The following is a 57,671-nucleotide window of genomic DNA, read 5'->3' on the forward strand; positions in this document are numbered from 1 at the left end:
CGCGTACCGACCGCCCAACAGCTGGGTGAACGCATGGAAATGCGTGAGGACATGATGCGCATGGTAATGAAGATCGCTAAAGAGCCGATTTCCATGGAAACCCCGATCGGTGATGACGAAGACTCCCATCTGGGTGACTTCATCGAAGACTCGACCATGCAGTCGCCAATCGATGTCGCCACTGTTGAGAGCCTTAAAGAAGCGACCCGTGACGTACTGTCCGGCCTCACTGCTCGTGAAGCCAAGGTACTGCGCATGCGTTTCGGTATCGACATGAACACCGACCATACGCTTGAAGAAGTCGGCAAACAGTTTGACGTGACCCGTGAGCGGATCCGTCAGATCGAAGCCAAGGCGCTACGCAAGTTGCGCCACCCGACGCGAAGCGAGCATCTGCGCTCCTTCCTCGACGAGTGATACCAGAACCCCCGGCCCAGGCCGGGGGTTTTGTTTATGTGGAAGATTAAAGTCTTCGCCCTCCCTCCCCTGCATACCCCGTCTACACTCGAAACAATCCCCCTTGTGCCATAACGAGAGCGTTATGCCCAGACTGGCGTCCGTGCTTTTTTTGCTGTCACTGATGATCTGGACCGCAACGGCTGCCGCGCTGACTCTGACCGATGAAGAACGTAGCTGGCTGGCGGCTCACCCCGACTTGCACCTGGGTGTGGATGCATCGTGGCCGCCCTTTGAGTTTCGCGATGACCAAGCACGCTATCAGGGCTTGGCGGCTGACTACATCGACGTCATACGCCAGCGTCTGGCGATCAAGCTCACACCTATCGAGCCTTCGAGCTGGACGCAAGTCCTGGAACAGGTCAAAAGCGGCAAGATCGACCTGCTGCCGGGGATCATGTCCACCCCGGAGCGCCAGAACTACCTGTCGTTCACCCGCCCTTACCTCGACTTCCCGATTGTCATCCTGTCCCATGTCGGCGGCGCGCAACCGCGCAAGATAGAAGATCTCTACGGCCTGAAAATCGCCGTAGTGAAAAACTATGCGCCCCACGAATTGCTTCGTATCAACCACCCAGACCTGAATCTTGTCGCCATGCCCAATGTCAGCTCGGCCTTACAGGCACTGGCGACCGATGAGGTCGACGCGGTGGTCGGCGACCTCGCTTCAAGCGTCTGGAGCCTGCGCCAACTCAAGCTCGACGGCTTGTATGTCAGCGGCGAAACCCCGTATCGCTATCAACTGGCGATGGCTGTGCCGCGCGAGAACAAGATGCTGGTAGGGATTCTGGACAAAGTCCTGGCGGACATGACCCCAGCTGAAATCAGCAGCATTCAAGAGCACTGGGTCGGTAACGTCCTCGATCACCGAACGTTCTGGTCCGATTTACTGGTTTACGGCCTTCCCGGTCTGTTATTGCTGGTCATCATTCTGGTCACCGTCATCCGCATCAATCGGCGCCTGAGCTCGGAAATTGCCCGACGCATCAACCTCGAACAGGAACTGCGCAGCAGCGAGTATCACTATCGCGGCCTGGTGGAGAGCCTTTCGGCCATTGCGTGGGAGGCGCGCATAAGCGACTTCACTTACAGCTATGTGTCGCCCCACGCTGAAGATCTGCTCGGTTATCCGCTGGCGCATTGGCTGGTCCCCGGCTTCTGGCGCAACATCATCCATCCGGCGGATCTGACTCGCGCCCAGAGTTTCTGCGATCACGAAGTGCTGGCTGGACGCGATCACAGCCTCGATTACCGGGTGATCACCGCCGACGGTCGCTGCCTGTGGGTGCGCGACATCGTCAGCCTGATCGAACACGGTCACGAACCGGTAATGCGTGGACTGATGATCGACATCAGCGAGACCAAGCGCACCGAAGAAGCCTTGCGGCTCTCGGAGCAGAAATTCGCCTCGGTCTTCCAGCAATGTCCGGACATTCTGGTGATTGCGCGACTATCCGACGGCTGCCTGCTGGAGGTCAACGAAGCCTTCGAGGAGCAGATAGGCCTGAAAGCCGAAGAGGTCATCGGCCAGACAGCCACCAACCTGAACATCTGGGGCATTCCCGGCGTGGGTCCGGGGCTGTTGCAGCGCTTACAGGCCGGCAGCATCCGCAACCTGGAGATGCCCTTCCGGCGCAACAATGGCCAAGTGTTCACCGGCCTGATCTCCGCCGAGCCGTTCGACCTCGACACGACGCCTGCACTGGTGGTGGTGGTGCGCGACATCACTCAGCTCAAGGAAACCCAACAGCAACTGCAAACCTCGGAGGAGAAATTCGCCAAGGCCTTTCACGCCTCACCGGACGGTTTGCTGCTGTCACGCCAGAGCGACGGTTTGCTGCTGGAAGTCAACGAAGGTTTCAGCCGCATCACCGGCTTCAACAGCGCGATGTCGGTGGACCGCTCAGCGCTGGACCTGGGGATCTGGGTCAACCTCAACGAACGCAAGCAGATGCTCGACCTGCTGCATCGCGACGGCTTCGTCCGCGACTTCACCTGCCATATCCGCCGCAGCGACGGACAGATTCGTCTCTGCGAAGTGTCCAGCCGTCCGCTGCCGATCGGCGAAGAAGACTGCATGTTGACCATCGCCCGCGACATCACTGAACGCCACCTGATGCAGGAAAAACTGCAACAGGCTGCGACCGTGTTCGAGAGCACCGCCGAAGGCGTATTGATCACCGACACCCAGCAACACATCAGTGCGGTCAACCGAGCCTTCACCGAGATCACCGGCTATAGCGAAAGCGAAGCACTCGGCCACACCCCTCGCCTGCTCGCCTCGGGCCTGCACGACAGCGCATTTTATGCCGCCATGTGGCATCAATTGACCCACGAAGGTCACTGGCAGGGCGAGATTTCCAACCGGCGCAAGAACGGCGAACTGTATCCGAGCTGGCTGACCATCAGCGCCGTGCGTAACCGCGACAAATTCATCACTCACTTCGTTGCGGTGTTTGCTGACATCTCCAGCCTCAAGCATGCCCAGGCCAAACTCGACTACCAAGCCCACCACGACCCGCTCACCGGCCTACCGAACCGTACGCTGTTCGAAAGCCGCTTGCTGATGGCGCTGAACAACCAGCAGGAAAACGGCAGCCAAGGTGCGGTGCTGTTCCTGGACCTCGACCGCTTCAAACACATCAACGACAGCCTCGGCCACCCCGTCGGTGACCTGCTGCTCAGGGGTATCGCGGTGCGCTTGAAAGAACAAGTGCGCGACATCGACACCGTCGCGCGGCTAGGCGGCGACGAATTCATCATCCTGCTCCCGGGCCTGCAACAGGCTAGCGACGCCGACAATATCGCGACCAAACTGCTCAATTGCTTCGGTGCACCCTTCCAGGCCGGCGAACACGAGTTCTTCATCAGCGCCAGCATCGGCACCAGCCTGTACCCGCGCGACGGTTGCGACGTCGCCACGCTAGTGAAAAACGCCGACGCCGCGATGTATCGCTCCAAAGCCAAAGGCCGCAACCGCGTGGAAAGCTACACCCGCGACCTCACCGCCCAGGCTAGCGAACGCGTGGCGCTGGAACACGAACTGCGCCGGGCCATCGAGCGCGATGAGCTGCATCTGTATTACCAACCCAAAATCAGTCTCGACGACCACAGCCTGGTGGGCGCCGAAGCACTGATCCGCTGGCGTCATCCGACCTTCGGCGACGTGCCGCCCGAGCACTTCATCCCGCTGGCCGAAGAGAACGGCATGATTCTGCAGATCGGCGACTGGGTGCTGGAAACCGCCTGCCGGCAAATGTTTGAGTGGAATCAGCTCTACGAAAGCCTCGGGCCGCTGTCGGTCAACCTCGCCGGCGCGCAATTGCGCCAGCCAAACCTGCTCGGACGCATCGAACAACTGCTCAAGGACAACCGCCTGCAGCCAGGCTTACTGCAACTGGAAATTACCGAAAATTTCATCATGAGTCAGGCCGAAGAGGCGCTGGCCGTCTTGCACCAGCTCAAACACCTCGGTGTACAACTGGCGATCGACGACTTCGGCACCGGCTACTCCTCACTCAGTTACCTCAAACGCCTGCCGCTGGACATCCTCAAAATCGACCAGTCTTTCGTTCGCGGACTGCCCGACGACCCCCACGACGCGGCGATTGTGCGCGCCATCATCGCGCTGGGACGGAGCATGCAATTCACCGTAATCGCCGAAGGTGTGGAAACCCAGGCCCAACAGAAATTCCTCGCCGCCGAAGGGTGCGAACAGATCCAGGGCTACATCGTCAGCCTTCCCCTGCCGCCCGAAGAATTCGCCGCAACGTTTCTGCGTATTGCCGTATCGGATTTTTCGGATAGCACAGCCGAGAAACCATCGCTATAATCCGCGGCCTACTGAGGGCCTATAGCTCAGTTGGTTAGAGCAGAGGACTCATAATCCTTTGGTCCACGGTTCAAGTCCGTGTGGGCCCACCATACTCAAAGCCGCGCATTGCGCGGCTTTCGTGTTTCTGGATGGACCACCGCAGATACAGTCCTATGGTCCAAGGGTACAAATTAGGTACAGTGCTGGTTCGCCAGCCGCCTAGGAGCCCCTTCTCATGGCTACTCTCGTTAAGACACCTTCCGGCACCTGGAAGGCGCTAATTCGCAAATCCGGCTGGCCTACCGTCGCCAAAACCTTCCGTACAAAGCGTGATGCGGAGGATTGGTCTCGACGTACCGAAGACGAAATGGTCCGAGGTGTGTACATCCAGCGCAGCGGCTCCGAACGCATGACGCTAGAAGCAGCCCTTAAGCGATACCTGAGCGACATAACCCCCACCAAAAAGCCCACGACCCAACGCGGCGAGATCAACAAAGCCAAGAAGCTCATCGAGCACCTAGGCAAATATTCCCTCGCCGCCCTCTCCGCCGAAATCATCGCTGGCTACCGCGACAAGCGCCTGAGCGAGCCGGGCCGTGATGGAAATATCAGCAACAATACCGTTCGCCTCGAACTGGCCCTATTGAGTCACCTGTACACCGTGGCCATTCAGGAATGGGGTTTAGGGCTGACGTTCAACCCTGTGTTGAATATTCGCAAACCAAGTCCCGGTGAAGGTAGAGACCGCCGCCTTTCACCAGACGAAGAACGGCGCTTGCTCACGGCCGTAAATGCGCATAGCAATCCGATGCTAGGGTGGATTGTTCGCATTGCACTAGAGACAGGCATGCGCTCGTCTGAGATCTCATCCCTACGTCGCCCCCAAGTCGATCTGGCAAAGCGTGTCATACGCCTCTCAGACACGAAGAACGATGCCTCGCGCACCGTACCTCTAAGCAAACGCGCAACAGAAGCGTTCCAAGCCGCAATGAACAATCCGGTGCGCCCAATCGATTGCAATTTGGTGTTCTTTGGCGAACCAGGAAAGGACGGGAAACGCCGACCGTATGCTTTCACCAAAATTTGGGGTCAGCTGAAGAACAAGCTCGCCCTACCTGACTTTAGATTTCATGACCTACGCCATGAGGCGGTGAGCCGACTCGTAGAGGGTGGCCTCAGCGATCAGCAGGTGGCGGCCATCAGCGGACACAAATCGATGCAGATGCTCCGCCGCTACACTCATTTACGTGCCGAAGACTTGGTCAATGAGCTGGATATTCTGGCGCGAAATCGAGACGAAAAACAGAAGGTATCGAAGCCAGAGCCTTCGATACAGCCTGACGGCTAATCCCCATAGCTTGGGCGATTTCGCTTTGGTTGTAGCCAGAGGCTCGCAGCATGAGCATTTGCTTTTTGCTGTCCGTCAAACGAGTGTCCGCTATTAGTCGCGCCTGGTCTCGCAACTCCGCCTCATCTGCCGGCTGCAAAGCCTGACGAGCAACATGCGTATGGATGAATAGGTCAGCCATGGCATTGCCCGATTCAGCGGAAACATTACTCAATCTAGCGCTCTGCCGAGTCAAGCGCGACAGCTCGATCTCAAACTGTTCTTGAGACCGCTTCGCGCGACGATATGAGGAGTTCCAAGCTCCACCGGGATGACGGGGCCGATGCTCGGCACAAAAGCGGCTGCTTAGACGCAGGGCCAAGCTAAAGTCCGGATCATCTTCGGATGGCCATATGTTTGCACTAATGAAATTTGAGAACTCTGTGGGCTGACCGCAGAACTTGCAGCACCCCTGCTCGCGCTGTGCATTGAGAGTCGCTCCACCTTCCAAACACGCCGAACGTACCGGACGCTTATTTCCACAGGCCCAAACCACTTCAATCAGCGTTTCTAACGTAGCAATTATGCCGTCAATACCGCTGAAATTTTGACCCTCCGTAGCTACAAGTTGTCGGAGCAGCAATCGCTGCGATTTGACCACGATACTGAACCCATGGCGCCGCACTAATTGGCTGATACCTATTGAGTTCGCTGCTCCAGGAATAAATTTCGAGAAGACACAGCTTTGCTGGCATAGCTGCGCGATTGCAGGATCAATCATCTGCGACATCAACTTGAGGATCGGGTAACGCCGAGAAGAACTGGAATAAGGCTTCCAGCGTTCCTCAAGATCCCGAATTGAGGTCACAAGAGTGTCTGAGCAATCCGGCCATATCGCAATTTTTGGTGTGCTTTTCATGTCAACCATATTGGCCAATTATTAGAATGTACACAAGGCTGTCTCTCCATAAGATCCGCTTAAATCCGATCCGCAACGGAGTTAAACGAATGACTATCGAAGACAACCTGCTACAACGCTTTGGCCCACTGTTAAGCCTCGTCCAACTGGCTACGATTCTTGATCGTTCGCCTGATGGGCTCCGAATCAGTTTGCGCAGTCGCACACCCTGGACCACTCATATCAATCGCGCACGCTTGAAAATTGGCAGACGCGTGTACTTCCGAACTTCACAGATCGCAGAAGCGCTTAGCGCTGACTCCCTTGATTGCCTGGAGGGCTGAGGGGTGAACATCGATCTCTTGGCCGCATTCGAAACACCTCCGCCCATGCTGGACTTTATCTGGCCAGGATTTCTCGCAGGAACAGTAGGTGCCCTGATTGCACCTGGTGCCACTGGCAAAAGCTACTGGGCACTTGAGGCTGCAATGGGCGTTGCGTGCAGTGTGGCAGGAGGGGATATCCTAGATTTATGTCCGTCAAAGGCAGGCAAAGTCCTCTACATCGCTGGTGAAGATCCGGCTCCCGCCCTGATTCGTCGGGTTCATGCCATTGGCCAGCATCTAGACCAACCGGCTCGCAAATCGATTGCTGACGAACTTACCCTTAGCACTGTCATGGGCGAGCCGTTCAATGTGATGGAGACATCCCACTATCGAGCGCTTATAGAACAAGCACTGGGCTATCGTCTTATAGTTTTGGATACTTTGAGCCGTATCCACCAGCTCGATGAGAACAGCAACAGCGATATGTCGCAGTTGATCTCACGTCTAGAGCAGGTGGCTGCTACCACAGGGGCATCAGTCTTATTCCTTCATCATGTAAGCAAGGGTAGCGCTCGCGAGGGCCTCGCAGATCAACAACAGGCGGCTCGTGGCGCCTCATCACTGATCGATAATGCGCGATGGTGTGGCTACGTGGCCGGCATGACAGAAGAAGAATCTAAGCGGCTGACGGAACGCCCCTACGATAGAGTCCCCATTGGCACAAAGCGTCGTTTCACCTTTGTCCGCTTTGGCGTGAGCAAGCAAAACTATGATCCTACTGATTTGGAGCGGTGGTACTGCCGTCAGAGCGGCGGCGTTCTGATGCCGGTGTCACTAATTGACGCTGATACCTCCAAGAACGGGAGACGACTTCGTGATGAAGCCTGAAATCAAGTTTGCCCTCCACGATCCTGCCCACTGCTTAGCTCCAGGTTTGTTCCGAAGCCTTCAGAGAGGTGAGCGACGAGCTCGAAAGCTAGATCTGCGATATCAGCACGGTGACAGGCTCTTTCACTTCAGAGGGCCAGAACCTCTAGGAGCAGATGACCTTCGAGTTCTCCAAGGACTGGTCGCGATGGCGGGGCCAAGAGGCAAAACCATAGGGGCGGCTCCTAAAACAGAATATGGCCAGCAATTGCGTACCTTATTAGCGCTCCGACACGATGCCGAGGATGAAGAGGCGCTGTTAGTCAAAACTAGCTATGGCGCTTTGGCCCGAGTTATAGGGTATTTGGACGACGATGGCCGAGGAATTCGGAAATGTGTGCAACGGCTTTGGACGGTTACTATCTGGGTGGAATTAAATGGGAAAGGAAGGGGGTTCCAACTGCTTTCAAGCCTTGCCAGTGATGATGTCGGTGAAAAGCTTCAGGTTGCTCTGAACCCACACATTACTAAGGCAATACTCGGCCATTCACAGCATGTGCGAATCTGCATGGAGGAAGTGAGGTTACTGAAGGGCGACATTGCCAGACTCCTTCACCAACGGCTTTGTGGTTGGATCAATCCAGGCCCATCTAGAAAGGTTGGTTTGCACACGCTGTGTGAATACGCATGGCCAGAACCTGCGACACCAAGCACTTTGAAAAAGCGCCGATATAGAGCCCGTGGCGCAGTTGCTGAGCTCCGACTGATAGGCTGGACGGTAGAGGAATGTGGTCGAGAGTACTTCAACATCAAAAGACCAAATATCCCCGCGTAACTGTCCACCTACCCCCGCTTAACGGTCTACCTTCTCCCGTTTAACGGTCCACCTCTGGGATGCTAGAGGCTCCGTCTTACGGGGGTTCCAGCATGATTCAAGAAAACGACCCAGAATTATCCAAAAGATAATCCACCGTGCGGTAGTCATTAAGCTGACAACCGTCTGCTGTCAACGAGCGCGGCCGCGCAACTGGACACCAAAAAATGCGACAAAGAAACAGACTGCGAACATGATCCCCGCAATGACTCCAACGCCCTTCTTTTTTGGTGTCCAACCAACCTAGCATGGTGCGACCCGATATTGAGATGTGTCATCGGTGGACAGCACTCACCATCCACCAGATAAATCTTGGAAACCAACGTGTGATTTACCAGTAGAGCATCGCTGCAAACACAACCGATGAGATCAAAACGCCATTAAATAGTATAACCTGAACGCCGAGGGTTCCCGACGACCCCTCGTCCAACACTTTGCCTTTAACATGGACGGCTTCCCCAAATTAAAACCTTGGAAACGCCCAATCACTGACCAAAATCAGATAAAGAAAATGAAATTTATAATAATACTAATAATAGTTGTGTCGACACTTTGGCAGCTCAGCTTCAGTAGCGAATCCTGGTGGGAATTTATAATTCTAGGAGGCTTATCATGCTCTTGGCCTGTAGCAACTATTTACTGCTACGATTTCATAATGACCATAAGCGGCAAAAACTCAAAATACATGCAAGAATTTTACAACGAACTCAAACGAGACTTACTTTTTAGCTTCATAGGTGCCATTGTTTTTTTTGGCATCGCATTTACTGCGCCGATCAAATACAGCCTTTCCAACATAGACATTGCGTTTGCAGGCTTTCCCTTTCTTCTCTACAGCCTGGCTGACATTATGCAGTTGAGAAAACTAAAAATAGTAGGGGTGAAATTCTCGAAAAAACTTGTCTGGGCTTTATCGACAATTCTCACAATAGTGGGAGTTATATACATACACTTCGCATTTGAAATATATTCAGGAAAATTTTCTGACTCTAAGTCTCTATGGGTTCAACTAACTTTACTTCTTACTGCATTTTGTTCGCTAATCGGTGCACACCAAATGGTCTTCATCATCAAAAAACAAAGGATGGAGATCTCACCGGTGCTTATGAATTTATTTTCCGGCATGCGAGCGAGTCCTGGAATTTACAAAGAATCAGAAAAAGCCGCTAAGACTTGGAACGAAACAGTCACGCAAAAAAGGGTAGAGCTTCGTCAAAGCCAACAGCGTAAAAAAAAGAAAAAACGCTGATCCATAGTTTCCTCGAATGACGTTGTCGTCTACAAAATTTGGCAAATCACGACTAGCACTCTATTCCTGCCTCGCTTGACACCGTGTATGCAAATGGTCTGTCCATCACCGCATCAGGTGTCGAGCCATATCCCGTTTGCTCACAGTCGCTCTCATTGATGTCGCTTCCTGTTTGGCTCAAATACTGGTCTGCCCTCCTTGATGTATCGGGTCACGTATTTAGTGAATTGAGTATAACCAAGATCTAGGCGCTCCTCGAAATGCTCATATATCTGTACCAAAGGGCGACCACTATCCACTTGGTGTTTGATCTCTTCCATGATAGCTACGAACGATACCCGGCCGTCCCCCCGCATGACAGATTTTTTCGCTTCAACAAAAATACCCTGATCTTTCATCATTGACCTTCGGCTTTCTGGATAATGGTAATCAGTATAGCGAGCAAAAGAAAAATAGCGCAATTATGTGCGACAGGCATTCCAGACAAATACCGTCAACGCGACTCAAGTTATATTTGTGCAATTCAACGAAAATTAGTGCGATCAATAACATCTGATTAACTGTTTTTTCAAACTCGCATAGAATTGCACTTATAGTGACGGCAAGATGTGTGTTGTACGGGTACGGGCTTCGCCCTCCCCCTCCCAACACCTTGCCTTACTCGCCTTCGGCTCGACGGAATCTTGCTCTGCGAGGCTGACCGCCGCTACCGTGTTTGTAAAAGCATGAGAGGAAACGCATGGAGACGGAGCACAAACATACACCACGCCGAAATCTGCCCCCCATCAAGGTCTGTCTGTCCGCCGAGGAAAGGGTGGCGATCGAAAATGGCGCCCAGCAGGCGAATATGTCGTTGTCTGCATACCTTATGGAGCTGGAATGAACAAACCAATTCGGTCGGTGGTTGACCTGGTCGCCGTCGCCGATTTAGCTAAAGTTAAAGGCGACCTCGGACGGGTTGCTGGGCTGTTGAAACTTTGGCTAGCAGAGAAACGTGGCATCGGAGCGCCGTCAGTCGACATTGAAATTATGATGATCGATTTTAAAAAACTACAGGTAGAGATACTCTCGATTATGTCGCGGATATTACACAACAGAAAGATTAAAATTAACGGAATAAAAAATGAAAGATATTAACCATGACACATACCTCGTCCATTCTTTCATAGCAGACCCAGACTACCTGCTGTCTTTATACGCGCAACTTCTACAGGATGGAGAAGCGGCCGAAATAAATCTTTTAGACGAAAAACTTGATGTCTTTCTTACATCCTACCCAGCGCTACGAAAAAAACTGAAAGAAACAAAACCAGACAGGAGCTCGCCCAATGGATTAGCAAAACTCAGAATACTTCAAATTAAAGCAAAAGAGCATTGAATCAATAAGGCCGACGCAAATTGCATCGGCTATTAACTTATAAAAATCTTGATCGCCCTACTGCCCCATAATTCGACATCTGGTGCGTGGATCTAAGATATCAAGAAGATGATCATGCCCTATCTTACCCGAAAGTCCGACTTTGAAGGTACAGGAAGGCGAGTAAAATATATCTAGATGATCAAGTGGATGGGTTACCGCATCATAATTATCTGGGTCATTATCATAACGCAAATAACCCTCTTCGAGCATCATGAGCCGCTTGACAACCTTCCAGACATCATCAGAGACGACTTGCACGCCCTCAACGTCTGATACTGTGAAACATGAAATAACGCTATCCGCAAATGAATAAATATCTTTATCTTCATCTCCCAATCCGTCAACGACCGCAGTACATGCTCTAGACAGCATATAACTATCTATTGGAATACCACTCATCTCGAATGAGTGAGGCAACGTCGCATCTGCGCTGCGACGTATTGAAAAAGGAAAAAACACAGAGAACATTTTTTGTTCGGAAACAAAGAAGATCCTCTGAAATTTCCCAATAGCAATCACTACATCGAAATCGTCTGGGTTTTCTACAGAGAACGTAAGCTCTGCAATTGCATCGGCAATTCGAACTATTAACTCACTTTTGGTGCGACAAGGGACAAATATTCTATCTCGAAGAAATTTAGACATTTTATAGCGGTATAAATCCATTATCCCCGCTCCACAAACTGCCGATTAGTTAGTAGAAAATTACGCAAGCCAGCGCGAAACTCTTCAATATCTTGAACTGTGTAGAGTTCTTCGTACTGAAGGCTACTCGCCATTGAGATTAGCTTACTCCTAGCACCTTCACTTACAACACCCAACTCCTCGAGCACCTCAATAAAAGTATCCATGTAAGAGAGCTTCCGCGCATTTCGCATGATCCGCGTTCGAATACGCTCTTTTTCTTCGGCAGTTGGCTCTTGAGCTACGATGATATCGTGCTGCCGAATGGTTTCTATACCTGGACAAATTTGATTCAGAACGGCCCTGTTTCTTGCTTCATTAACGACCAAATAGCTTTTCAGGAACGATCTTGTCAAAACCATATAAAGAGAATTACGCAAATTCAAACTAGTGGTGTTTATATCCGAAACACATATAACAAATGGAAACTCTAAACCTTTCACGTGATTCTTGTTACTTATAAATAGAGATCCCGCTACTGGGGTTTTAGTCTCATATGCCTTATTAAGCTGCCAATTCCAACGCTCATATATTTCTCGTTGAAGTCTATCCGCCAAGAGAGCAACGGCTTTCCCATTATTAAGAACGACAACTCCAATATCATCAGGGCGCACGCTAGGATTTTGCTCGACAATTTCGCCAAGAATTTCCATGATATTTTTCAAGGCGCCCTGCGGTGACTCCATAACTATCTGAAGACTATCACTATTTTCTACATCTTCGAATCGGCGAAGTGGCTTTCTGCTGAAACTATAAGAATGGATCCCTGGCGTCTGCGTTTTTTGCTTATGATAAATATATCCGCAATGAGTCCACTCTTCATCATCAAGCCACTGGAGCTTATTCTGCTCGAACAGCCCCATCCCGATAGCATGCGCAGCCATTAAAGTTCTAGGATCAGTACGATAACATTTACTAAGCAGGTAGTCGCTGCCAACGGCCTGCCCGATAGCAGTATCAAAAATACTCTGAAATATATCTCCTGCAATATAAAGATGCTTTGCTGCCGCCAACTCACACAACTTGAAAAAATTCTCTCCAAAGTCTTGACTTTCATCAATCAAAATATAGCTAAGCAAAGGGGGGACGCGGCCCTCATCTCCATATTTTTTTAGTATGTAAGGCAAGGTCCTACGAGCCGCCTCCTCTAAACTAGTCACCTGCTGAAAGTTGTAAAACGGAACGTCATACTTCGAACAAATGTAGGCATACATCCCTGAGCTAGCGGCGCCTTCCGAGCCCCAAGCATGCGTGCACCACAGTCTTTTTTGCCACTCAATTTGCTCATCCACTTTCATAAAATTAAAGAAGGCTGGAATTCTTGAGCGCAAACTACTTGCTAAAATCTTACTATTACACGTAAAGAAAATAGTCTCGCCCGGGTCCTTCACATAAATCTCTTTCAACTTATGAAGAAGAAGCTCCGTTTTGCCAGTACCAGAAAGCCCTTGAATTCTGATGATTTTCTTATCTGGCTTGCTATAAATAAATCTGGTCTGATCCCGGTCAAACAACATTATTTTTTGCTTGACCTTTTCCAGATTGCTTACAGGTATATCTGCCTTGACCTTTTCAATATCGTTAATGCTGCCTGTCAGCAAAGAAATCAGAAGATCGGATTTCTTGATATCTTGTGGATCGGTTAAAACGTATTGATCTACTATGTCCATCAGCAGCGCTTCAGTTAGATCAGAGGCATCAACCTGTACGACCTCCACTAAGTCGCGCCACGCTGAGCTCCTACCCATAATTTTGTTATATTTAAATTTTTTCGTGAAAGCTATCAAATCCTCCACAAACTCCTGTTGAAGTTCTCCTGCAAGTGCGGAGTCTCCGGAGAAATCAAATATCAAAATTTTCTTTTTTGGGGACAAATACACCAAATAATTGTCATGGGCGTATTCCTCACCGTCTTCTGAAAGCGGCTTTTGTATAATGTATGTTTGCTGCTCTCTAGCCTCAGCCATACTGCAAAATACGTCTAGAACTTGGGTGTCTATTCCATCATTCTCAATTTTGCAAAAAAAATAGGGTGATTCCATGGCTCGTAAGCTCCTACCGGTTCCGTTAGCAGAATGATGCCCCAGCCGAGGCCGAACCGCTATTCCCCTCCGTGCTAACGCCGCACCGTTGCTGAGAACCAGCCTTTGGCAACCTGCCTATGAGTAGGAGAATGCTCGGCATCGAGGAATAGGGGCGGTATTAGGAACAAACCGGGGCATGATCAAATGAGCGGATCTCGCCTGCTAGGGGCTTGAGTGTTTTGTGGATCAAAACCCCTTGCATAAGAACGCCGGAGAGTCAGCGATTCGTGATGGAAGACATCATTCATCCCAACAGCGAAACCGTCTAGATTAGGTAGATCCTGATGAAAGGCCTCTATCTGAGGCCTACTGCGACGAACGCAACGTGGGAAAAGCCCAAGGCTACACGGTGAAGCCGAAGCCTCCACTGGTCTGACAAAGGAGAGAATTTGTTAACATAATCGCTCTAGAGATTGACATGCCATGCGATAAATTAGACATTTCACAAAATTATTCAACGGCAAGGCCATGTCCACCACGATATCCATCCCATCACAAGAAGTCCTTGACCTGATAGAGGCGTCTCTAAACGCTGACTATACAGAGGTCAGGCAAATCTCAAGCAGAATTGCTGCAAGCTCTACGTCCGCTCACCCCGAAATCAGTAAAAAAATTAAGTTGGCAATAAGACGAAAGGGCGTCCCACTTCGCGCTTCGGGTTATTCTGAAAGCCTACCCACAGATCCTAAGTCTCGAAGCGCTTTGGTGGAGGAGCAGCCATGCCCTATATCACCAGTCTTTTTGAATGAATCGCTAAAGAAAACCTTTGATACATTTGTTGCGAGCGTAAAGAATTACGAGCTCTTACAAAAGAACGGGCTCTCAGGAAAAATGAACCTCCTAATGTCCGGACCACCAGGAACAGGCAAGACATTAGTTGCAGGCCATATCGCATCTACGCTTGGTATGCCGCTTTACGTGGTAAGACTTGATTCCTTAATATCTTCTTTATTAGGAGACACAGCGAAAAATATTAGGAGCGTATTTGATTTCGTACCAACGCGTAACGGAATTATATTCCTTGATGAGTTTGATGCAATTGGCAAATTGAGGAATGACACTCATGAGCTCGGCGAGCTTAAAAGGGTAGTCAACACTCTAATTCAAGCGATAGATTCGCTAGACGACAAAGCAATTGTGATCGCAGCGACTAACCATTCAGAGCTATTAGATCGAGCAATATGGAGAAGATTTCCTTATAGGATGCATTTTGAAATCCCAGACTTTGATCTTCGGACGCATCTCTGGAATCACTTCTTATTTCAAGACAAAGGAGAAAGCACGACTGTATCAGCATTAGCAAAAATTTCCTCAAACATGAGCGGTGCTGATATTGAATCACTAGCGCTGTCTGCGAGACGCGCTGCAATTATCGAACATAAAGAAGTCGACGTACCCGAAATTGCATCTGAAATTTTGCTCGTGGAAAACAGCGAGTGTCGTAACGACAAAAAAAGTTTTTGCCGTTTATTATCCAAAAACTTGAAGTTAACGCAGATCGAAATACTCTCAATCGTAAAAATTAGTCGCCAGACTCTTTCAACTTATCTAAAGGATTAGCCATGGCCCCTCGCCCGGTAAAGAACCCCGTATTGCGGCTACTTAAAAGCCCTACACCGAAAACAGTCTCGGGCGGAGGTAAAAATCAAAAAGGAATAAAATTAAATTCGCTGGAAAATAAGCGCAGGGCGCTATCTGCCAAGGTAGCCAAGATTGATAAGTCTGACTTATCTCGAATAACTTTTTCGGGCATGACACATATCATCGCGAAAATGGATGATGACTCGTTGTCTCCAAGCTGGACTCCTACAGATGTATTTGACTCTCGGGCAGGTTGCCGCATCGTTGCGCCTGCTTATAAAGGATTTCTGATTGAGGTAAATAGAGAAAGCTTATCTGAGCTGTCTCGCCACTTAAAGAGCTCCAAGAAAACCAATGACATGGTTGATATATCGCGCATATCGAGCATTGATCCTTTTGACGAGAGTGAAACCCTTCGCGGCCTAAACATTCAAAATCAGTGGGATGAACTACCCGAAGATGGAAACTCAAAGGTAATCAACGTTTGGCTCAAGCCTTTCAAAAACCTCAACGCACGTAAAGAGCTCGCAGCAAAGCTCGAAGAAGTATTATCTGATATAGATTGCAACCTAGGCCATCCGGAATTCGATTTTAGTTCTGACAATTCAAATCGAGATAAGCTCCCAGATGCCGCAAAAGAAGCATTGGATATTTATCTTGAGGCGGGCAACTCCGTGCTCTCTTTAAATATTTTTACAAAACATGACCTTGAAAGATTAGTGGCCTCCGGCACGGTCTACCGTATCGATCCCGCTCCCACCTTAAGATCCGCAGATAAGCCCGGAACAGGAAGGGAGCCATCCCCATCAGTGATCTCAACGACATCGCCAACCGTTGTGATTGTCGATGGCGGTATCAACGCAAGAAGTTATTTGCCTCTCCAAAAGCACTCTTTAGCCCCGCTTGTGGGGGATCTTGATGCAAACCTTAGTCACGGAAACAAAGTTGTCTCGCTAGTCTGTCACGCACACGCATGGAATGCTGACAGACCGCTACCAGCACTTGACTGTACCTTTATTTCAGCACAAGCAATTTGCAAAGATAGCGCACTTAAAACTCCGAATCACCGACAACTTCTTGCATACCTAGACCATGTCGCACAGGAAACCGCCCCTTACTCTAAAGTCTGGAACCTGTCTTTCAATCTCATGGCTTCTGCAGCAAAAAAAGAAGAGGTAAGTTATTTAGGGCACGAACTAAGCAAAATTGCTAGAAAATATAATATTTTACCAGTGATTTCTGCTGGCAACATTGGTCACAACCCTAAGCACGGTCTGATATGTGCACCGGCCGATTGTGAGGCCGCTCTTACCATAAGCGGAAGAAGTTACGATTTCATAAAAATGGCCCCTGGCGATGCGTGCAGTATAAGCTTAAAAGGCCCTGCCCCAGCAGGAATGAAAAAACCAGACCTATCTTGGTTTTCCGAACTGCGCATGATCGGTGGAGGAGTAGATATTGGAACAAGCTTCAGCACTCCTTTGGTGTCTTCTCTTGCAGCACATACATTCGCCAACATAAAAGAGGCTTCTCCTGATTTAGTCAAGGCGTTACTAATCAACAAAAGTGAACTCGACGCCCATAGCGACTCTATTGGCTGGGGCACTCCTTGGGAGGAAGACAATCTACCATGGTTTTGCAAATCTGGTGATGTAACCATGGCCTGGACAGCTACATTGCAACCCGGCTATAACTATTACTGGAATAACATACCCATCCCTCCAGAGTTGATTAAAGATGGGAAATTTGTAGGATCGGTTGCACTGACCGCTGTTTTGAAACCTTTAGTTTCTGAGTCGGTAGGGGAAAATTATTTTTCTTCGCGATTACAGACTTCGCTACAAGCCACCTCCGCGTCAGGCAACACTATAAGTCTTGCTGGGAGTATGAGGGAGGATAAAGAAAAAGAAGTTTTTGCACGATCTGATTTAGCTAAATGGAGCCCAGTACGCAATCACTATAAAGAGCACCGAGGAACTGGGATTTCCGGAGGAAATATGCGCCTTAATGCACGGATATTCACACGCGATCTTTACCAATTTGATATACAACACCACTCTGAGCTTCCACCGCAAGAAGTTGCCTTCGTCCTAACTTTACGCGCGTCCGATGCGGCTGACACTCTTTACGACTCTACTGTTCAAAGCATGCGAACCGAGTTAGAAAGCGCAGTCCTAAATCAGGACATCGTCGTCAGCTGAATTTATATTAATAGCTCGGTTTTACCGAGCTATTTTTAGCGCGCAAAAATCCGTTTACCCAGTTATTTACACTTCGATTAAATACACAGCCGTAAATATTTTCACCAAGCTTCAATATTCATGGCACTCAATTCGAGTTTACGAAAGACCTAGATTTGAGAAATGATTGCTCCATTCTCAACAAACGATGCCAGCTCAGCGTACAGCCCAGACACGCTACAAAAACAGTACAATCACGGTACACTCACCAGCTTGAGCAACCTTCTGATAACTACGCTCAACTCCACATAGCACGGGGCCTCCAGTTATGCCAACCTACGTTCACCTACGAACGATTTCTCTAGGCATATCAGATCGCCCAGCAACTCATAATCCTTTGGTCCACGGTTCAAGTCCGTGTGGGCCCACCACTTTGAAAGCCGCGCTAAATGCGCGGCTTTTTCTTGGGCGATGGTTTGGTCTTTACGAGTGCAATGTTCGGAAGACTTCACCGAGGGCTGTAGGCAAGTTCCGAAGCTGTGGTTTGAGGCGGTTTGGCGTCTGTTGGGCTTTTCTTTGACGGGATACTCTCAAGGCGTCGCTGCTCATCAGCGGCCGGGCTTGGAAACCCGGTTAAATTAATGACAACAACGCTCTGCCTTCGTGATCGCAAAGATTTTTAGTCTGCGATCCAGATTTATGACGGCTGCGCGCGGGACGTCTTCGGACGTGCCGGTTTCCTAATTTTCCGGTTTCCAACCTGCGCGCAGCTGTCACCCATTCGCATGGAAACGAATGTGGTGCCTCTTCAAATTAGGAGTATCACCATGACTGAAAAAGACTCGTCCACGCCTTCAGACCTGAAAACCATCGGCCTTACCCCCTTCACCTACTGCTCCAATCAACCTCTTTTCCACGTCAGCGCCGGCGTCCCGATCGGCGTTGCTCTGTCTCAAGCTTCCGACCTGCTGTTTCTCGTCAAAGCCTTCGCTGAAGACGCCGCTTACGACAAAAAAACCGACCGCTATGCCTGGGGCGCTCATTTTCTGGCGGCGATGAGCAAAGCGGTGATTGATGATGTGGTGAAGGTCATCAACCATCAACGCTTCGCGACACGCAACCAAACGCAGGTTTAGCACGACCTTCCTCGATTCGCGCCCCGGTGAATCGAGGCGTTGATGCTAAACACGCTGATATCCATATCCAACCCGCGGAGCCTGTAACATGCGCAGGCCAACCAACCAGCGCCCCATGGAGCCCCCCTTGCCCGACACCCGCCCACCCGCGCTTGATGAAATCGACCGCCAGTTGATCGCCGCTCTGCAAATCAACGCCCGCGAAAGCGTCGCCATGCTCGCCCGGCAGTTGGGCATTGCGCGCACCACCGTGACTTCAAGGCTGGCACGCCTGGAAAAGGCCAAAGTGATCACCGGTTATGGTGTGCGTTTGGGGCAACGCGTAGTCGATGGCGGGTTGCAGGCGTATGTCGGGATCAAGGTGCAGCCGCGCTCCGGCAAAGAGGTGTTGCGCCGGTTGAGTGCGATGGCGCAGGTGCAGCAGTTGTGTGCGGTGAGCGGCGAATTTGATTATGTGGCGTGGTTGCGCACGGATTCGCCGGAGCAACTGGATCAACTGCTGGATCAGATTGGCAGTGTGGATGGGGTTGAGAAGACCACCACGTCGATCATCTTGAGTAGCAAGATTGATCGGGGACAGCCGGTTTAATCGCGGGTGGCTGAGAGAGCCTCATCGCCAGCAGGCTGGCTCCCACAGTGCGGTGTGTAGCACTGGCTCGTCACTTTGATCGATAAACTGGCAAAACGACGACACTTTGCGTCTTATTAACGTGTTCCACGCTCCCTAGAATGGCTGGCATCTTTTCCTATACTCAGACGCGCACCCCGCGTCCGGTCGCCAGCAAGGTCAGCCATGAACAAGAACAATCGCCATCCTGCAGACGGTAAAAAGCCAATCACCATTTTCGGTCCGGACTTTCCGTTCGCCTTCGACGACTGGATCGAACACCCGGCCGGCTTGGGCAGCATTCCCGAGCATCACCACGGTGCTGAAGTGGCGATCGTCGGCGCCGGCATCGCAGGTCTGGTGGCGGCCTATGAGCTGATGAAGCTCGGCCTCAAACCGGTGGTTTACGAGGCCTCCAAACTCGGCGGCCGCCTGCGCTCGCAGGCGTTCAACGGCACTGACGGTATCGTCGCCGAACTCGGTGGCATGCGTTTCCCGGTGTCCTCCACTGCGTTCTATCACTACGTCGACAAACTCGGCCTCGAAACCAAGCCCTTCCCCAACCCGCTGACGCCCGCCTCCGGCAGCACCGTGATCGATCTGGAAGGCAAAACCCATTACGCACAGAAACTGGCGGATCTTCCTGCCTTGTTTCAGGAAGTGGCTGACGCCTGGGCGGATGCGTTAGAGGCGGGTTCACAGTTCGCCGATATCCAGCAAGCCATTCGCGACCGTGATGTGCCGCGCCTCAAAGAGCTGTGGAACACCCTGGTGCCGCTGTGGGATGACCGCACCTTCTACGATTTCGTCGCCACGTCCGAAGCGTTCGCCAAGTTATCGTTCCATCACCGAGAAGTGTTCGGTCAGGTCGGTTTCGGCACCGGCGGCTGGGATTCGGACTTTCCCAATTCGATGCTGGAAATCTTCCGGGTGGTGATGACCAACTGCGACGATCACCAACATTTGGTGGTCGGCGGCGTTGAACAAGTGCCGCAGGGTATCTGGCGCCATGTGCCACAGCGCTGCGTGCACTGGCCTGAAGGCACCAGCCTGAAGTCCCTGCACCGTGGCGCGCCGCGTTCAGGCGTGAAGAAAATTGCCCATGCGCCCGATGGCCGTTTCGCCGTCACCGACAACAACGGCGACACCCGCGAATACGCCGCCGTACTGACCACTTGCCAGAGCTGGCTGCTGACCACGCAGATCGAATGCGACGAAACCCTGTTCTCGCAAAAGATGTGGATGGCGCTCGACCGCACCCGCTACATGCAATCGTCGAAGACGTTTGTGATGGTCGATCGGCCGTTCTGGAAGGACAAGGACCCGCAAACCGGGCGCGACCTGATGAGCATGACCCTCACCGATCGCCTGACCCGTGGCACCTATCTGTTCGACAACGGCGACGACAAACCGGGCGTGATCTGCCTGTCGTACTCGTGGATGAGCGACGCCCTGAAGATGCTGCCGCACCCTGTGGAAAAACGCGTGGAACTGGCGTTGAACGCGTTGAAAAAGATCTACCCGAAAGTCGACATTGCCGCGCGAATCATCGGCGATCCGATCACAGTGTCGTGGGAAGCCGATCCGCATTTCCTCGGTGCATTCAAAGGCGCCCTGCCCGGCCACTATCGCTACAACCAGCGCATGTACTCGCACTTCATGCAGGACGACATGCCCGCCGAGCAGCGTGGGATTTTCATCGCCGGTGACGACGTGTCGTGGACGCCGGCCTGGGTCGAAGGCGCGGTGCAGACCTCGCTCAACGCGGTGTGGGGGATCATGAACCATTTCGGCGGTTCTACACATAAAGAGAACCCGGGCCCGGGTGATGTGTTCAAAGACATCGGCCCTATCGCCCTGCCCGAGTAAGAGGAATCCCTGATGCGTGTAGCCCTTTACCAATGTCCACCGCTGCCACTGGACCCCGCCGCCAACCTGCAACGCCTGTATCAATTGGCGATGGAGGCCAAAGGCGCCGATCTGTTGGTGCTGCCGGAGATGTTCATGACCGGCTACAACATCGGCGCCGAGGCGGTCAGTACATTGGCCGAGGTCTACAACGGTGAATGGGCGCAGCAGATCGGCCGGATCGCCAAGGCTGCCGGCCTGGCGATTGTTTATGGTTATCCCGAGCGCACCGCTGATGGGCAGATCTACAACGCTGTGCAGTTGATCGACGCCCAAGGCGAACGCCTGTGCAATTACCGCAAGACGCACCTGTTCGGTGATCTCGATCGCTCGATGTTCAGTCCTGGCGAAGACGCGTTTCCCGTGGTTGAACTCAATGGCTGGAAGCTCGGTTTCCTGATCTGTTACGACCTGGAATTCCCGGAAAACGCCCGGCGCCTGGCCCTGGCAGGCGCCGAACTGATTCTGGTGCCGACGGCAAACATGATTCCGTTCGATTTCGTCGCTGACGTCACTGTCCGCTCGCGTGCCTTCGAGAACCAGTGCTACGTGGCTTACGCCAACTACTGCGGCCATGAAGGTGACATTCACTATTGCGGGCAAAGCAGCATCGCCGCACCGGACGGCAGCCGCATGGCTCAGGCCGGTCTGGATGAAGCCTTGATCGTCGGCGAACTGGATCGGCAGTTGATGATCGACTCCCGCGCCGCCAATCACTACCTCAGCGATCGCCGCCCCGAGCTTTACGGCGCGCTGAACAAGCGCTAATCCGCTAGCATTGGCACTTCACTGTTCTGGAAGTGCCCATGCCTGCGCCGACTCACCCCCGCCCCCACACCGAAACCCTGGCCAACGGCTTGCGCGTAACCCTGCGTCATGCGCCCGGTTTGAAGCGCAGTGCCGCCGCGTTACGGGTGGCTGCCGGCAGCCATGACGTGCCCTTGGCGTGGCCGGGGCTGGCACATTTTCTTGAGCATTTGCTGTTTCTCGGCACTGAGCGTTTTCCTGCGAGCGAAGGGTTGATGGCCTACGTGCAAGGTCACGGCGGGCAGGTGAATGCCAGCACTGACGAGCGTACGACTGACTTTTTCTTTGAGTTGCCAACGCAATCGTTCAGCGGCGGGCTTGAGCGTCTGTCAGACATGCTCGCCCATCCGCGTATGAATCTGGACGATCAGTTGCGGGAACGGGAAGTGCTGCAGGCGGAATTTATCGCTTGGTCGCAAGATCCTGCGGCGCAGCAGGATCTTGCGTTGTACCAAGGTTTGCCAGCCGAGCATCCATTGCGCGGGTTTCATGCGGGGAATCGAGACAGCCTGCAAGTGGAGCAGCCGCTGTTTCAACAGGCGTTGAAGGGTTTCCACCAGCAGTTTTATCGCACCGGGCAAATGACATTGAGCCTGGTGGGGCCGCAGAGCCTTGAACAATTGCGCGCACTGGCCGTGCAGTTTGCGGCGACGTTGCCGACCGGGGATCACGTTGCGCAAGCCGTGAGCCTGCCGCTGGCGGTGAGCAGTTATCAACAGGTCGGTGAACAGCGCTGCAATCTGCTGTTTGCGTTCGACACTTTGCCCGAGTCGTCGGCTGAGGCGATGGCGTTTCTCTGCCATTGGCTCAACAGCGCCAAACCAGGTGGATTGCTGGCGTACTTGCAGGCACAGGGTCTGGCTGACGGCCTGCACGCAGCGCCGCTGTATCACTTTGCCGAGCAGGCCTTGCTGCATCTGGCGTTCAACGCACCCGCCGAGTCGCTGGGTGCCATTGGCGAACACGCGCGCGACTGGCTGAGTTTCTTTGCGCAACAGGATTGGGCGCCGCTGCGCAAGGAATACGCCGCCGTGCTTGCGCGTCACCACCAAGTCAGCGGTGCGTTGCCACTGGCGCGGCTCGACAGCGAGCAACTCGAAAGCGGTTTGTCGGAATCGGGGGCGAGCGCGCTGAAACGAATGCTGCGCGAAATGGGCACTGTGGATAACTTCAGTCGCCACTGGCACCTGCCCGCCGCCAATCCTTTCCTGCGGGCCAACGAGCCGCTGGCCAACGCCGGACTGATCCGCGGACAAACCAGCGCCCACCGAGGCCTGCGCACGTTTGCTCAGGATCGCTCACGCGGGCGTCGCGAACGTTCGCCAATGCAATTCAGTCAGGCCTTGCCGGACAACGGTGATGACGGGGCGATTTATCTGCGCTGGCAACTGGAGGCGGCGGCCTCTGCAGCTCTGCAATCGAGGCTGCTGCGCAGTCTGCGAGCAACTCAGGATGATGCGCGTCAGGCCGGGGTCGAGTTATCGCTCAGCATGGGCGGCAATCAATGGCTGTTGAAACTGACCGGGCTGCAAGAGCCCATGCCCAGCGTCCTTGAGCACGCGCTGAAATGTCTGACGCAAGTTGAAGCCGATTCCCTGCCGGGTGAGGCGCAAGCGGCGTTGATACCGATCCGCCAACTGCTCAAGGCACTCCCGGAGCATTGTCTGCAACCCGCGAACACCTGCAACGACGCCAAACACCTGTGGACAACTTCTCGCTGGGATGGCCTGGCCTTGGGCCTTCATCCACAGACCCAATCGGCAATGGGCCTGGCCCTGAGCCGTATTCCCGGCGTACCGGACAATCAGTTGCCGGCACCGACAGCGATTACCACACAACATTTGTGGCACCCCATCGAGACAGCGTCCAGCGAACACGCCTTGTTGCTGTTCTGCCCGACCGCCGGGCGCGATATCGCCGACGAAGCCGCATGGCGCTTGCTCGCACAGCTTTGCCAGACGCCGTTCTATCAACGCCTGAGGGTCGAGTTGCAGTTGGGTTATGCCGTGTTCAGCGCACTGCGACAGATCCATGGTCAGGTCGGGTTGCTGTTTGGCGTGCAATCACCCAACGTTGCGACCACAGAATTGCTCGGCCACATTCAACAATTCCTTGAAGGCAATCGCGCACTGATCGAATCCACTGACGAGGCCGGTCTCGACCAACAGCGCCAGCGCCTGGCGGATCAATTCGATAGCACTCATCTGCCTTTCAAAGACGCTGCCGAACTGCTCTGGCAGGCCAAACTCGCCGGCCACCCGTCGGATTATCTGGAGCAACTGGTCGCGGCAATCGGCCAATTGAGTCGACCGACATTGCTGGCCGCCGCGCAACGATTAACCGCTGCCGAAGGCGGCTGGCACTGCCTCGCCAACGGCCCAATACCGGGCGCACCCTGGCAAGCGGGAAAATGATCATTACCGAGGCTGCAAGGAGCTTTCTCAAAGATTCACGGACAATCCCTCTGAAATTTTGAGTAACATAGCCGCCTAACTATTTGGAACGTCCCTGCGCTGCCGTGGACTATACCTATGGATAGCGCTATCCCACCCGCCCTTTTATTGAAGGAGTCACCTGATGTCCTGGACAAAACCGGCTTACACCGACCTGCGTATCGGCTTCGAAGTCACCATGTACTTCGCCAGCCGCTGAGTTCTGCCTCGTCAGAATTGCAGTGCAACGCCTCGGCTCGCCGAGGCGTTTTATTTTCAGCGTTGAAATGATGGAGCGTTCATGTTCGTCCAGATTCTGGGTTCGGCCGCCGGTGGCGGTTTTCCGCAGTGGAACTGTAACTGCGTCAACTGTGCAGGCTTTCGCGACGGCAGCCTGAATGCCAAGGCTCGCACCCAATCGTCCATCGCTATTTCCGATGACGGCGTGAACTGGGTGTTGTGCAACGCCTCGCCGGACATCCGCGCCCAGTTGCAGAGCTTCGCCCCGATGCAACCGGGCCGTGCGCTGCGCGACACCGGGATCAGCGCGATCATCCTGATGGACAGCCAGATCGACCACACCACCGGCCTGCTCAGCCTGCGCGAAGGCTGCCCGCATCAGGTCTGGTGCACGGACATGGTTCACGAAGACCTGAGCACCGGTTTTCCGTTGTTCACCATGCTCACCCACTGGAACGGTGGACTGGACTGGAACCGTATCGAACTCGATCAAAGCTTCACCGTCGCCGCGTGCCCGAACCTGCGCTTCACCCCGCTGCCATTGCGCAGCGCCGCACCGCCCTACTCGCCGCATCGTTTCGACCCGCACCCGGGCGACAACATCGGCCTGATCGTCGAAGACCTGAAGACTGGCGGCAAACTGTTCTATGCCCCGGGTCTGGGCAAGGTTGACGCGCCGTTGCTCGAGATCATGGCGGGCAGCGATTGCCTGCTGGTCGACGGCACAATGTGGGACGACGATGAAATGCAGCGCCGTGGCGTCGGCACCCGCACCGGTCGCGAGATGGGCCATCTGGCGCAGAACGGCCCTGGCGGCATGCTCGAAGTGCTGGAACAGCTTCCCGAGCAACGCAAGGTGCTTATCCACATCAACAACACCAACCCGATTCTCGACGAGGATTCGCCGGAGCGCGCGGAACTGGCGCGGCGTGATGTTGAAGTGGCGTTCGATGGCATGAGTATTGTGCTGTAAGCCTTTGAGACCCCCTTCGCGAGCAGGCTCGCTCCCACATTGGAATGCGATCAACCTGTGGGAGCGAGCCTGCTCGCGAAGAGGCCAGTGCAAACAAAAGAGATTTCTAGGGTTGTTCCCCGGAGAACCGCAATGACCGACACCCCGCTGTCCAAAGCCGAATTCGAAGCGGCCCTGCGCGCCAAAGGCGCCTACTACCACATCCATCACCCGTATCACGTGGCGATGTACCAGGGCCGCGCCACCCGCGAACAGATTCAGGGCTGGGTCGCCAACCGCTTCTACTATCAGGTGAACATCCCCCTGAAGGACGCAGCGATCCTCGCCAATTGCCCGGATCGCGAAATCCGCCGCGAGTGGATTCAACGCTTGCTCGACCACGACGGCGCCCCCGGTGAAGACGGTGGTATCGAAGCGTGGTTGCGCTTGGGCCAAGCCGTCGGCCTCGATCCGGATCAATTGCGTTCTCAGGAACTGGTATTGCCCGGCGTGCGCTTCGCCGTCGACGCCTACGTCAACTTCGCCCGCCGCGCCAGTTGGCAGGAAGCTGCCAGCAGTTCACTGACCGAACTGTTCGCGCCGCAGATCCACCAGTCACGCCTCGACAGTTGGCCGCAACATTACCCGTGGATCGATCCCGCCGGTTACGAATATTTCCGCACCCGCCTCGGCCAAGCGCGCCGGGATGTCGAGCATGGCCTGGCGATCACCCTTGAGCACTACAAGACTCGCGAAGGTCAGGAGCGCATGCTGGAAATTCTCCAGTTCAAACTGGACATTCTTTGGAGCATGCTCGATGCCATGAGCATGGCTTACGAACTGAACCGCCCGCCCTATCACAGCGTGACCGAGCAACGGGTCTGGCATAAAGGAATCACCTTATGAGTTTCGACCGCAGCAAGATCCCGACCTGGCGCCCCGGCTACCGTTTCCAGTACGAGCCGGCGCAGAAAGGCCATGTGCTGCTGTACCCCGAAGGCATGATCAAACTCAACGACAGCGCTGCGCTGATCGGCGGTCTGATCGACGGTGAGCGCGATGTTGCAGCGATCATCGGCGAACTCGACAAGCAGTTCCCCGGCGTGCCCGAACTCGGTGACGACATCGAGCAATTCATGGAGGTTGCCCGTGCGCAGCACTGGATCGAACTTGCCTGATTCATCGGTGCAAGTACCGCCCAAGCCAGAGATCGGCCTGCCGCTGTGGCTGCTCGCCGAGCTGACCTACCGCTGCCCGCTGCAATGCCCGTACTGCTCCAATCCGCTGGATTTCGCCGAGCAGGGCAAAGAGCTGAGCACCGAGCAATGGATCAAGGTATTTCGCGAGGCGCGGGAAATGGGCGCGGCGCAGTTGGGTTTTTCCGGTGGCGAACCGCTGGTGCGCCAGGATCTCGCCGAGCTGATCGGCGAGGCGCGCAAGCTTGGGTTCTACACCAACCTGATCACCTCGGGCATTGGGCTCACCGAGCAGAAAATCAGCGACTTCAAGAAGGCTGGCCTCGATCACATCCAGATCAGTTTTCAGGCCAGCGACGAGCAGGTGAACAACCTGCTCGCCGGCTCGAAAAAAGCTTTCGCGCAGAAGCTGGAAATGGCCCGTGCGGTGAAAGCCCACGGCTACCCGATGGTGTTGAACTTCGTCACTCATCGGCACAACATCGACAAAATCGACCGCATCATCGAGCTGTGCATTGCGCTCGAAGCGGATTTCGTCGAACTCGCCACCTGCCAGTTCTACGGCTGGGCACAGCTCAATCGTGTCGGTCTGCTGCCGACCCAGGAACAACTGGTGCGCGCTGAACGGATCACCAACGAATACCGCGCCAAGCTGGAAGCCGAAGGGCATCCGTGCAAGCTGATTTTCGTCACCCCGGACTACTACGAAGAACGCCCGAAAGCCTGCATGAACGGCTGGGGCAGCATCTTTCTGACCGTCACTCCGGACGGCACTGCCCTGCCCTGTCATGGCGCGCGACAACTGCCGGTACAATTTCCCAACGTGCGCGACCACAGCATGCAGCACATCTGGTACGACTCGTTCGGCTTCAACCGCTTTCGCGGGTACGACTGGATGCCCGAGCCGTGCCGCTCCTGCGATGAGAAGGAAAAGGACTTCGGCGGCTGTCGCTGCCAAGCGTTCATGCTCACGGGTGACGCGAGCAATGCCGACCCGGTGTGCAGCAAATCCGAACATCACGGTGTGATCCTCAAGGCCCGTGAAGAAGCCGAGCACGCCACTCAAACCATCGAACAATTGGCCTTTCGCAATGAACGAAACTCACGCCTCATCGCTAAAAGCTGAGCCTTTTAGCGCCGCTCAAGCCGTCGCCGCCGGGATGGATTTCGCCGAACTGCAACTGGGTAGCAACGGTTTGTTCTGGAATGAATATCGCCCGGAGGATGCGGCGTGCCGGATCTGGCATTGGCGCGATGGCGTGGCGAGATGTCTGACGCCCGAAGGTTTCAGCGTGCGCAGCCGCGTGTACGAATATGGTGGTGGGGCGTTTTGTCTGACGCCCGACGGGGTGGTTTTCGTCGGAGAGGCGGATCAGCAGTTGTATCGACAGGCGCTGGATGGTCAGCCTGAAGCGCTGACGTCGGGTGAGTGTCGCTATGGCGATCTGCATTTTGCCCAGGGTCGGGTCTTGGCAGTGGAGGAACACCACGATCAGCATCGCTTGGTCGCGATTGATCTGGCTGACGGCACGCGTCATCTGCTGGCCGAGGGCGCGGACTTTTATGCCGCGCCGATCATCAGCCCGGATGGCCAGCGTTTGGCGTGGATCGAGTGGAGCCGGCCGCATCAGCCGTGGACTTCGACTCGGTTGATGGTGGCTGGGCGCTCGGCTGACGGGGGCTTTTCCGCGCCACGTTGCCTGGCGGGTGACGGGGTTGAGGAGTCGATCCAGCAACCGCGATTCAATACCGAAAACCGCTTGTTTTGTCTGACTGATCGCGGCGGATTCTGGCAGCCGTGGGGCGAAACAGACGATGGTCTGCAAGCGTTGCCAAGCGCCGAAGCCGATCATGCGCCTGCGCCGTGGCAGCTAGGCGGTTGCACCTGGCTGCCCGTTGGCGAGTCTTATCTGGCCAGTTGGAGTGAAGGCGGTTTCGGTCGCCTCGCGCTAAACGGTGAAGACTTCACCGGCGACTACAGCCGCTTCCGTCATCTGGCACTGGATCAGCCATTCATCTATTGCATCGCGGCCTCGCCGATCAGCCCTTCGGCGGTGATCGCCATTGATCGCGCATCCCACGAAGTAAAAGTGCTGGCTGGTGGTGTTGCACCGTTGCCCGCCGAACGCATCAGCCGTCCACAAACCCTGCGTTACCCCAGCGGTTCGGGGGAGGCTCACGGGTTCTTTTATCCGGCCATGAGCGGTGAAGTGAAACCGCCGCTGGTGGTGTTCATCCATGGCGGCCCAACCTCGGCCTGCTACCCGATGCTTGACCCGCGCATCCAGTATTGGACGCAACGCGGCTTCGCCGTCGCTGACCTCAACTATCGCGGCAGCAGCGGTTATGGCCGCGAATATCGGCAGGCGTTGCATCTGAGCTGGGGCGATGTGGATGTCGAAGATGCCTGCGCAGTGGTGGGGTATCTCGCCGCACAAGGGCTGATCGACGCTGAACGTGCGTTCATCCGTGGCGGCAGCGCGGGCGGCTACACCACGCTTTGTGCCTTGGCGTTTCATCAGGTGTTTCGTGCCGGCGCCAGCCTTTATGGGGTCAGCGATCCGGTGGCTTTGGCTAGAGCGACGCACAAGTTCGAGGGTGATTATCTGGATTGGCTGATCGGCGATCCCGAGCAAGACGCCGAACGCTACGCCGCCCGCACGCCGTTGCTGCATGCGAGCAATATCCGCGTACCGGTGATTTTCTTTCAGGGCGAACTGGACGCCGTCGTGGTGCCGCAACAGACCCGCGACATGGCCGAGGCTCTGGAGCGCAACGGCATTGCGGTCGAGGCGCATTACTACGCCGATGAGCACCATGGATTCCGCCGCGCAGTCAATCAGGCGCATGCGTTGGAGCAGGAGTGGAAGTTTTATCGGCGGGTGATGGAGTTGGCGGACTGAGATCCACGCCCACTTTCATCCATCGAGTCGCCCCATTGGCGAGCAAGCCCGCTCCCACAGGGGATTTGTGAACAACACAGATCCCGTGTGGGAGCGGGCTTGCTCGCGAAGACTATTCACCTGACGCCGCAGAACTCAACGCTTGGCAATGATGTACACCGCATGCACGATCCCGGGAATGTAGCCGCACAACGTCAGCAGAATGTTCAACCAGAACGCCCCGCCAAACCCGACCTGCAGAAACACACCCAGCGGCGGTAACAGAATAGCGATGATGATGCGAATAAAGTCCATGGGGCAGCTCCTGAGTGGGGGCTGGCTCATTTGAGCCATACAAACTAATCGACCTTTGCCGTTCGTCAGGGTTCACTGCGTCTGCCTGCTGTTTGCCAGTACCGCGTACAAAAAAACGCCCCACGCCAAAAGAATCAGGCGTAGGGCGTGCGTTATACCGCGAGACGGTTCTTGAATTCGGGTAGGACAGTTCGGATCAGACGGCAATCCCTTTGCGGCATTGCAACTGTGCGGTACGCACGCGGGAGAAGGCTCGGGCCAGGCGCAGGAGCATTTCGTCGATGTTGGCTTTACTGACGGTGAGCGCCGGGGTGAAGCGCAGGCAGTCGGGTTGCGCAGCGGTGAGCAGCAGGCCTTCGTGCAGCGCGGCCTGGATCACCGCTTCGGCTGAATCGTCCGACAGGGTGAGGCCCCAGAACAGCCCTTGGCCACGCAACTCGCCGTGGCCGTAGCGACGGGCCAAACGCACAAGACCTTCGCGCAGGTGCTGGCCATTGTCTTTGACCTGTTCGAGAAAGGCCCGGTCCTGCACGCTGTCGAGTACCGCCAGACCGGCCGCTGTCATCAGCGCATTACCGTGATGCGTGCCGCCCAGTTCGCCGGGTTCGAAACAGCAGGCTTGGCCTCGCGCCAGCAGCGCCGCCAATGGCACGCCACCGCCCAGACCTTTGCCCAGTACGACGATATCGGCACGAACGCCGTAGGATTGTTCGGCAAGCAAGGTACCGCAGCGGCCGATGCCGGTCTGCACTTCGTCGAGAATCAGCAGAATGCCCAATTCGCGGCACAGACGCTCAACGCCTTTGAGGTAATGCTCGGTGGCCGGAACCACCCCGGCATCGCTCTGGATCGGCTCCAGCATGATGGCTACGGTCTGCGCATCAACCGCCGCGTGCAGCGCCGGCAAATCGTTGAACGGCACCCGATCGAAACCTGGCAGCAACGGAGCGAAGCGGTTGGGCAGGTTGCCACTGTCCGACGCTGAAATCGCCGCCAGACTACGGCCATGACAGCCCTGTTTCGCCGCGATGATCCGCGAGGCGCCACCGCGATGCAGTTGGCCCCACTTGCGCGCCAGTTTGATCGCCGCCTCACAGGCTTCGCTGCCGCTGTTGAGCAGATAAGCCTGGTCGCAGGAGGTGCCGGCGCAGAGCCGTTCGGTGAGGCTGAGCATGCCGCGATTGTGCAGGTTGAAACCGGGGTTGATCAGCGCCTGGGCTTGACTAGTGATGGCTTTGACCAGCGCTGAAGGGCTGTGACCGAGACTGTTGGCGCCGTCGGCCTGGGAAAAGTCCAGATAAGCGCGGTCGTTGCTGTCCCATAGCCATGAACCTTGGCCCCGGACGAACACCTGTTGTGGTCGCTCAACGCTCGGCATCAGGCGCTCGCCTGTGTCGGGTTGGCCGGCCTCGAATGTGAGGTCATCAAGGCTTGGCGTCTGACGCCGCAAACTGAACAGATTCATTGAGTAAAACCTCGATTGAGGTTTTTTGAACTGCCTATGTAAACACTGTCGAAGCGAACGCTAGTCATCGCGCTGTCTGGCCCTGTAAGCCTTGTGAATGCGGTTAGACTAGGCTCACTGACGGCTTCGGGCCATTTCGATTTCCCAGCATTTTCGATAAGCATTACTTATGGATTTCAAACAACTGCGTTATTTCGTCGCGGTCTACGAAGAAGGCCATGTCGGCCGGGCCGCTGAGCGGCTGTCGATTTCGCAACCGGCGTTGTCGCAGCAGATCCGCCAGCTCGAGCAGAACCTCGATGTCACGCTGTTCGAGCGCAGCAGCAAACGCCTGCTGCCGACGCTGGCTGCGCACACGCTGTACAACCACGCTTTGCCCTTGCTCGATGGCTTGCAACGGGCGCGGGAGGCGCTGGGCAACTTCAAAGGTCAGGCGTTGCGCACGCTGGCGATTGGTGTGCTGCAAACCGTACACACCAGCCTGGTGCCGCAACTGCTCGAACGCGTACGCAAGGCCCAACCGCATCTCGTTGTGCAGATCTATGAGTTGACCGGGCTGGAGATCGAACGGCGGCTGCTCAATGGTTCGCTGGACATCGGCATCAGTTATCTACCGCCGCGCCAACCGGGCCTCCATGGCGTGATGCTGTACGAAGATGAACTGACGCTGGTCATCCCGGCGGATCATCCATTGCGTGAATTCAAGAAAGTCTCGATGCGTCAAGCGGCCGAATTGCCGATGTTGCTGCTGGGGGAAGAATTTCAGATTCGTCAGATCTGGCAGGCGCAGCTAACCAGCCTCGGACGGCGCCCGCAGGTACAGGCCGAGCTGAACAATATGGTGGGGATTCTCGACAGTCTGCCGCACACCAAACTGGCGACGGTGCTGCCGGGACGTTCTCAGAAGGAGTACCACGATCAGGATCTACTGTGGAAACCGCTGAGCGAACCTCGGGTGCCGTTGAAAGTCGGGCTGGTGTGTCGCGATGTGCAACGTCAGCAGGCGTCTTTGGCGCTATTGCGGACATTGCTGGAAGAGGTGATGGCGCGTGAGGAGAGACCGCTCACAGGCGCACCGCCACTGGCCCCCTTGGCCTGAGACTTTTCTGCGGGAAAAAGAAAACCCCGCCGAAGCGGGGCTTTGCAGACTGTTTCCCTGACATCCATTTCACTCCGCCACCCTGGCAGAATCCTACGTGTCCGTGTTGTTGCTTTGCGCTTCCTGCGCGACGTCCATGAAATGTAGATTAGCCGTGGATCCAATCTACGCCTATGGGAGAACAGCAGCACGTCGTGTAAGCGAATGCTTACATGACGTTACATCATCAGAATTGCGCCGCCTCCAGCAGGAACAGCGACTCGCTGCCAGCCCTTACCGACGCGCTCAACGAGTGAATACGCGGCAGCAGACGGACGAAGTAGAAGCGTGCAGTGCCAAGCTTGCTGGCATAGAAATCTTCCTGCGCTTCTTTGCCCAATGCGGCTTTGGCCATCAATGCCCACATGTAGGCGTAAGCGGTGTAGCCAAACGCTTGCAAATATTCGACCGACGCCGCGCCGATTTCGTTCGGGTTGTTTTTTGCCCGATCCAGCAGCCATGCGGTCAACTCGTCGAGGGTGTCGACAGCCTCGTTCAGCGGCTTGGTGAATTCGCCCAGATCAGTACTGGCGGTTGCGGTGAAATGGCGGATCTCGTCAGCGAACAGTTTGTAGAACGCACCGCCGCTACCGACGATCTTGCGTCCGACCAAATCCAGCGCCTGAATGCCGTTGGTGCCTTCGTAGATTTGGGTAATGCGTACGTCGCGCACCAGTTGCTCCTGGCCCCATTCACGAATGTAGCCATGACCGCCGAAAACCTGCTGGCCGAGGACGGTGGTTTCCAGACCCAGATCAGTCAGGAACGCCTTGGCCACCGGCGTCAGCAACGCGACCAGATCTTCTGCACGCTTGCGCGTGGTCACGTCTTCGCTGAACTTGGCGGTGTCGAGTTGCATTGCGACGTAGGTGGAGAACGCACGCCCACCTTCGTTCGAGGCTTTCATGGTCAGCAGCATGCGACGCACGTCCGGGTGGACGATGATCGGGTCAGCCACTTTGTCTTTGTTCTGCGCGCCGGTCGGCGAACGGCTCTGCAGACGGTCACGGGCGTATTCAACGGCGTTCTGATACGAGCGCTCGCCAGTCGCCAGACCTTGAATACCGACACCCAGACGTTCGTAGTTCATCATGGTGAACATCGCGGCCAAGCCTTTGTTCGGCTCGCCGACCAGATACCCAACGGCTTCGTCGAAGTTCATCACACAGGTCGCGGACGCCTGAATGCCCATCTTGTGTTCGATCGAACCGCAATTGGCCGGGTTACGCGCGCCCAGGCTGCCATCGGCATTGACCATGAACTTCGGCACCAGGAACAGCGAAATGCCTTTCGGACCGGCCGGAGCGTCCGGCAGTTTGGCCAACACCAGGTGGATGATGTTTTCAGTGAGGTCGTGTTCGCCACCGGTGATGAAGATCTTGGTGCCGCTGACCTTGTAGGAACCGTCGGCCTGCGGCTCTGCCTTGGTGCGGATGATGCCCAGGTCGGTGCCGGCATGCGGCTCGGTCAGGCACATGGAACCGGCCCAGACGCCGGCGTACATGTTCGGCAGGTACGCGGCTTTCAACTCTTCGCTGGCATGGGCGTTGATCGACAGGCAAGCACCGGCGGTCAGCATCGGGTACAGACCGAAGGACAGGCTGGCGGAGTTGACCATTTCTTCGACCTGGGCCGACACGGCTTTGGGCATGCCCATGCCGCCGTATTGCGGATCACCGCCAACACCGACCCAGCCGCCTTCAGCGTAAGTCTGATAGGCCTGTGGGAAACCGGCCGGCGTGGTGACGGCACCGTCGGACCAGTGACAGCCTTCTTCGTCAGCGGCACGGCTCAGCGGCGCAATGCTTTTACTGGTGACCTTGCCGGCCTCTTCGAGAATCGCTTCAACCGTTTCGGCATCAACGGTCTCTGCCAGTGCCGGCAACTCAGCCCAGAGTTTGGCGACTTCGAATACTTCATTGAGGACGAAGCGCATATCGCGCAGCGGCGCTTTGTAGTCAGCCATGGCAAACCTCGCAAGATCTAAACAGGTGATTCGTGGAATGGTGCTTTCGTTGAGGCTGAGTGTACCTCAACAACTTTTGCGACACATAGGGTCAACCGGTGACTGATTTGTTATTTTTAGTCACCGCAAAAAAGACCGTAGCCTTCGCCAGCGACCCAGGTAAAACGCGATTACCTGGAGAAGCCGACGAAGGCTGCGATCTTTTGTTTGCGCTTAGAGAGCAAATAGCTCTGCCGGCAGTTTCATCAAACAATCGCTACCCGCCTCGACCGCCGCACGATGCGCCGCCGTGCGCGGCAATAGGCGTTTGAAATAGAACTCGCACGTTGCCAGTTTCCCCCGAAGGTAATCCGCCTCACCCTCGCCCGCGTCCAGTTGCGCCTGCGCCACCTGCGCCATGCGCAGCCATAGATAGCCGAGGATGATGTAGCCGCTGTACATCAGATAATCCACCGAAGCGGCACCGACCTCGTCCGGGTTCTTCATCGCCGCCATGCCGACCTTCATGGTCAGGTCGCCCCACTGCTGGTTCAGCTCGTTGAGCTGAGCGACAAAACTGCCCAGTTGCGCATGCTCGGCATTCGCCGCGCAGAACTTGTGGACGATTTTAGTGAAGCCCCGCAGCAGCTTGCCCTGACTGCCAAGCACCTTGCGCCCGAGCAGATCGAGCGCCTGAATGCCGTTGGTGCCCTCGTAGATCGGCGCAATCCGGCAGTCGCGAACCAACTGCTCCATGCCCCACTCGCGAATGAACCCATGGCCGCCGAACACCTGCATGCCGTGGTTGGTGACTTCCAGCCCGGTGTCAGTCATGAACGCTTTGCAGATCGGCGTGAGGAACGCCAACAGGTCTTCGGCGTCCTGACGCGCTTGGGCATCGCCGCTCAGGTGTGCGACATCGAGCATCTGCGCGGTGAAGTAGGTCAATGCGCGATTGCCTTCGTTGAAGGCTTTCATGGTCAACAGCATGCGCCGCACATCCGGGTGAACGATGATCGGGTCGGCCGGTTTGTCAGGGGCTTTGGCGCCGGTCAGCGAGCGCATCTGCAAGCGGTCATTGGCGTATTTGATCGCACCCTGGAAACTCGCCTCGCCCAGACAGAGCCCCTGCATGCCGGTACCAAGCCGTGCGTGGTTCATCATGGTGAACATGCAGTTCAGGCCCTTGTTCGGCTCGCCGATCAGGAAGCCCTTGGCGCCGTCGAAGTTCAGCACGCAGGTGGCTGAAGCCTTGATGCCCATTTTGTGTTCGATCGAACCGCAGGACACGCCGTTGCGCTCACCGGCCTCACCCGCAGCATCCGGCAAGAACTTCGGCACGATGAACAGCGAAATGCCCTTGGTTCCGGCCGGCGCATCCGGCAGTTTGGCCAATACCAGATGGATGATGTTGTCGCTCATGTCGTGCTCGCCGGCAGAGATGAAAATCTTGCTGCCGGTGACCGCGTAACTGCCGTCAGCCTGGGGCACGGCGCGGGTCTTGATGATGCCCAGATCAGTGCCGCAATGGGCTTCGGTCAGGCACATGGTGCCGGTCCATTGGCCGGCGGTGAGTTTGCTCAGGTAAATGGTCTTCTGATCTTCGGTGCCGTGGGCGTGGATCGCCGACATTGCACCGTGGGTCAAGCCCGGGTACATGCCCCAGGAGGTGTTGCTGGAGCCGACCATTTCACTGATAACCAGCCCCAGTGAACTTGGCAGGCCCTGGCCGCCATAAGTCGGGTCCGCCGCCAGACCGTGCCAGCCGCCCTCAACATATTGTGCGAAGGCCTGCTTGAAGCCTGTAGGCGTTGTCACCACACCGTTGTCGAAATGGCAGCCCTCTTCGTCACCGCTGCGGTTGAGCGGTGCCAGAACGTTCTCACAGAACTTCGCGCCCTCTTCAAGGATCGCGTTGATCATGTCCGGGCTGGCGTCATGCGCGCCGAGGGCGGCGTAGTTGGCGTGGAAGTCGAAGACGTGGTCGATCAGAAAGCGCATGTCGCGCAGGGGAGCTTTGTACTCGGGCATGGTGGCTTCTCCGTCAGCAGATTTCTTCAACCTACTGCCGGCCACCCTGCCCCACAATCATTGTCCAGACGCTGAATGCGCCCTCATCACTCAACCGGCGGCACTGTCCATGCGCACCGCGCCACGGCGGTTCTGTCCGAACGCCACCACGCAGTTACGCCCCGCGCCCTTGGCGCTGTAGAGCGCCTCGTCCGCGGACTTGAGCACTTGTTCGGGGTTGCGCTGCTCGACGCGTTCAGCGACGCCAATACTGACCGTGACCGAGACACTGGACGCACCGGAGCCGGCGCGACGCTGACGACCTTGCTGATCGTCCTGCGGGCGGTTTTCCTGATTGCGCAGTTGAATGTTGTAAGAGGCTATCGACTCGCGGATGACTTCCAGGTGCGGCATGCATTCCTCAAGGGTTTTGCCTGCAAACACCAGAGCGAATTCCTCACCACCGTAGCGATAGGCCCTACCGCCACCGCTGATTTTGGAGAGTTTACTGGCGACCAGTCGCAGCACCTGATCGCCGACGTCGTGGCCGTGGGTGTCGTTGAATTTCTTGAAGTGGTCGACGTCGCTCATCGCCAGCACGTAATTACGGCCGAGGCGTTGCATGCGCTCGTTGAGCGCGCGCCGGCCCGGCAGCCCGGTCAGTTCATCGCGAAAGGCCATTTGATAAGCCTCGTGCGCCACCGCCGCCGCAATCATCAACATCACCTGACTGCACATGATGTTCAGGGTGAATGGCAGGATGAAGGTTTTCGGCAGCATCCAGAACACCCCGAGCAACCCGACCAGTTGCGCCGCGTGCAGCGGACGCGGGTTGCGCCAGTACTGCCAGGCCAGCAACACAAAGGCCGAGATGAACACCGGATACGACAACTGGATCAGGCTCATCCACGCGCCGTGCAGCGCCGGCCAGCGGATTTCCGAAAGCCACATCAGCAGCGCTTGTGGGTAACTTTGCTCAAGCCCCAGCGCCACGCTGCCGAAGGCCAATAACACGGCAAACCGCGCGACCATGTCCTGAAACAGATGCGTACGCTCTTGCCATGCAGCGAACACACCGAACAATAACGGCAGCAGCAGGCAGACCAGATGGAACACCACGGCAGCGTCTTCGCGCACTTTGCCGTTGTCGCGGTAATAATCGGTCTGGGTGTCGAGCAAAAAGTAGGCGATGTACACCGTGAGCATCAGAAACAGTTCGCGCTGACGTCGGTAAACCGCGCAGTAAGCACCGCCCAGCAGCAGCACCAGAGTTGGCAACACGTTGAACAGGGACGTGAAGAACACGTTGAGGTCTTTGACGTACGCAGCCGCCAACCCCGCGAGCAACAACAGCAGTGAAGGTAGGAAATGGCTGAGACGTACAGCGGAAGAACGCGGCAAAGGGTAGAACTCCGACCCGGCAAAAGATGGCATTGTGCCTGCATTTTGAGCAGTTAAGCACATGCGGTGTGACGCGCGTCACATCGAAGCCTCTTTAACGGCAGGAAATCGGCTTTTCTTAGCGTTTTAGTGGGGAATTTTCATCGCTTAAACAATTTTTCATCAGGCATGAAAAAGCCGCTGCCCCGAAAGGAGCAGCGGCTGTGCAGACCGCGTTAAGGCTTAGTAGCCCAGCGCAAAGTCTTCTTCTTTCATGTCCATCAGGTTGTTGGCGCCCGAGAGCATGGTGGCCACGTGGGTACGGGTACGTGGCAGGATGCGCTGGAAGTAGAAGCGCGCGGTTTGCAGCTTGGCGGTGTAGAACGCTGCGTCGCCAGTGCCTTCTGCCAGCTTCTGGGCTGCCAGACGCGCCATGTCAGCCCAGAAGTAGGCCAGGCAGGCGTAACCGGAGTACATCAAGTAGTCCACGGAAGCCGCGCCCACTTCTTCGCGATCTTTCATGGCGGCCATACCGACCTTCATGGTCAGTTCGCCCCACTCTTTGTTCAGTGCAGCCAGCGGTTCGACGAATTCCTTAACGGCTTCGTTGCCTTCGTTGGTCTGGCAGAACTTGTGGACGATCTTGGTGAAGCTTTTCAGGGCTTCGCCTTGGGTCATCAGCACTTTGCGGCCCAGCAGGTCGAGTGCCTGGATGCCGGTGGTGCCTTCGTACAGCATCGAAATGCGGCTGTCGCGAACGTTCTGCTCCATGCCCCACTCGGCGATGAAGCCGTGGCCACCGTAGATCTGCACACCGTGGTTGGCAGATTCAAAACCGACTTCGGTCATGAACGCTTTGGCGATCGGCGTCATGAACGCCAGCAGTGCGTCGGCTTTCTTCTTCTCTTCTTCGTCCACGCCGTATTTGACGATGTCGACCTGTTTGGCGGTGAAGTACACCATCGCACGGTTGCCTTCGGCGAATGCCTTCATGGTCAACAGCATGCGGCGTACATCCGGGTGCACGATGATCGGGTCAGCAGCTTTTTCCGGCGCTTTCGGGCCAGTCAGGGAACGCATTTGCAGACGATCGCGAGCGTATTTCAGGCCGCCCTGGAAACCGATTTCGGCGTGGGCCAGACCTTGCAGCGCGGTACCCAGACGTGCGGTGTTCATAAAGGTGAACATGCAGTTCAGGCCTTTGTTCGCCGGGCCGATCAGGAAACCGGTCGCGCCGTCGAAGTTCATCACGCAGGTCGCGTTACCGTGGATGCCCATCTTGTGTTCCAGCGAACCGCAGTTCACTGCGTTGCGCGCACCAAGGGTGCCGTCAGCGTTCGGCATGAACTTTGGAACGATGAACAGGGAAATGCCTTTGGTGCCGGCCGGTGCGTCCGGCAGACGGGCCAGTACGATGTGGACGATGTTGTCGGCCATGTCGTGTTCACCGGCCGAGATGAAGATCTTGGTACCGGAAACTTTGTAGGAGCCGTCGGCCTGAGGTTCGGCCTTGGTGCGCAACATGCCCAGGTCGGTGCCGCAGTGCGGTTCGGTCAGGCACATGGTGCCGGTCCACTCGCCGGAAACCAGTTTGGTCAGGTAAGCCTCTTGCTGCTCAGGGGTGCCGTGCTCGGAGATGGTGTTCATCGCGCCGTGCGACAGGCCCGGGTACATGCCCCATGACCAGTTGGCTTCGCCCACCATTTCGCTGACAGCCAGACCCAGCGACTCAGGCAGGCCTTGACCACCATGCTCAACGTCGTGCGCCAGGCTAGGCCAGCCGCCTTCGACGAATTGTTTGTAAGCTTCTTTGAAGCCAGTCGGAGTTTTCACACCGGACTCGCTCCAGGTGCAACCTTCGGTGTCGCCAACGCGGTTCAGCGGCGCCAGTACCTGCTCACAAAACTTGGCGCCTTCTTCGAGAATGGCGTCAACCATGTCTGGAGTTGCGTCTGCGCAAGCCGGAAGGCTCTGATAGTGCGCTTCGTAGCCGAGCAGTTCGTCACGAACGAAGCGAATATCACGCAAGGGGGCCTTGTAGTCAGGCATAGCGATAAACCTCTGCTGATGTAACCGGGAATGAACGACCGTGTTGATTTGTTGTGACGGTCAAACAGTTGTTTGAAACATACGTTTACGCCGAAATCTTGTCAAGCATCGATCTTTTGCCGTTCGTCAGCGCTTCTTTCAAACGCCGGACACAGCAAACCGCCATGCGCTCGAACGAGCCACGGGCGATAAAAAAAGATTAGTTGAGGGAGAAGGACTTACAACGAAAAACGCCGCGAACAGGCGCGGCGTCGGCCATACGTGAATGGCGAAAAATCAGGCAAAGGTGTCGATGATCGTACCGAGCATTTCATCGGAGGCCTTGGCGACTTTTGCCCCCAGTTCCACTTGAAACTTGCCTTGGGCCATCTCGACCATGTCGCTGCCCAGATCCATTTGCTGGCTGCGATCCACGCCACGCAGACGATCGACCTGCGCCTCGGAAGACTGGCTGGTAACCGAGCGCTCAATGGTGTTGTTGGCGATCTGGCTAGCGGCCTGATCGACGCGGTTCTGCCCGGTCTGAATCGTGCTCAGACCCGCATAAAAAGCTGTGTTACCGGAGATTTCCATGGAGGTTCTCATCCTTGGGAAGGATCAATAGGCGCCATTGAAACAGAGACGTCAGAAAAACACCCGTCAAAAACACTAATGGCACAGTGCCTGTTCATAGCTAAAAGCTTAGTCAAGCAGATCCAATTGCAAATGCTCAGCTACGGCCTCAGCACTTAAAGCCTTCAACTTCGGCACGCGCCCCAGGCACGGCGCCGGAATCCGTTCAGCCAGCGTCGCCAGATTCTCCTCCAGCCGCGAAGTCTTGGGATCGATGATATTCGCCACCCACCCCGCCAGTTGCAGGCCATCCCGAGCAATCGCCTCAGCCGTCAGCAACGCATGACTGATGCACCCCAACCGCACGCCCACCACCAGAATCACCGGCAGTTTCAGTGCAATGGCCAGGTCCGACAGGTTGTCCTGATCCGCCAACGGCACCCGCCAGCCGCCCGCGCCTTCGATCAGGGTGAAATCGGCATTCATCGCCAGAATATCGCGCATCGGTGCCAGCAACGATTGCACCGTCAGCGCGACACCCGCCTCGCGCGCTGCCAAATGTGGGGCAATCGCCGGTTCGAACGCCACCGGATTGACCTGTTGATAACTCAGCGGCAATGAACACTCGGCCAACAGCGCAAGCGCATCGGCGTTACGCAGCCCTTTTGGCGTCACTTCGCAACCGGAGGCGACCGGTTTGCCCGCCGCCGTGCTCAACCCTGCCGAACGTGCCGCACACAGCAACCCAGCGGCGACGGTGGTTTTGCCGACGTCGGTGTCCGTACCGGTGATGAAATAGGCTGCGCTCATAAGGGTTTCTCCAACACGGCGTAAACCACTTGATAGGTCGCCGGCAGTCCCTGTGCCTGACGGAATTGCTCATAAGCCTCGACCAGACCAAGAATCCGCGCCCGCCCGGTCAACCCGTCCGGCCGGCCAGGATTAAGGTTGTGCGCACCCAACGCCTTCAATTCATGGGTCAGGCTGCGCACATCCGGGTAGTGCAGTACATGCGCCTGCTGCTCCAGACTTACGGCGCGCAAACCACTGGCCGCACACAACTGTTCATATCGAGCGAACTCGCGGAAGCGGTTGACGTGCACCAGGCCATCGACCTGGCGCCAGCTATCGCGCAATTCGAACAACGTCCCGACACAAAGACTAGCAAACGCGAAAACACCACCCGGTTTCAGCACGCGAAAGGCTTCACTGAGCACCGCATCAAAATTCGCACACCACTGCACCGCGAGGCTGGAGAAGATCAGGTCACAGGTCGAATCCTGCAACGGAAGCCACTCCGCATCGCCAGCGATGAAATGTTCAGCGCCGCCCAATGGACGGGCGTGATCGAGCATGCCCTCGGCGATGTCCAGCGCCAGCCCATGACTTGCGACAAAACGCTCGGCCAAGGCGCGAGTGAAGTAGCCGGTGCCACACCCCATATCCAACCAGCGCGCCGGCCAGAAATCCGCAGGTAAACGCTGCAGCAACTGTTTACCGACATCACGTTGCAACTCGGCGACACTGTCGTAACTGGCCGCCGCACGGGAGAAAGAGGCCGCAACCTGGCGCTTGTCAGGCAAGCCGCCAGGCAGCGCAACAAGAGACAAATCAGTCATCACCGCACTCATGTAAAAAAGCCTGGATCGCGCCCGCTACTCCGTGTGGGTCTTCCAGAAGAAACGCATGGCTGGCCTGTTCGATCAGACCAATTTCTATATCCGGCAACAGGGTGAACAAGTCGCCCGCTGCCTCGGCTGGCACCAACCCGTCCTGCCCGGCGAACAGATGCAACTGCGGGCCTCGAAACGCCTGCAAGGCTTCACGAGTGTCCAGTTGAGCGAGCAATTCCAGCCCGGCCATCAATGTTGCCGGTGCTGTATTCGGCGCACCGCCAAGCATCAGCCGCGACAAGCCCCGCGGGTCTTGCGCGCCTTGAGCACACAGCAGCGAGAAACGCTTGAGGGTCAGCCGTGGGTCGGCATGGCAACCGGCGAGAAATGCATCGAAGGTTTCGCCGGGCATCGCGCTCGGCCATTGTTCGTGGGCGACAAAAGCAGGGTTGCTCGCCAGCGTCAGCAAACCGCAGCAGTGTTCGCCGCGGTGCGCTGCCAGTTCGGACGCAAGCATGCCACCCAGTGACCAGCCACCGAGCCAGACATCTTGAGGAATGCGTTCATCGAGTTCGTCGAGCCAGTCTTGCAGATCACTGGAGTCGAGTTCCGGCAACGGTTCGATTTCGACCTGCAGATGTTCGTCGAGCCCGCGCAAAGCCGCGGCCAAAGGCTCCATCGGTGAAACACCGAGGCCCCAGCCGGGCAGCAGAATCAGGCGATTACGCATGGCTTGGCTCCGACGACAGTTGGGCAAAGCAATCGGCCAATCCCTCTAACAATAGCTGCACCTGCGCCTCGCTGTGGGCGGCGGTCAGGGTCACACGCAGTCGTGCGCTACCGACGGGCACGGTCGGAGGACGAATCGCGGTGACCATCAAACCGCGCTCGCGCAACATCTGCGATAGACGCACCGCACGACCGGCGTCGCCGATCATGATCGGCTGGATCGGCGTAAAGCTGTCCATCAACTCCAGACCGATCTGTTCAGCGCCGTGGCGGAACTGGCGGATCAGCGTCTGCAAATGCTCGCGACGCCAGTGTTCGCTACGCAGCAACTCCAGACTTTTCAAGGTTGCGCAGGCCAGCGCCGGCGGTTGACTGGTGGTGTAGATGTACGGACGGGCGAACTGGATCAGGCTTTCGATCAACGCTTCACTGCCGGCGACAAATGCGCCTGCCGTGCCGAAGGCCTTGCCGAGGGTGCCGACCAATACCGGCACATCGTCCAGGCCCAAACCGAAATGCTCGACGATCCCGCCGCCGTTGGCGCCCAACGGGCCGAAGCCATGCGCATCGTCAACCATCAGCCATGCCCCTTTGGCCTTGGCCTCACGGGCCAGCGCTGGCAAGTCGGCAAGATCGCCATCCATGCTGAACACGCCGTCGGTGACCACCAATGTATTGCCGGTGGCTTTCTCCAGACGCTTGGCCAGACTGCCGGCGTCGTTGTGCAAATAACGATTGAACCGCGCACCGGACAACAGCCCCGCGTCCAACAGAGAAGCATGATTGAGTCGGTCTTCCAGCACCGTATCACCCTGCCCGACCAGCGCCGTGACCGCGCCAAGGTTGGCCATGTAGCCCGTGGTAAACAGCAGCGCACGTGGGCGCCCGGTGAGATCGGCCAAGGCCTCTTCGAGTGCGTGATGTGGGCCGCTATGGCCGATCACCAGATGCGAGGCGCCCCCACCAACGCCCCAGCGCTGAGCACCAGCGCGCCAGGCTTCGATCACTTGCGGGTGATTGGCCAGGCCCAGGTAGTCGTTGTTGCAGAACGCCAGCAATGGCTGGCCGTCGACCACCACCTCGGGCCCTTGCGGGGATTCGAGCAGCGGGCGCTGGCGATAGAGATTTTCGGCACGGCGGGCAGCAAGGCGTGCGGCGAGATCGAAAGACATGCAGGCCTCGAGTGTCAGCACAAGTTTTCTAATGTGAGAGCGGGCTTGCTCGCGAAAGCGTCGTATCAGCCAACAACGCCTTTACTGACACACCGATTTCGCGAGCAAGCCCGCTCTCACAGGGGTTTTGCATTCCTTCAAAGGAAACGGGGCAGGCTTCAAACCGCCGCGTTATAAAACTGCTCGCTGCTCTTCTGCTCGACCAACGCCTGCTCGATGGCAGCCTGATGCACTTCATCCGAATGCTCTTCGCGGGCTTCCGGCTGAATGCCAAGACGTGCGAACAACTGCATGTCCTTGTCAGCCTGCGGGTTGGCGGTGGTCAGCAATTTGTCGCCGTAGAAAATCGAGTTGGCGCCCGCAAGGAATGCCAGGGCCTGCATTTGCTCGTTCATCGCTTCGCGGCCGGCGGACAGGCGCACGTGGGATTGCGGCATGAGGATGCGTGCTACGGCGAGCATGCGGATGAAGTCGAACGGGTCGATGTCTTCGGCGTTTTCCAGCGGCGTGCCGGCGACTTTAACCAGCATGTTGATCGGCACCGATTCCGGATGCTCCGGCAGGTTGGCCAGTTGAATCAGCAGATTGGCGCGATCGTCGAGCGACTCGCCCATGCCGAGAATGCCGCCGGAGCAGATCTTCATCCCCGATTCACGCACATAGGCCAGGGTTTGCAGGCGCTCGCTGTAAGTGCGGGTGGTGATGATGCTGCCGTAGAACTCAGGCGACGTGTCGAGGTTGTGGTTGTAGTAATCGAGGCCAGCCTTGGCCAGCGCTTCAGTCTGGTCCTGATCGAGACGACCGAGGGTCATGCAGGTTTCCAGGCCCATGGCTTTCACGCCTTCGACCATTTGCAGCACGTAAGGCATGTCTTTGGCCGATGGGTGTTTCCACGCCGCGCCCATGCAGAAGCGGGTCGAACCGATGGCTTTGGCGCGTGCCGCCTCTTCGAGGACCTTCTGCACTTCCATCAGTTTTTCTTTTTCAAGGCCGGTGTTGTAGTGACCAGACTGCGGACAGTACTTGCAGTCTTCCGGGCAGGCACCCGTCTTGATCGACAGCAGGGTCGAGACCTGAACACGGTTAGCGTTGAAATGGGCGCGGTGCACCGTCTGTGCCTGAAACAGCAGGTCGTTGAATGGCTGTACGAAGAGTGCTTTGACTTCGGCTAGTGACCAGTCGTGACGCAGGGTGGCAGTGGTGCTCGCGCTCATGGGTATTTCCTTGGTTATGCTTGGCTAGCGACTGGGAAAACGGAATACCCACAGGCGCTACACGGATGTTCGGCATATTTAAGGAAGAGTCATGCGCTGTCAACCACGATACGAAGGACAAGTTTACATCTGTTTAAAAAACGTACAGACCTGTTTGCTGTGCGATGAGCCGGCAGAAGCAGAAACGCCAATGTGCATGGCCTGCGAAGCCGAATTGCCTTGGCTTATGGGCCAATGTCGGACCTGCGCTTTGCCGCTGCTCGAAGCAGGCCTGACTTGCGCAGACTGCCTGCTAGAGCCGCCAGCGTTCGAACAGGTCGCTGTGCCGTGGCTTTATGGCTTTCCCGTGGACAGTCTGATTACGCGTTTTAAACACAACGCAAAATGGCCGTTTGGTCACCTGCTCGCCGACGTTCTCGGGCAATACCTGCAATATCGATTCGATGAGGGTCTGCCTCGACCCGACGCGTTGTTACCGGTGCCACTCGCCAGCAAACGTCTGCGTCAACGCGGCTTCAACCAAGCGGCGATGCTGGCGCGGTGGTTGAGCCAGCAACTGGATCTGCCTTGCGATGAACATGTGCTGCGCAGGATTCAAGACACCAGCGCGCAACAGGATCTGGATGCCAAGGCGCGCAAACGCAATTTGCGCAATGCTTTTGCGCTGGTGCCGGAGGCGGATGTACACGGCCGGCATCTGGCATTGATCGATGACGTGCTGACCACCGGCGCCACGGCTCAGGCGCTCGCTCGATTGTTAATGAGCGCAGGCGCGGCAAGGGTTGATGTGTATTGTCTGGCGCGCACCCCGAAGCCCGGATCCTGATCGCACAACGGTTCCCGCAGGGTCATGAGTCGGGCTTGACTCACGCGCTGCCAGCGGCCAACTTCACCTCCCACGCCCCAGCCAAAAAGCGTCCATCCATGTCCATGCCCTCCCTGTTGTCCCAGCACATCGTCCGACGGCCGCAGCGCATTGCCCTGCTGCAACACATCGCCGAACAGGGCTCGATCACCCGTGCCGCGAAAAGTGCAGGCCTGAGTTACAAAGCGGCCTGGGACGCCATTGACGAGCTGAACAACCTGGCGCAAAAACCGTTGGTCGAGCGTGCGGTGGGCGGCAAGGGCGGCGGCGGGGCCAAACTGTCCAGCGAAGGTGAACGGGTGCTGCGTCTTTATCAAAAGCTGCAGGCCTTGCAGGCCCAGGTGTTGGAAGCGGCGGAAGATGCCAGCGACCTCGATCTGCTCGGTCGACTGATGCTGCGCACCAGCGCGCGCAACCAGTTGCACGGCAAAGTCGTGGCGATCACAGGTCAGGGACGCAATGACCTGATCCGCTTGGCGTTGGCCGAAGGTCTGTGCCTCGACGCGCAGATCACTCACGACAGCACCGTGCACCTGGAACTGCAACCGGGCACTGAAGTGGTGGCGCTGATCAAGGCAGGCTGGCTCGAATTGCTGAGCATCGAGCAGCCCGCAACATCTGGTCACAATCTTCTGCACGGCACGATTGAAGCCATCCTCGACGCCGATGACGGCCCCAGCGAAGTGCGCATCGCCCTGCCCAACGGCCAGACGCTCTGCGCCCTGGCTGAGCCGCTGCAACTTCGCACACGCGGACTGAACGTTGAGCAGCCGGTGCACGTGCAGTTCTCGCCGTCCAACGTGCTGATCGGCACGCCGCTGTAGCGCTCGGTCTGCAACAAAAGCTTCATCGCTCCCCATTAAGGTAGCTGCCAAAACCAAGCAGGGAGCCTGATGTGAGCCTATTAGAAGAAAACCAATCCACTGACCTGGAAAAAATGGTCGGCCTCAGCCGTCGCGGCTTCATCGGCGCCGGCGCGCTGTGCGGCGCGGCCATGTTCCTCGGTGGCAGCCTGTTGAGCCGCAGCGCACTGGCCACTGGCGTCAGTGCCGGCAACAGCCGCTTGCTTGGCTTTGAAAGCATTCGCGCCGCGACCACCGACGTCATCACCCTGCCCAAAGGCTACACGTCCTCGGTACTGATCAGTTGGGGCCAGCCGCTGCACAAGAACGGCCCGGCTTTCGATCCGAGTGGCAACGGCACCGCCGCCGCGCAGGAAGTGCAGTTCGGTGACAACAACGACGGCATGAGCCTGTTTGAATTCCCGCATGACAGAAACCGCGCGTTGATGGCAATCAACAACGAATACACCAACTATCGCTACCTCTACCCGCACGGCGGCATGCCGCAATCGGCCGAAGACGTGCGCAAGGCCCTGGCCTGCGAAGGCGTGTCGGTGATTGAAGTGCAACGCAAGAACGGCCAGTGGCAATTCGTTCAGGGCTCGCGCTACAACCGCCGCATCCACGGCAACTCGCCGCTGCGCATCAGCGGCCCGGCCGCTGGTCATGACTTGCTGAAAACCAGTGCGGACAAGCACGGCAAAAAAGTCCTCGGCACCTTCCAGAACTGCGCCAACGGTAAAACGCCGTGGGGCACGTATCTGACCTGCGAAGAAAACTTCACCGACTGCTTCGGCAGCAGCAACGCCCAGCAGCAGTTCGACCCGGCGCAAAAACGCTACGGTGTCTCGGCGGCCAGCCGCGAGATCAACTGGCACCCGTTTGACCCGCGTTTCGACATGGCCAAGAACCCCAACGAACTCAACCGTCATGGCTGGGTGGTCGAGATCGACCCGTTCGATCCGCAATCGACCCCGGTCAAACGCACCGCGCTGGGCCGCTTCAAACATGAAAACGCGGCCCTGGCCGAAACCGACGACGGCCGCGCCGTGGTGTACATGGGCGATGACGAGCGTGGCGAGTTCATCTACAAATTCGTCAGCCGCGACCGCATCAACCACCGCAACGCCAAGGCCAACCGCAACATCCTCGATCACGGCACCCTGTACGTGGCGAAGTTCGATGCCGGTGACGGCAACCCGGACCATCCGAAAGGTCAGGGCCAGTGGATCGAGTTGACCCACGGCAAGAACGGCATCGACGCCAGCAGCGGTTTCGCCGATCAGGCCGAAGTGTTGATCCATGCGCGCCTCGCGGCCAGCGTGGTCGGGGCGACACGCATGGACCGCCCGGAGTGGATCGTGGTCAGCCCGAAGGACGGCCAGGTTTATTGCACCCTGACCAACAACGCCAAACGCGGCGAGGACGGGCAACCGGTGGGCGGGCCAAACCCGCGTGAGAAAAACGTCTACGGGCAGATCCTGCGCTGGCGCACCGACCGCGACGATCATGCGTCGAAGACGTTTGCCTGGGACTTGTTCGTGGTCGCCGGCAACCCGGGCGTGCACGCCGGCACGCCGAAGGCTGGCTCGTCGAATATCACTCCGCAGAACATGTTCAACAGCCCGGATGGCCTGGGTTTCGACAAGGCCGGGCGGTTGTGGATTCTGACCGACGGTGACGCCAGCAACGCCGGGGATTTTGCCGGGATGGGTAACAACCAGATGCTTTGCGCTGACCCTGCGACCGGGGAGATTCGCCGGTTCATGGTCGGGCCGATTGGTTGTGAAGTGACCGGGATCAGCTTCTCGCCGGATCAGAAAACCCTGTTTGTCGGGATTCAGCATCCCGGCGAAAACGGCGGTTCGACTTTCCCCGAGCATCTGCCGAACGGCAAACCGCGCTCTTCGGTGATGGCGATTACCCGTGAGGATGGCGCAATAGTCGGCGCCTGATAAACCGTCTTCGCGAGCAGGCTCGCCCCCACAGGGGATCGCATTCCAAATGTGCGAGCGAGCCTGCTCGCGAATAGGCCCGATCAGACACAACCACCTCCCCCGCCGCCATCTGCGTTACCATGCCGGGCCGGACGCGGCAGCCTGCTGCGCGCAGGAGTCAGCATGGCCCATCCGTTTGAAACCCTCACCCCCGACCTCGTCCTTGATGCCGTTGAAAGCATCGGTTTTTTGAGCGATGCACGCATTCTGGCGCTCAACAGCTACGAGAACCGCGTCTATCAGGTCGGCATCGAAGACGGCGAACCGCTGATCGCCAAGTTCTACCGACCGCAGCGCTGGACCAACGAAGCCATCCTCGAAGAACACAAGTTCACCTTCGAACTGGCCGACGTCGAGATCCCGGTGGTGGCGCCGCTGATCCACAACGGCGAAACCCTGCACGAACACGCCGGTTTCCGCTTCACCCTGTTCCCTCGCCGTGGTGGCCGTGCGCCGGAGCCGGGCAATCTCGATCAGCTCTATCGCCTGGGCCAGTTGCTCGGGCGTATTCACGCAGTCGGCGCGACCAAACCGTTCGAACACCGCGAAGCCCTCGGCGTACAGAACTTCGGTCATGCCTCGCTGACCACGTTGCTTGAAGGCAACTTCATCCCCAAGAGCCTGTTGCCGGCCTACGAATCGGTCGCCCGTGACCTGCTTAAACGCGTTGAAGACGTCTACGCCGCCACGCCGCACCAGAACATCCGCATGCACGGCGACTGCCACCCCGGCAACATGATGTGCCGCGACGAGATGTTCCACATCGTCGACCTCGACGATTGCCGCATGGGTCCGGCGGTGCAGGACATCTGGATGATGCTCGCCGGCGATCGCCAGGAGTGTATGGGGCAGTTGTCGGAATTGATGGACGGCTACAACGAATTCCACGACTTCGACCCTCGCGAACTGGCGCTGATCGAGCCGCTGCGCGCGCTGCGCCTGATGCATTACAGCGCCTGGCTGGCGCGACGCTGGGATGACCCGGCATTCCCGCACAGTTTTCCGTGGTTCGGCACGGAGCGCTATTGGGGCGATCAGGTGTTGGCGTTGCGTGAGCAGTTGTCGGCACTCAATGAAGAACCGCTGAAACTGTTCTGATTCACCACAACCCCTGTGGGAGGGGGCTTGCTCCCGAAGACGGTCTGACATTCAACATTAATGTTGGCTGACACAGCGCCTTCGGGAGCAAGCCCTCTCCCACATTTATCCAGTGTTCACAATTTTCCGACCTTCTCGCTAAGGCATTCACCGACAAACCTCCTTACAATCCCTGCTTTGTTAGCTGCCTAAGCAAGGATTCTGCATGCAAGCCGCCAACCCGCGTCGCGGGTACATTCTGGGCCTGAGTGCCTACATCATCTGGGGTCTGTTCCCGATCTACTTCAAAGCCATCGCCGAAGTCCCGGCGGTCGAGATCATCATCCATCGCGTGCTGTGGTCGGCGCTGTTCGGCGCGCTGTTGTTGATGGTGTGGAAACATCCGGGTTGGCTGCGCGAACTGCTCGATAATCCCAAGCGGCTGGCGATCCTGGCCTTGAGCGGCACGCTGATCGCCGCCAACTGGCTGACCTATGTGTGGTCGGTGAACAACGGGCGCATGCTCGAAGCGAGTCTGGGTTATTACATCAACCCGCTGGTAAACGTGCTGCTGGGGATGCTGATTCTCGGCGAACGCCTGCGCCGTATGCAGTGGGTCGCGGTGGGTCTGGCGGCGGTCGGTGTGGTGCAGCAGGTGTGGCAGGTCGGCAGTCTGCCGTGGGTGTCGCTGGTGCTGGCCCTGACCTTCGGTTTCTACGGGCTGATCCGCAAGCAGGCGCCGGTCAAGGCGTTGCCGGGGCTGGTGGTGGAAACCTGGATGCTGGTGCCGATTGCCGTCGCATGGCTGCTGTTCAACCCGACCGCGACCAGCGCTCAACCCGAGTTCTGGACGACGTCCGAAGCCTGGTGGCTGGTGGCGGCCGGCCCGGTGACGTTGATTCCGTTGGTGTGCTTCAACGCCGCCACCCGGCACTTGCCCTACACCACCATCGGCTTCCTGCAATACCTGGCGCCCACCCTGGTGTTGTTGCAAGCGGTGTTGCTGTTCGGTGAGCACTTGTCGTCCAGCACCCTGGTGGCGTTTATCTTCATTTGGGCCGGTCTGGCCGTTTACAGCGTCGATGCGTGGATAAGTCTGCGCCGACGCAACTGATCAAAAAACGCACAACACTTCGCAGGCCACGGTTCTCGTGGCCTGTATCGTTCCTTCCCAAGGTTATCCACAGCGTGATCCCCGCCGTTTGTGCGCAACTCACTGAATACTGGCGATTTTTTGATCAGCAGCCGCAAAGCCACGGCGGGCGTGGCGTAGCGGGCAGTCTCTACAGGTTATCCACAGGCAGGTGCACGTTTAAACTGGATAACCCGTGCAGCGGCTAAACCTCTGTGCGTAACACCAGTTCCACCATCAAATCATCAGCCAGGGTTTCCAGGCGCGATTGCAGCACATCCAGCGACAGCGTCAGCGGCACCGCGAGAATCGCTTCGGCATGGAACAACGGCTCGCTGCTCATCGGTGCCGGCCGCACTTCGGTCACCAGACGTTCGAGGTTCACACCCTGCTCGCTCAGCAAGCGGGTGATGTCGCGCACAATCCCCGGGCGATCATTGCCCACCAGTTCCATGGCGATCGGTTTCCAGGTGCAGGATTGCTCGATACCACTTTCGGCAATCAACACGCGAATGCCATGCGCCGACAGTGCTTGTAGGGCATCGACTAATTCGTCGTAAGCCTCTGCCGGCACGCCGACCCGCAGAATCCCGGCAAATTGCCCGGCCATCCGCGACATGCGACTTTCCAGCCAGTTACCCCCATGCTCGGCGATGCATTGGGCGATGCGCTCTACCTGCCCGGGCTTGTCCGGGGCGAAAACAGTGAGTACGAGATGGTCCATGGCGCAGCCCTCTTGTCATGACTTTTGTTATAGAAGGGCAAGTATAGGCAAGGGATGAACACTCGCCTCAGACGCTAGAGACCACAAATCGTGTACAAGTTTTTATATTTAGCTGGAACAATCCATTGGTTTTTTGAGAACATCCCGTTCCGCGCTGTGACCGCAATGCGTCATGGAGTCGCAGAACGACGTTATTAGTCTCATTTTCACAAGCGCAACGCATCATGTAGTATGCCCCGGCGCGCACTACATAACGCTGGATCGATGTCTGCCCAAGGCACGTTCGCAACCCTGAAAGCCCCGTCATCAAGGCCCCAAGCCGTTGATTGGTCCCAGCCCAGCCGCCAGCAATGGCATGTACTGGTCGGAAGGTTTGTGGTTTAAATGGCCAGAGGCTTCATTGTTAAATTGAAGAGCTGAAAAGCGAAATAGCTGAGCAGAGTGAGGCAAGCAATGACTGAACACGTTCAAGTCGGTGGCCTGCAGGTCGCCAAAGTCCAGTTCGACTTCGAGAACAACGAAGCCATTCCCGGTACCGGCCTCACCGCCGACAAATTCTGGGAAGGTGCCGACAAGGTCATTCACGACCTGGCACCGAAGAACAAAGCCCTACTCGCCAAACGCGATGACTTCCAGGCTCGCATTGATGCCTGGCACCAGGAACGCGCCGGTCAGGCGCACGACGCCGTAGCCTACAAAGCGTTCCTGCAGGAAATCGGTTATCTGCTGCCAGAAGCGGCTGATTTCCAGGCAACGACGCAAAACGTCGATGATGAAATCGCCCGTACTGCCGGCCCGCAACTCGTGGTGCCGGTGATGAACGCCCGCTTCGCTCTCAATGCCTCGAACGCCCGCTGGGGTTCGCTGTATGACGCCCTTTACGGCACCGACGCGATCAGCGAAGACGGTGGCGCGCAAAAAGGCAAAGGCTACAACAAGGTGCGGGGCGACAAAGTCATCGCCTTCGCCCGTGCATTCCTCGACGAAGCCGCGCCACTGGCCGCAGGCTCTCATGTCGATTCGACCGGTTACAAAATCGCTGACGGCAAACTGCTGGTCACCCTCAAGGCCGGCAGCAACAGCGGTCTGCGTGACGATGCTCAACTGATCGGTTTCCAGGGCGACGCCAACGCGCCAATCGCGATCCTGCTGAAACACAACGGTCTGCATTTCGAAATCCAGATCGACGCCAGCACCCCGGTCGGCCAGACCGATGCCGCCGGCGTCAAAGACGTCCTGATGGAAGCGGCGCTGACCACCATCATGGACTGCGAAGACTCCGTAGCGGCCGTCGATGCCGACGACAAAGTGGTGATCTACCGCAACTGGCTCGGCCTGATGAAGGGCGATCTGTCGGAAGAAGTCGCCAAGGGCGGCCAGAGCTTCACCCGCACCATGAACCCGGATCGCAGCTACACCACGCCCAATGGCGGCGAAGTGACTCTGCATGGCCGTTCGCTGTTGTTCGTGCGCAACGTCGGCCACCTGATGACCATTGACGCGATCCTCGACAAAGACGGCAACGAAGTGCCGGAAGGCATTCTCGACGGTCTGCTGACGTGCCTGGCGGCCATGCACAACCTTAACGGCAACACGTCGCGCAAGAACACCCGCACAGGTTCCGTCTACATCGTTAAACCAAAAATGCACGGCCCGGAAGAAGCGGCGTTCACCAACGAACTGTTCGGCCGCATCGAAGACGTGCTGGGTCTCAAACGCAACACGCTGAAAGTCGGGATCATGGACGAGGAGCGCCGCACCACGGTCAACCTCAAGGCTTGCATCAAGGCTGCCAGCGAGCGCGTGGTGTTCATCAACACCGGTTTCCTCGACCGCACGGGCGATGAAATCCATACCTCCATGGAAGCCGGCCCGATGGTGCGCAAGGCCGACATGAAGGCTGAGAAGTGGATCGGCGCCTACGAGAATTGGAACGTTGATATCGGTCTGAGCACCGGCCTGCAAGGTCGCGCACAAATCGGTAAAGGCATGTGGGCCATGCCGGACCTGATGGCGGCGATGCTTGAGCAGAAAATCGCCCATCCACTGGCCGGTGCCAACACCGCATGGGTCCCCTCGCCGACCGCCGCTGCGCTGCACGCGCTGCACTACCACAAGGTCGACGTGTTCGCCCGTCAGGCCGAACTGGCCAAACGTGCTCGCGCTTGCGTGGACGACATCCTGACCATTCCGCTGGCGGTCAATCCGAACTGGACGCCGGAGCAGATCAAGAACGAACTGGACAACAACGCCCAGGGCATTCTCGGCTACGTGGTGCGCTGGATCGATCAGGGTGTCGGTTGCTCGAAAGTGCCGGACATCAATGACGTCGGCCTGATGGAAGACCGTGCCACGCTGCGTATCTCCAGCCAGCACATCGCCAACTGGCTGCGCCACGGTATCGTCACCGAAGCGCAAGTGATGGAAAGCCTCAAGCGCATGGCGCCGGTGGTGGATCGTCAGAACGCCAACGACCCGCTGTACCGCCCGCTGGCACCGAACTTCGACAGCAACATCGCCTTCCAGGCGGCGGTCGAACTGGTGATCGAAGGCACCAAACAGCCGAACGGTTATACCGAACCCGTGCTGCACCGTCGTCGTCGTGAGTTCAAGAAGGCCAATGGTCTGTAACCTGCGCTGAATGCCGGACATGAAAAAGCCCTGATCGGAAGATCAGGGCTTTTTTATTGGCAGCTCCGGGCGGTGTTTCGATGAAGGCGTCTTTTCTGTCGAAATCAATGCTGAATGTCAGTCCGCATTCGCGAGCAAGCCCGCTCCCACAGGAGTTTCTCGGTGTTGCTTGAAAGTCAGGGCTCGATACCCAATTCGTGTTTGACCAGACAGAGCAACTTGCTCGTATCAATGGGTTTGAGCAGAAAGTCCACCACGCTCAAATGCATCGCCGCAATGGCGTCCTTCACATCGGCATCGCCAGACACAATGATGATCGGCATCGCTGCCCTTTCCGACTCACGCACCTGGCGAATCAAGTCCAACCCACCGACATTGCCCATGCGCAAATCGGTGATCACCAGACCAATCGATGGTTTCTCCGCCAGCATCTTCAGCGCGGCCTCGCCACTGGCCGCGGTCAGGCAACGAATGCCGTCCAACGCCAGAATCTCCGACAGCAACTCCCGAGCGTCCTTGTCGTCATCGACGATCAATACACGCTGCGCAGGAGGATCTGGTTCGAGCATTACAGCGCTGAGCGCTTCACGCTCGGCGTCGCTCAAAATATCGTGGTCGGGCATGGCGTTCTCTACGTTCTCAAATCATCACCTGGCTCAGTCGTCAGACAACGCCAGGCAGAGCTTCAATGTGCACTTCGTCGGATTTTTTTCCAAGAGGTCGGACAGAAGAATTCCCGACTGATTTTGTAGGGCACTTCCCAAATGTGCCCAACGGCATGACGAACCTAGACTTACGTCCAATGGGCACCCTGCACGAGGGGGCCGACCATGGGGGCAACGATCCGACAACAACAATTCGAAAAAGACTGCGGTAATGGTTATGAGTAAAGCGGACGCCTTCACCCAGGCAGGGAAAACCGCCGTGTTGCAGAACATTCAGGGCACCCTGCAGTTTCTCCAGCGCTTCCCGCCCTTCAATCAAATGGAACACGCCCACCTGGCTTATCTGGTGGAGCAATGTCAGCTGCGTTTCTACGGGCAGGGCGAGAGCATCATCAAACCCGCCGATGGCCCGGTCGAGCACTTCTATATCGTCAAGCAGGGCCGCGTCGTCGGCGAACGCCCGCACACGGCCAAGGGAGGCACCGAGACCACCTTTGAAATCACCACCGGCGAGTGCTTTCCCTTGGCCGCGTTGCTGGGTGAGCGAGCGACACGCACCGCGCACTTGGCCGGCGAGGACACCTTCTGCCTGCAATTGAACAAACTGGCGTTCATCAAACTGTTCGCCCTCTCCAATACCTTCCGCGACTTCGCCTTGCGTGGGGTCAGCAGCCTGCTCGATCAGGTCAATCAGCAAGTCCAGCAGAAAGCCGTGGAAACCCTCGGCACGCAATACTCGCTCAACACCCGTCTCGGTGAGCTGGCCATGCGTCACCCGGTGACGTGCAGCCCCGACATGCCGCTGCGGGCAGCGGTGAAGCTGATGCACGAGCAACAGGTCGGCAGCATCGTCGTGGTGGATGAGCACAAAGCGCCGCTGGGGATTTTCACCCTGCGCGACCTGCGTCATGTGGTGGCCGACGGTGTGGCCGATTTCGGCGAAGCCATCGAGCGCCACATGACCCAGGCGCCCTTCTATCTTTCGCCGAACCACAGCGCTTTCGATGCGGCCATTGCCATGACCGAACGGCACATCGCCCACGTCTGTCTGGTCAAGGATCAGCGCCTGTGCGGCGTGGTGTCCGAGCGCGATCTGTTTTCCTTGCAGCGGGTCGATCTGGTGCATCTGGCCCGCACGATCCGCAGCGCGCAACGGGTCGAACAATTGGTGATCCTGCGCGGCGAGATCGGCCAACTGGTCGAGCGCATGCTCGCCCACGGTGCCTCTTCAACCCAGATCACCCACATCATCACCCTGCTCAACGATCACACCGTGTGCCGCGTGATCGAACTGACCCTCGCCGAAAAAGGCGACCCGGGCGTGCCGTTCAGTTGGCTGTGTTTCGGCAGCGAAGGCCGGCGCGAGCAAACGCTGCACACCGATCAGGACAACGGCATTCTGTTCGACGCCCGCGATGCCGCGCATGCAGCAGAGATTCGCGCAAAGTTGCTGCCAATTGCCCAGCAGATCAATCAGAGCCTGGCGCAATGCGGCTTCATGCTGTGCAAGGGCAACATCATGGCCGGCAACCCTGAGCTGTGTTTGTCCCGGGCAGAATGGGCGCGACGGTTCGCGGCATTCATTCGCGAGGCGACGCCGGAGAATCTGCTCGGGTCGAGCATTTACTTCGATCTGCGCGTGGTCTGGGGCGATGAACAGGGTTGTGCACAACTGCGCCGGGGGATGCTCGATCAGGTCGGCGACAACCGTTTGTTCCAGCGCATGATGGCCGACAACGCCTTGCGCAATCGCCCGCCGGTCGGGCGTTTCCGCGAGTTTGTGCTGGCGCGCAAGAACGGCGAGAAAGCCACCCTGGATCTGAAGGTCCAGGGCCTGACGCCGTTCGTGGACGGCGCACGATTGCTCGCGCTGGCCAACGGCATCGACGCCAACAACACCCTCGAACGCTTCCGCCAACTGGTGGATAAAGAAGTCATCGAACCGCTCGACGGCGCCGCGTATGAAGAGGCTTATCACTTCATTCAGCAAACGCGCATGCAGCAGCATCAGATCCAGACGCGCGAGAATCTGCCGTACTCCAACCGTGTCGACCCCGACAGCCTCAATCATCTGGATCGGCGCATCCTGCGCGAATCCCTGCGCCAGGCTCAACGCCTGCAAAGCAGCCTGACCCTGCGGTATCAGCTATGAGCCTGTTCTCGTGGCTGCGGCCGGCCAGTGCGGCGCTGCCAGCGGATCTGCAGCAACGCCTGGCGCAGCTGCCGGCGATCAGCG

At 56.8% G+C, this 57,671-nt stretch carries 48 protein-coding genes, 1 tRNA gene and 1 pseudogene (1 of these 50 running past the window's edge); 32 read left to right on the forward strand and 18 right to left on the reverse strand.

Features of this window, described 5'->3' with window-relative positions; all coding sequences use genetic code 11:
• From ACIOU6_RS03520 to ACIOU6_RS03535, 4 genes are all read left to right on the forward strand, one after another.
• Positions 1-417, forward strand: a 417-nt coding sequence (locus tag ACIOU6_RS03520) for a sigma-70 family RNA polymerase sigma factor (RefSeq protein WP_401133875.1), incomplete at its 5' end; no start/stop codon positions are given.
• Positions 418-541: 124 nt separating this feature from the next.
• Complete coding sequence (locus ACIOU6_RS03525; protein WP_401133878.1) at positions 542-4,288, forward strand: bifunctional diguanylate cyclase/phosphodiesterase; 3,747 nt, start codon at positions 542-544, stop codon at positions 4,286-4,288.
• Positions 4,289-4,303: 15 nt separating this feature from the next.
• Positions 4,304-4,380 (forward strand) — tRNA-Ile (locus ACIOU6_RS03530).
• Between the two features lie 125 nt (positions 4,381-4,505).
• A complete protein-coding gene (locus tag ACIOU6_RS03535) occupies positions 4,506-5,618 on the forward strand; it encodes a site-specific integrase (protein WP_401133881.1) in 1,113 nt (370 codons plus the stop codon).
• On the opposite strand, the gene ACIOU6_RS03540 is transcribed toward ACIOU6_RS03535, so the two are convergent.
• Positions 5,533-6,516 (reverse strand): LuxR family transcriptional regulator, encoded by a 984-nt coding sequence (locus ACIOU6_RS03540; RefSeq protein WP_401133883.1) that lies wholly within the window; start codon positions 6,514-6,516, stop codon positions 5,533-5,535. The genes ACIOU6_RS03535 and ACIOU6_RS03540 overlap by 86 nt on opposite strands.
• An 89-nt stretch (positions 6,517-6,605) precedes the next feature.
• Here ACIOU6_RS03540 and ACIOU6_RS03545 point away from each other — a divergent pair, with 89 nt between their 5' ends.
• The 4 genes from ACIOU6_RS03545 (at position 6,606) to ACIOU6_RS03560 (ending at position 9,811) form a co-directional block, all read left to right on the forward strand.
• On the forward strand, positions 6,606-6,839 hold the full coding sequence (locus tag ACIOU6_RS03545; RefSeq protein WP_267803913.1) for a DNA-binding protein: 234 nt from the start codon (positions 6,606-6,608) through the stop codon (positions 6,837-6,839).
• A gap of 3 nt (positions 6,840-6,842) precedes the next feature.
• The gene (locus ACIOU6_RS03550) at positions 6,843-7,709 is read left to right on the forward strand and encodes a helicase RepA family protein (RefSeq protein WP_401133885.1); all 867 of its coding nucleotides are present in this window, start codon (positions 6,843-6,845) and stop codon (positions 7,707-7,709) included.
• Positions 7,699-8,523, forward strand: a complete 825-nt coding sequence (repC, locus tag ACIOU6_RS03555) for a replication protein C, IncQ-type (protein ID WP_401133887.1) — start codon at positions 7,699-7,701, stop codon at positions 8,521-8,523. The genes ACIOU6_RS03550 and repC overlap by 11 nt, the downstream gene beginning before the upstream one ends.
• 694 nt (positions 8,524-9,217) lie before the next feature.
• Entirely contained in the window at positions 9,218-9,811 is a 594-nt protein-coding gene (locus tag ACIOU6_RS03560; RefSeq protein ID WP_401133890.1) for a hypothetical protein, read from the forward strand.
• Positions 9,812-9,963: 152 nt separating this feature from the next.
• Here ACIOU6_RS03560 and ACIOU6_RS03565 read toward each other — a convergent pair whose 3' ends face one another.
• Positions 9,964-10,212 carry a TraK family protein gene (locus ACIOU6_RS03565; RefSeq protein ID WP_401133892.1) on the reverse strand — a complete coding sequence of 83 codons (249 nt, stop codon included), beginning with the start codon at positions 10,210-10,212 and terminating at the stop codon, positions 9,964-9,966.
• Between the two features lie 338 nt (positions 10,213-10,550).
• Here ACIOU6_RS03565 and ACIOU6_RS03570 point away from each other — a divergent pair.
• Together ACIOU6_RS03570 and ACIOU6_RS03575 are read left to right on the forward strand one after the other, a co-directional pair.
• Positions 10,551-10,948: pseudogene (locus ACIOU6_RS03570) on the forward strand (plasmid mobilization protein).
• Positions 10,935-11,189 (forward strand): hypothetical protein, encoded by a 255-nt coding sequence (locus ACIOU6_RS03575; RefSeq protein WP_401133894.1) that lies wholly within the window; start codon positions 10,935-10,937, stop codon positions 11,187-11,189. The pseudogene ACIOU6_RS03570 and the gene ACIOU6_RS03575 overlap by 14 nt, the downstream one beginning before the upstream one ends.
• A gap of 57 nt (positions 11,190-11,246) precedes the next feature.
• Here the strand turns inward: ACIOU6_RS03575 and ACIOU6_RS03580 are convergent, their stop codons facing one another.
• Positions 11,247-11,897 (reverse strand): hypothetical protein, encoded by a 651-nt coding sequence (locus ACIOU6_RS03580; RefSeq protein WP_267803903.1) that lies wholly within the window; start codon positions 11,895-11,897, stop codon positions 11,247-11,249.
• Positions 11,897-13,957, reverse strand: a complete 2,061-nt coding sequence (locus ACIOU6_RS03585) for a DEAD/DEAH box helicase (protein ID WP_401133896.1) — start codon at positions 13,955-13,957, stop codon at positions 11,897-11,899. Before ACIOU6_RS03585 ends, ACIOU6_RS03580 begins: the two co-directional genes overlap by 1 nt.
• Before the next feature lie 510 nt (positions 13,958-14,467).
• Between ACIOU6_RS03585 and ACIOU6_RS03590 the strand changes: the two genes are divergently transcribed.
• The 13 genes from ACIOU6_RS03590 to ACIOU6_RS03650 all read left to right on the forward strand — a co-directional run bounded on the left by ACIOU6_RS03590 (position 14,468) and on the right by ACIOU6_RS03650 (position 29,941).
• On the forward strand, positions 14,468-15,559 hold the full coding sequence (locus ACIOU6_RS03590; protein WP_401133899.1) for an AAA family ATPase: 1,092 nt from the start codon (positions 14,468-14,470) through the stop codon (positions 15,557-15,559).
• A 2-nt stretch (positions 15,560-15,561) separates the two neighbouring features.
• The gene (locus ACIOU6_RS03595; RefSeq protein ID WP_401133902.1) at positions 15,562-17,781 is read left to right on the forward strand and encodes a S8 family serine peptidase; all 2,220 of its coding nucleotides are present in this window, start codon (positions 15,562-15,564) and stop codon (positions 17,779-17,781) included.
• A gap of 806 nt (positions 17,782-18,587) precedes the next feature.
• Positions 18,588-18,896, forward strand: coding sequence for a DUF3077 domain-containing protein (locus ACIOU6_RS03600; RefSeq protein ID WP_401133905.1), 309 nt, complete (start codon positions 18,588-18,590; stop codon positions 18,894-18,896).
• Between the two features lie 127 nt (positions 18,897-19,023).
• Positions 19,024-19,485, forward strand: a complete 462-nt coding sequence (locus ACIOU6_RS03605) for an Lrp/AsnC family transcriptional regulator (protein ID WP_007966501.1) — start codon at positions 19,024-19,026, stop codon at positions 19,483-19,485.
• A gap of 204 nt (positions 19,486-19,689) precedes the next feature.
• A complete protein-coding gene (locus tag ACIOU6_RS03610; RefSeq protein ID WP_401133909.1) occupies positions 19,690-21,372 on the forward strand; it encodes a flavin monoamine oxidase family protein in 1,683 nt (560 codons plus the stop codon).
• Positions 21,373-21,384: 12 nt separating this feature from the next.
• Positions 21,385-22,179: a carbon-nitrogen hydrolase family protein gene (locus tag ACIOU6_RS03615; RefSeq protein WP_401133911.1), complete on the forward strand. Its 795-nt coding sequence runs from the start codon at positions 21,385-21,387 to the stop codon at positions 22,177-22,179.
• A gap of 38 nt (positions 22,180-22,217) precedes the next feature.
• On the forward strand, positions 22,218-24,632 hold the full coding sequence (gene pqqF / locus ACIOU6_RS03620; RefSeq protein ID WP_401133914.1) for a pyrroloquinoline quinone biosynthesis protein PqqF: 2,415 nt from the start codon (positions 22,218-22,220) through the stop codon (positions 24,630-24,632).
• Positions 24,633-24,795: 163 nt separating this feature from the next.
• Positions 24,796-24,870, forward strand: a complete 75-nt coding sequence (gene pqqA, locus ACIOU6_RS03625; protein ID WP_003422658.1) for a pyrroloquinoline quinone precursor peptide PqqA — start codon at positions 24,796-24,798, stop codon at positions 24,868-24,870.
• An 81-nt stretch (positions 24,871-24,951) separates the two neighbouring features.
• Positions 24,952-25,863: a pyrroloquinoline quinone biosynthesis protein PqqB gene (pqqB, locus tag ACIOU6_RS03630; RefSeq protein WP_221731116.1), complete on the forward strand. Its 912-nt coding sequence runs from the start codon at positions 24,952-24,954 to the stop codon at positions 25,861-25,863.
• Between the two features lie 132 nt (positions 25,864-25,995).
• Positions 25,996-26,748, forward strand: coding sequence for a pyrroloquinoline-quinone synthase PqqC (gene pqqC / locus ACIOU6_RS03635; protein ID WP_221731117.1), 753 nt, complete (start codon positions 25,996-25,998; stop codon positions 26,746-26,748).
• Complete coding sequence (gene pqqD / locus ACIOU6_RS03640) at positions 26,745-27,020, forward strand: pyrroloquinoline quinone biosynthesis peptide chaperone PqqD (RefSeq protein WP_221731118.1); 276 nt, start codon at positions 26,745-26,747, stop codon at positions 27,018-27,020. The genes pqqC and pqqD overlap by 4 nt, the downstream gene beginning before the upstream one ends.
• A gap of 7 nt (positions 27,021-27,027) precedes the next feature.
• On the forward strand, positions 27,028-28,164 hold the full coding sequence (pqqE, locus tag ACIOU6_RS03645; protein ID WP_401134098.1) for a pyrroloquinoline quinone biosynthesis protein PqqE: 1,137 nt from the start codon (positions 27,028-27,030) through the stop codon (positions 28,162-28,164).
• Entirely contained in the window at positions 28,130-29,941 is a 1,812-nt protein-coding gene (locus ACIOU6_RS03650; protein WP_401133918.1) for a prolyl oligopeptidase family serine peptidase, read from the forward strand. Before pqqE ends, ACIOU6_RS03650 begins: the two co-directional genes overlap by 35 nt.
• 135 nt (positions 29,942-30,076) lie before the next feature.
• Here the strand turns inward: ACIOU6_RS03650 and ACIOU6_RS03655 are convergent, their stop codons facing one another.
• Positions 30,077-30,235: a YqaE/Pmp3 family membrane protein gene (locus tag ACIOU6_RS03655; protein WP_003228885.1), complete on the reverse strand. Its 159-nt coding sequence runs from the start codon at positions 30,233-30,235 to the stop codon at positions 30,077-30,079.
• Between the two features lie 196 nt (positions 30,236-30,431).
• Entirely contained in the window at positions 30,432-31,700 is a 1,269-nt protein-coding gene (locus tag ACIOU6_RS03660; protein ID WP_401133921.1) for an aspartate aminotransferase family protein, read from the reverse strand.
• Between the two features lie 169 nt (positions 31,701-31,869).
• On the opposite strand from ACIOU6_RS03660, the gene ACIOU6_RS03665 reads away from it, so the two are divergent.
• A complete protein-coding gene (locus ACIOU6_RS03665) occupies positions 31,870-32,799 on the forward strand; it encodes a LysR family transcriptional regulator (protein ID WP_221731122.1) in 930 nt (309 codons plus the stop codon).
• A 226-nt stretch (positions 32,800-33,025) separates the two neighbouring features.
• On the opposite strand, the gene ACIOU6_RS03670 is transcribed toward ACIOU6_RS03665, so the two are convergent.
• From ACIOU6_RS03670 to bioB, 10 genes are all read right to left on the reverse strand, one after another.
• Entirely contained in the window at positions 33,026-34,804 is a 1,779-nt protein-coding gene (locus tag ACIOU6_RS03670) for an acyl-CoA dehydrogenase C-terminal domain-containing protein (protein ID WP_401133924.1), read from the reverse strand.
• A 213-nt stretch (positions 34,805-35,017) separates the two neighbouring features.
• Positions 35,018-36,814, reverse strand: a complete 1,797-nt coding sequence (locus tag ACIOU6_RS03675) for an acyl-CoA dehydrogenase C-terminal domain-containing protein (RefSeq protein WP_401133926.1) — start codon at positions 36,812-36,814, stop codon at positions 35,018-35,020.
• Between the two features lie 90 nt (positions 36,815-36,904).
• Positions 36,905-38,194, reverse strand: coding sequence for a GGDEF domain-containing protein (locus ACIOU6_RS03680; RefSeq protein ID WP_221731125.1), 1,290 nt, complete (start codon positions 38,192-38,194; stop codon positions 36,905-36,907).
• Between the two features lie 222 nt (positions 38,195-38,416).
• Positions 38,417-40,222: a phenylacyl-CoA dehydrogenase gene (locus tag ACIOU6_RS03685; protein WP_221731126.1), complete on the reverse strand. Its 1,806-nt coding sequence runs from the start codon at positions 40,220-40,222 to the stop codon at positions 38,417-38,419.
• 276 nt (positions 40,223-40,498) lie between these two features.
• Positions 40,499-40,795 (reverse strand): pyrroloquinoline quinone biosynthesis protein PqqE, encoded by a 297-nt coding sequence (locus ACIOU6_RS03690; protein WP_221731127.1) that lies wholly within the window; start codon positions 40,793-40,795, stop codon positions 40,499-40,501.
• Between the two features lie 108 nt (positions 40,796-40,903).
• The gene (gene bioD, locus ACIOU6_RS03695) at positions 40,904-41,584 is read right to left on the reverse strand and encodes a dethiobiotin synthase (RefSeq protein WP_221731128.1); all 681 of its coding nucleotides are present in this window, start codon (positions 41,582-41,584) and stop codon (positions 40,904-40,906) included.
• Positions 41,581-42,393 (reverse strand): malonyl-ACP O-methyltransferase BioC, encoded by an 813-nt coding sequence (gene bioC / locus ACIOU6_RS03700; RefSeq protein ID WP_221731129.1) that lies wholly within the window; start codon positions 42,391-42,393, stop codon positions 41,581-41,583. Before bioC ends, bioD begins: the two co-directional genes overlap by 4 nt.
• Complete coding sequence (locus ACIOU6_RS03705) at positions 42,386-43,117, reverse strand: alpha/beta fold hydrolase (RefSeq protein WP_401133931.1); 732 nt, start codon at positions 43,115-43,117, stop codon at positions 42,386-42,388. Before ACIOU6_RS03705 ends, bioC begins: the two co-directional genes overlap by 8 nt.
• Positions 43,110-44,288 carry an 8-amino-7-oxononanoate synthase gene (gene bioF / locus ACIOU6_RS03710; RefSeq protein ID WP_401133934.1) on the reverse strand — a complete coding sequence of 393 codons (1,179 nt, stop codon included), beginning with the start codon at positions 44,286-44,288 and terminating at the stop codon, positions 43,110-43,112. The genes ACIOU6_RS03705 and bioF overlap by 8 nt, the downstream gene beginning before the upstream one ends.
• Positions 44,289-44,446: 158 nt before the next feature.
• On the reverse strand, positions 44,447-45,502 hold the full coding sequence (bioB, locus tag ACIOU6_RS03715) for a biotin synthase BioB (RefSeq protein ID WP_401133937.1): 1,056 nt from the start codon (positions 45,500-45,502) through the stop codon (positions 44,447-44,449).
• A 91-nt stretch (positions 45,503-45,593) separates the two neighbouring features.
• Between bioB and ACIOU6_RS03720 the strand changes: the two genes are divergently transcribed.
• From ACIOU6_RS03720 to rarD, 5 genes are all read left to right on the forward strand, one after another.
• Positions 45,594-46,328 carry a ComF family protein gene (locus tag ACIOU6_RS03720; RefSeq protein WP_401133940.1) on the forward strand — a complete coding sequence of 245 codons (735 nt, stop codon included), beginning with the start codon at positions 45,594-45,596 and terminating at the stop codon, positions 46,326-46,328.
• Positions 46,329-46,426: 98 nt separating this feature from the next.
• Positions 46,427-47,191: a TOBE domain-containing protein gene (locus ACIOU6_RS03725; RefSeq protein ID WP_401133942.1), complete on the forward strand. Its 765-nt coding sequence runs from the start codon at positions 46,427-46,429 to the stop codon at positions 47,189-47,191.
• 71 nt (positions 47,192-47,262) lie between these two features.
• Positions 47,263-49,164 carry a PhoX family phosphatase gene (locus ACIOU6_RS03730; protein ID WP_221731135.1) on the forward strand — a complete coding sequence of 634 codons (1,902 nt, stop codon included), beginning with the start codon at positions 47,263-47,265 and terminating at the stop codon, positions 49,162-49,164.
• A 165-nt stretch (positions 49,165-49,329) separates the two neighbouring features.
• Positions 49,330-50,304, forward strand: a complete 975-nt coding sequence (locus tag ACIOU6_RS03735; RefSeq protein WP_221731136.1) for a serine/threonine protein kinase — start codon at positions 49,330-49,332, stop codon at positions 50,302-50,304.
• Between the two features lie 205 nt (positions 50,305-50,509).
• The gene (gene rarD / locus ACIOU6_RS03740; protein ID WP_221731137.1) at positions 50,510-51,397 is read left to right on the forward strand and encodes an EamA family transporter RarD; all 888 of its coding nucleotides are present in this window, start codon (positions 50,510-50,512) and stop codon (positions 51,395-51,397) included.
• Between the two features lie 223 nt (positions 51,398-51,620).
• Here the strand turns inward: rarD and ACIOU6_RS03745 are convergent, their stop codons facing one another.
• A complete protein-coding gene (locus tag ACIOU6_RS03745; RefSeq protein WP_122594780.1) occupies positions 51,621-52,139 on the reverse strand; it encodes a glycine cleavage system protein R in 519 nt (172 codons plus the stop codon).
• 453 nt (positions 52,140-52,592) lie between these two features.
• Between ACIOU6_RS03745 and ACIOU6_RS03750 the strand changes: the two genes are divergently transcribed.
• A complete protein-coding gene (locus ACIOU6_RS03750; protein ID WP_401133946.1) occupies positions 52,593-54,770 on the forward strand; it encodes a malate synthase G in 2,178 nt (725 codons plus the stop codon).
• A gap of 176 nt (positions 54,771-54,946) precedes the next feature.
• Here ACIOU6_RS03750 and ACIOU6_RS03755 read toward each other — a convergent pair whose 3' ends face one another.
• On the reverse strand, positions 54,947-55,393 hold the full coding sequence (locus tag ACIOU6_RS03755; RefSeq protein ID WP_401133949.1) for a response regulator: 447 nt from the start codon (positions 55,391-55,393) through the stop codon (positions 54,947-54,949).
• A 253-nt stretch (positions 55,394-55,646) separates the two neighbouring features.
• On the opposite strand from ACIOU6_RS03755, the gene ACIOU6_RS03760 reads away from it, so the two are divergent.
• Entirely contained in the window at positions 55,647-57,587 is a 1,941-nt protein-coding gene (locus ACIOU6_RS03760) for a putative nucleotidyltransferase substrate binding domain-containing protein (protein WP_401133952.1), read from the forward strand.
• Positions 57,584-57,671: the 5' end (the start) of a PolC-type DNA polymerase III gene (locus ACIOU6_RS03765; RefSeq protein ID WP_221731141.1), read on the forward strand. The gene runs 620 nt beyond the window's last position; only the first 88 of its 708 coding nucleotides appear in the window; its start codon is at positions 57,584-57,586; its stop codon lies beyond the right edge, outside the window. The genes ACIOU6_RS03760 and ACIOU6_RS03765 overlap by 4 nt, the downstream gene beginning before the upstream one ends.

It is taken from the genome of Pseudomonas sp. NPDC087615, from assembly GCF_044743445.1.
In the GTDB taxonomy this organism is placed as follows: Bacteria; Pseudomonadota; Gammaproteobacteria; order Pseudomonadales; family Pseudomonadaceae; genus Aquipseudomonas; species Aquipseudomonas baetica_A.

Bases quoted from the DNA above. Each gene is read 5' to 3' on its own strand.
- ACIOU6_RS03755 (WP_401133949.1), bottom strand. From the start codon at position 55,393: ATGCCCGACCACGATATTTTGAGCGACGCCGAGCGTGAAGCGCTCAGC.
- ACIOU6_RS03685 (WP_221731126.1), bottom strand. From the start codon at position 40,222: ATGCCTGACTACAAGGCCCCCTTGCGTGATATTCGCTTCGTTCGTGAC.
- ACIOU6_RS03615 (WP_401133911.1), top strand. From the start codon at position 21,385: ATGCGTGTAGCCCTTTACCAATGTCCACCGCTGCCACTGGACCCCGCC.
- bioB (WP_401133937.1), bottom strand. From the start codon at position 45,502: ATGAGCGCGAGCACCACTGCCACCCTGCGTCACGACTGGTCACTAGCC.
- ACIOU6_RS03535 (WP_401133881.1), top strand. From the start codon at position 4,506: ATGGCTACTCTCGTTAAGACACCTTCCGGCACCTGGAAGGCGCTAATT.
- ACIOU6_RS03675 (WP_401133926.1), bottom strand. From the start codon at position 36,814: ATGCCCGAGTACAAAGCTCCCCTGCGCGACATGCGCTTTCTGATCGAC.
- repC (WP_401133887.1), top strand. From the start codon at position 7,699: ATGAAGCCTGAAATCAAGTTTGCCCTCCACGATCCTGCCCACTGCTTA.
- pqqC (WP_221731117.1), top strand. From the start codon at position 25,996: ATGACCGACACCCCGCTGTCCAAAGCCGAATTCGAAGCGGCCCTGCGC.
- ACIOU6_RS03525 (WP_401133878.1), top strand. From the start codon at position 542: ATGCCCAGACTGGCGTCCGTGCTTTTTTTGCTGTCACTGATGATCTGG.
- pqqD (WP_221731118.1), top strand. From the start codon at position 26,745: ATGAGTTTCGACCGCAGCAAGATCCCGACCTGGCGCCCCGGCTACCGT.
- ACIOU6_RS03725 (WP_401133942.1), top strand. From the start codon at position 46,427: ATGTCCATGCCCTCCCTGTTGTCCCAGCACATCGTCCGACGGCCGCAG.
- ACIOU6_RS03720 (WP_401133940.1), top strand. From the start codon at position 45,594: ATGCGCTGTCAACCACGATACGAAGGACAAGTTTACATCTGTTTAAAA.
- ACIOU6_RS03590 (WP_401133899.1), top strand. From the start codon at position 14,468: ATGTCCACCACGATATCCATCCCATCACAAGAAGTCCTTGACCTGATA.
- bioD (WP_221731128.1), bottom strand. From the start codon at position 41,584: ATGAGCGCAGCCTATTTCATCACCGGTACGGACACCGACGTCGGCAAA.
- ACIOU6_RS03540 (WP_401133883.1), bottom strand. From the start codon at position 6,516: ATGAAAAGCACACCAAAAATTGCGATATGGCCGGATTGCTCAGACACT.
- ACIOU6_RS03575 (WP_401133894.1), top strand. From the start codon at position 10,935: ATGAAAGATATTAACCATGACACATACCTCGTCCATTCTTTCATAGCA.
- ACIOU6_RS03650 (WP_401133918.1), top strand. From the start codon at position 28,130: ATGAACGAAACTCACGCCTCATCGCTAAAAGCTGAGCCTTTTAGCGCC.
- pqqF (WP_401133914.1), top strand. From the start codon at position 22,218: ATGCCTGCGCCGACTCACCCCCGCCCCCACACCGAAACCCTGGCCAAC.
- ACIOU6_RS03560 (WP_401133890.1), top strand. From the start codon at position 9,218: ATGACCATAAGCGGCAAAAACTCAAAATACATGCAAGAATTTTACAAC.
- rarD (WP_221731137.1), top strand. From the start codon at position 50,510: ATGCAAGCCGCCAACCCGCGTCGCGGGTACATTCTGGGCCTGAGTGCC.
- ACIOU6_RS03660 (WP_401133921.1), bottom strand. From the start codon at position 31,700: ATGAATCTGTTCAGTTTGCGGCGTCAGACGCCAAGCCTTGATGACCTC.
- ACIOU6_RS03665 (WP_221731122.1), top strand. From the start codon at position 31,870: ATGGATTTCAAACAACTGCGTTATTTCGTCGCGGTCTACGAAGAAGGC.
- bioC (WP_221731129.1), bottom strand. From the start codon at position 42,393: ATGACTGATTTGTCTCTTGTTGCGCTGCCTGGCGGCTTGCCTGACAAG.
- ACIOU6_RS03600 (WP_401133905.1), top strand. From the start codon at position 18,588: ATGACTGAAAAAGACTCGTCCACGCCTTCAGACCTGAAAACCATCGGC.
- ACIOU6_RS03545 (WP_267803913.1), top strand. From the start codon at position 6,606: ATGACTATCGAAGACAACCTGCTACAACGCTTTGGCCCACTGTTAAGC.
- ACIOU6_RS03760 (WP_401133952.1), top strand. From the start codon at position 55,647: ATGGTTATGAGTAAAGCGGACGCCTTCACCCAGGCAGGGAAAACCGCC.
- ACIOU6_RS03655 (WP_003228885.1), bottom strand. From the start codon at position 30,235: ATGGACTTTATTCGCATCATCATCGCTATTCTGTTACCGCCGCTGGGT.
- ACIOU6_RS03585 (WP_401133896.1), bottom strand. From the start codon at position 13,957: ATGGAATCACCCTATTTTTTTTGCAAAATTGAGAATGATGGAATAGAC.
- ACIOU6_RS03595 (WP_401133902.1), top strand. From the start codon at position 15,562: ATGGCCCCTCGCCCGGTAAAGAACCCCGTATTGCGGCTACTTAAAAGC.
- ACIOU6_RS03750 (WP_401133946.1), top strand. From the start codon at position 52,593: ATGACTGAACACGTTCAAGTCGGTGGCCTGCAGGTCGCCAAAGTCCAG.
- ACIOU6_RS03690 (WP_221731127.1), bottom strand. From the start codon at position 40,795: ATGGAAATCTCCGGTAACACAGCTTTTTATGCGGGTCTGAGCACGATT.
- ACIOU6_RS03565 (WP_401133892.1), bottom strand. From the start codon at position 10,212: ATGATGAAAGATCAGGGTATTTTTGTTGAAGCGAAAAAATCTGTCATG.
- ACIOU6_RS03580 (WP_267803903.1), bottom strand. From the start codon at position 11,897: ATGGATTTATACCGCTATAAAATGTCTAAATTTCTTCGAGATAGAATA.
- ACIOU6_RS03735 (WP_221731136.1), top strand. From the start codon at position 49,330: ATGGCCCATCCGTTTGAAACCCTCACCCCCGACCTCGTCCTTGATGCC.
- ACIOU6_RS03670 (WP_401133924.1), bottom strand. From the start codon at position 34,804: ATGGCTGACTACAAAGCGCCGCTGCGCGATATGCGCTTCGTCCTCAAT.
- ACIOU6_RS03745 (WP_122594780.1), bottom strand. From the start codon at position 52,139: ATGGACCATCTCGTACTCACTGTTTTCGCCCCGGACAAGCCCGGGCAG.
- ACIOU6_RS03610 (WP_401133909.1), top strand. From the start codon at position 19,690: ATGAACAAGAACAATCGCCATCCTGCAGACGGTAAAAAGCCAATCACC.
- ACIOU6_RS03705 (WP_401133931.1), bottom strand. From the start codon at position 43,117: ATGCGTAATCGCCTGATTCTGCTGCCCGGCTGGGGCCTCGGTGTTTCA.
- pqqB (WP_221731116.1), top strand. From the start codon at position 24,952: ATGTTCGTCCAGATTCTGGGTTCGGCCGCCGGTGGCGGTTTTCCGCAG.
- bioF (WP_401133934.1), bottom strand. From the start codon at position 44,288: ATGTCTTTCGATCTCGCCGCACGCCTTGCTGCCCGCCGTGCCGAAAAT.